At 72.1% G+C, this 56,775-nt stretch carries 52 protein-coding genes and 1 riboswitch (1 of these 53 only partly in view); of the genes, 9 read left to right on the forward strand and 43 right to left on the reverse strand.

The genetic code is table 11. The features are described 5' to 3' along the window. Nucleotides 1-115: 115 nt before the first annotated feature. Complete coding sequence (locus ACWEEU_RS19675) at nt 116-1,657, reverse strand: amino acid permease (protein ID WP_451733897.1); 1,542 nt, start codon at nt 1,655-1,657, stop codon at nt 116-118. A 41-nt stretch (nt 1,658-1,698) separates the two neighbouring features. Next, nucleotides 1,699-2,655, reverse strand: coding sequence for a hypothetical protein (locus tag ACWEEU_RS19680; RefSeq protein WP_366801607.1), 957 nt, complete (start codon nt 2,653-2,655; stop codon nt 1,699-1,701). A 253-nt stretch (nt 2,656-2,908) separates the two neighbouring features. On the opposite strand from ACWEEU_RS19680, the gene ACWEEU_RS19685 reads away from it, so the two are divergent. Together ACWEEU_RS19685 and ACWEEU_RS19690 are read left to right on the forward strand one after the other, a co-directional pair. Then, nucleotides 2,909-3,529 carry a uridine kinase family protein gene (locus ACWEEU_RS19685; protein ID WP_451734107.1) on the forward strand — a complete coding sequence of 207 codons (621 nt, stop codon included), beginning with the start codon at nt 2,909-2,911 and terminating at the stop codon, nt 3,527-3,529. Nucleotides 3,530-3,960: 431 nt separating this feature from the next. Then, entirely contained in the window at nt 3,961-5,826 is a 1,866-nt protein-coding gene (locus ACWEEU_RS19690; protein ID WP_356103429.1) for an AAA family ATPase, read from the forward strand. Nucleotides 5,827-5,858: 32 nt separating this feature from the next. On the opposite strand, the gene ACWEEU_RS19695 is transcribed toward ACWEEU_RS19690, so the two are convergent. The 9 genes from ACWEEU_RS19695 to ACWEEU_RS19735 all read right to left on the reverse strand — a co-directional run bounded on the left by ACWEEU_RS19695 (nt 5,859) and on the right by ACWEEU_RS19735 (nt 13,390). Beyond that, nucleotides 5,859-6,989 (reverse strand): hemolysin family protein, encoded by a 1,131-nt coding sequence (locus ACWEEU_RS19695; RefSeq protein ID WP_385745286.1) that lies wholly within the window; start codon nt 6,987-6,989, stop codon nt 5,859-5,861. Continuing rightward, nucleotides 6,986-8,320: a hemolysin family protein gene (locus tag ACWEEU_RS19700; RefSeq protein WP_385745288.1), complete on the reverse strand. Its 1,335-nt coding sequence runs from the start codon at nt 8,318-8,320 to the stop codon at nt 6,986-6,988. The genes ACWEEU_RS19695 and ACWEEU_RS19700 overlap by 4 nt, the downstream gene beginning before the upstream one ends. A gap of 288 nt (nt 8,321-8,608) precedes the next feature. Next, the gene (locus ACWEEU_RS19705) at nt 8,609-9,067 is read right to left on the reverse strand and encodes a PH domain-containing protein (RefSeq protein WP_385745290.1); all 459 of its coding nucleotides are present in this window, start codon (nt 9,065-9,067) and stop codon (nt 8,609-8,611) included. Between the two features lie 14 nt (nt 9,068-9,081). Next, nucleotides 9,082-9,930 (reverse strand): ATP phosphoribosyltransferase, encoded by an 849-nt coding sequence (hisG, locus tag ACWEEU_RS19710; protein ID WP_451733900.1) that lies wholly within the window; start codon nt 9,928-9,930, stop codon nt 9,082-9,084. A 62-nt stretch (nt 9,931-9,992) separates the two neighbouring features. Continuing rightward, complete coding sequence (locus ACWEEU_RS19715) at nt 9,993-10,265, reverse strand: phosphoribosyl-ATP diphosphatase (RefSeq protein WP_026249121.1); 273 nt, start codon at nt 10,263-10,265, stop codon at nt 9,993-9,995. A 33-nt stretch (nt 10,266-10,298) separates the two neighbouring features. Beyond that, nucleotides 10,299-10,784, reverse strand: a complete 486-nt coding sequence (gene ribH, locus ACWEEU_RS19720; protein ID WP_385745294.1) for a 6,7-dimethyl-8-ribityllumazine synthase — start codon at nt 10,782-10,784, stop codon at nt 10,299-10,301. Nucleotides 10,785-10,806: 22 nt separating this feature from the next. Continuing rightward, on the reverse strand, nt 10,807-12,153 hold the full coding sequence (locus ACWEEU_RS19725; protein WP_385745296.1) for a bifunctional 3,4-dihydroxy-2-butanone-4-phosphate synthase/GTP cyclohydrolase II: 1,347 nt from the start codon (nt 12,151-12,153) through the stop codon (nt 10,807-10,809). Further along, entirely contained in the window at nt 12,150-12,788 is a 639-nt protein-coding gene (locus ACWEEU_RS19730; RefSeq protein WP_385745298.1) for a nicotinamide mononucleotide transporter family protein, read from the reverse strand. The genes ACWEEU_RS19725 and ACWEEU_RS19730 overlap by 4 nt, the downstream gene beginning before the upstream one ends. Further along, the gene (locus ACWEEU_RS19735) at nt 12,785-13,390 is read right to left on the reverse strand and encodes a riboflavin synthase (RefSeq protein ID WP_385745300.1); all 606 of its coding nucleotides are present in this window, start codon (nt 13,388-13,390) and stop codon (nt 12,785-12,787) included. Before ACWEEU_RS19735 ends, ACWEEU_RS19730 begins: the two co-directional genes overlap by 4 nt. A 154-nt stretch (nt 13,391-13,544) precedes the next feature. Further along, nucleotides 13,545-13,675: riboswitch (FMN riboswitch) on the reverse strand. A 320-nt stretch (nt 13,676-13,995) separates the two neighbouring features. Here ACWEEU_RS19735 and ACWEEU_RS19740 point away from each other — a divergent pair. Beyond that, nucleotides 13,996-14,745, forward strand: coding sequence for an SDR family oxidoreductase (locus ACWEEU_RS19740; protein WP_451733903.1), 750 nt, complete (start codon nt 13,996-13,998; stop codon nt 14,743-14,745). 17 nt (nt 14,746-14,762) lie between these two features. Here the strand turns inward: ACWEEU_RS19740 and ACWEEU_RS19745 are convergent, their stop codons facing one another. Next, entirely contained in the window at nt 14,763-16,163 is a 1,401-nt protein-coding gene (locus ACWEEU_RS19745; RefSeq protein WP_451733905.1) for an ROK family transcriptional regulator, read from the reverse strand. A 119-nt stretch (nt 16,164-16,282) separates the two neighbouring features. Between ACWEEU_RS19745 and ACWEEU_RS19750 the strand changes: the two genes are divergently transcribed. The 4 genes from ACWEEU_RS19750 to ACWEEU_RS19765 all read left to right on the forward strand — a co-directional run bounded on the left by ACWEEU_RS19750 (nt 16,283) and on the right by ACWEEU_RS19765 (nt 20,876). Beyond that, nucleotides 16,283-17,500: an MFS transporter gene (locus ACWEEU_RS19750; RefSeq protein ID WP_385745305.1), complete on the forward strand. Its 1,218-nt coding sequence runs from the start codon at nt 16,283-16,285 to the stop codon at nt 17,498-17,500. A 179-nt stretch (nt 17,501-17,679) separates the two neighbouring features. Further along, nucleotides 17,680-19,074 (forward strand): uracil-xanthine permease family protein, encoded by a 1,395-nt coding sequence (locus tag ACWEEU_RS19755; protein ID WP_385745307.1) that lies wholly within the window; start codon nt 17,680-17,682, stop codon nt 19,072-19,074. An 88-nt stretch (nt 19,075-19,162) separates the two neighbouring features. Beyond that, a complete protein-coding gene (locus ACWEEU_RS19760; RefSeq protein WP_451733908.1) occupies nt 19,163-19,849 on the forward strand; it encodes a DUF5995 family protein in 687 nt (228 codons plus the stop codon). A gap of 94 nt (nt 19,850-19,943) precedes the next feature. Continuing rightward, on the forward strand, nt 19,944-20,876 hold the full coding sequence (locus ACWEEU_RS19765; RefSeq protein ID WP_451733910.1) for an LLM class F420-dependent oxidoreductase: 933 nt from the start codon (nt 19,944-19,946) through the stop codon (nt 20,874-20,876). 24 nt (nt 20,877-20,900) lie between these two features. Here ACWEEU_RS19765 and ACWEEU_RS19770 read toward each other — a convergent pair whose 3' ends face one another. The 14 genes from ACWEEU_RS19770 to fmt all read right to left on the reverse strand — a co-directional run bounded on the left by ACWEEU_RS19770 (nt 20,901) and on the right by fmt (nt 36,778). Then, nucleotides 20,901-22,598, reverse strand: coding sequence for a flavin monoamine oxidase family protein (locus tag ACWEEU_RS19770; RefSeq protein WP_451733912.1), 1,698 nt, complete (start codon nt 22,596-22,598; stop codon nt 20,901-20,903). A 67-nt stretch (nt 22,599-22,665) separates the two neighbouring features. Further along, nucleotides 22,666-23,466: a carbon-nitrogen hydrolase family protein gene (locus tag ACWEEU_RS19775; protein WP_385745315.1), complete on the reverse strand. Its 801-nt coding sequence runs from the start codon at nt 23,464-23,466 to the stop codon at nt 22,666-22,668. Between the two features lie 161 nt (nt 23,467-23,627). Continuing rightward, nucleotides 23,628-24,140 carry a DUF742 domain-containing protein gene (locus ACWEEU_RS19780; RefSeq protein ID WP_451733914.1) on the reverse strand — a complete coding sequence of 171 codons (513 nt, stop codon included), beginning with the start codon at nt 24,138-24,140 and terminating at the stop codon, nt 23,628-23,630. Nucleotides 24,141-24,204: 64 nt separating this feature from the next. Continuing rightward, nucleotides 24,205-24,642, reverse strand: a complete 438-nt coding sequence (locus tag ACWEEU_RS19785) for a roadblock/LC7 domain-containing protein (protein ID WP_361782241.1) — start codon at nt 24,640-24,642, stop codon at nt 24,205-24,207. Continuing rightward, a complete protein-coding gene (locus ACWEEU_RS19790) occupies nt 24,632-27,070 on the reverse strand; it encodes a sensor histidine kinase (RefSeq protein ID WP_451733916.1) in 2,439 nt (812 codons plus the stop codon). Before ACWEEU_RS19790 ends, ACWEEU_RS19785 begins: the two co-directional genes overlap by 11 nt. 115 nt (nt 27,071-27,185) lie before the next feature. After that, nucleotides 27,186-27,638 carry an Lrp/AsnC family transcriptional regulator gene (locus ACWEEU_RS19795; protein WP_018548984.1) on the reverse strand — a complete coding sequence of 151 codons (453 nt, stop codon included), beginning with the start codon at nt 27,636-27,638 and terminating at the stop codon, nt 27,186-27,188. A gap of 39 nt (nt 27,639-27,677) precedes the next feature. Then, nucleotides 27,678-29,159, reverse strand: coding sequence for an amino acid permease (locus tag ACWEEU_RS19800; protein WP_385745321.1), 1,482 nt, complete (start codon nt 29,157-29,159; stop codon nt 27,678-27,680). 341 nt (nt 29,160-29,500) lie between these two features. Further along, nucleotides 29,501-30,943, reverse strand: coding sequence for a GuaB1 family IMP dehydrogenase-related protein (locus ACWEEU_RS19805; protein ID WP_385745323.1), 1,443 nt, complete (start codon nt 30,941-30,943; stop codon nt 29,501-29,503). 126 nt (nt 30,944-31,069) lie between these two features. After that, complete coding sequence (locus ACWEEU_RS19810) at nt 31,070-31,405, reverse strand: barstar family protein (RefSeq protein WP_451733919.1); 336 nt, start codon at nt 31,403-31,405, stop codon at nt 31,070-31,072. Then, on the reverse strand, nt 31,402-31,914 hold the full coding sequence (locus ACWEEU_RS19815; protein ID WP_451733921.1) for a ribonuclease domain-containing protein: 513 nt from the start codon (nt 31,912-31,914) through the stop codon (nt 31,402-31,404). Before ACWEEU_RS19815 ends, ACWEEU_RS19810 begins: the two co-directional genes overlap by 4 nt. 53 nt (nt 31,915-31,967) lie before the next feature. Next, nucleotides 31,968-33,011 (reverse strand): sugar-binding transcriptional regulator, encoded by a 1,044-nt coding sequence (locus ACWEEU_RS19820; RefSeq protein ID WP_161181958.1) that lies wholly within the window; start codon nt 33,009-33,011, stop codon nt 31,968-31,970. Between the two features lie 90 nt (nt 33,012-33,101). Then, nucleotides 33,102-33,788 carry a ribulose-phosphate 3-epimerase gene (gene rpe, locus ACWEEU_RS19825; protein ID WP_385745329.1) on the reverse strand — a complete coding sequence of 229 codons (687 nt, stop codon included), beginning with the start codon at nt 33,786-33,788 and terminating at the stop codon, nt 33,102-33,104. Nucleotides 33,789-34,345: 557 nt separating this feature from the next. Further along, on the reverse strand, nt 34,346-35,764 hold the full coding sequence (locus ACWEEU_RS19830) for an RsmB/NOP family class I SAM-dependent RNA methyltransferase (RefSeq protein WP_385745331.1): 1,419 nt from the start codon (nt 35,762-35,764) through the stop codon (nt 34,346-34,348). Nucleotides 35,765-35,845: 81 nt separating this feature from the next. Continuing rightward, the gene (fmt, locus tag ACWEEU_RS19835; RefSeq protein WP_385745332.1) at nt 35,846-36,778 is read right to left on the reverse strand and encodes a methionyl-tRNA formyltransferase; all 933 of its coding nucleotides are present in this window, start codon (nt 36,776-36,778) and stop codon (nt 35,846-35,848) included. A 437-nt stretch (nt 36,779-37,215) separates the two neighbouring features. On the opposite strand from fmt, the gene ACWEEU_RS19840 reads away from it, so the two are divergent. Continuing rightward, nucleotides 37,216-37,737 carry a hypothetical protein gene (locus tag ACWEEU_RS19840; protein WP_385745334.1) on the forward strand — a complete coding sequence of 174 codons (522 nt, stop codon included), beginning with the start codon at nt 37,216-37,218 and terminating at the stop codon, nt 37,735-37,737. Between the two features lie 293 nt (nt 37,738-38,030). On the opposite strand, the gene ACWEEU_RS19845 is transcribed toward ACWEEU_RS19840, so the two are convergent. The 14 genes from ACWEEU_RS19845 to pyrR all read right to left on the reverse strand — a co-directional run bounded on the left by ACWEEU_RS19845 (nt 38,031) and on the right by pyrR (nt 54,705). Continuing rightward, the gene (locus ACWEEU_RS19845; protein WP_451733924.1) at nt 38,031-40,178 is read right to left on the reverse strand and encodes a primosomal protein N'; all 2,148 of its coding nucleotides are present in this window, start codon (nt 40,176-40,178) and stop codon (nt 38,031-38,033) included. 111 nt (nt 40,179-40,289) lie between these two features. Further along, nucleotides 40,290-41,498: a methionine adenosyltransferase gene (metK, locus tag ACWEEU_RS19850; protein WP_451733926.1), complete on the reverse strand. Its 1,209-nt coding sequence runs from the start codon at nt 41,496-41,498 to the stop codon at nt 40,290-40,292. A 273-nt stretch (nt 41,499-41,771) separates the two neighbouring features. Continuing rightward, nucleotides 41,772-42,974: a bifunctional phosphopantothenoylcysteine decarboxylase/phosphopantothenate--cysteine ligase CoaBC gene (gene coaBC, locus ACWEEU_RS19855; RefSeq protein ID WP_385745340.1), complete on the reverse strand. Its 1,203-nt coding sequence runs from the start codon at nt 42,972-42,974 to the stop codon at nt 41,772-41,774. A gap of 115 nt (nt 42,975-43,089) precedes the next feature. Beyond that, on the reverse strand, nt 43,090-43,362 hold the full coding sequence (rpoZ, locus tag ACWEEU_RS19860) for a DNA-directed RNA polymerase subunit omega (RefSeq protein WP_005319902.1): 273 nt from the start codon (nt 43,360-43,362) through the stop codon (nt 43,090-43,092). Nucleotides 43,363-43,436: 74 nt separating this feature from the next. Beyond that, nucleotides 43,437-44,030 (reverse strand): guanylate kinase, encoded by a 594-nt coding sequence (gene gmk / locus ACWEEU_RS19865; RefSeq protein WP_199588345.1) that lies wholly within the window; start codon nt 44,028-44,030, stop codon nt 43,437-43,439. A gap of 60 nt (nt 44,031-44,090) precedes the next feature. Further along, the gene (locus ACWEEU_RS19870; protein WP_003977346.1) at nt 44,091-44,414 is read right to left on the reverse strand and encodes an integration host factor; all 324 of its coding nucleotides are present in this window, start codon (nt 44,412-44,414) and stop codon (nt 44,091-44,093) included. Between the two features lie 289 nt (nt 44,415-44,703). Continuing rightward, on the reverse strand, nt 44,704-45,546 hold the full coding sequence (gene pyrF, locus ACWEEU_RS19875) for an orotidine-5'-phosphate decarboxylase (protein WP_451733927.1): 843 nt from the start codon (nt 45,544-45,546) through the stop codon (nt 44,704-44,706). Further along, nucleotides 45,543-46,649: a quinone-dependent dihydroorotate dehydrogenase gene (locus ACWEEU_RS19880; RefSeq protein WP_451734109.1), complete on the reverse strand. Its 1,107-nt coding sequence runs from the start codon at nt 46,647-46,649 to the stop codon at nt 45,543-45,545. Before ACWEEU_RS19880 ends, pyrF begins: the two co-directional genes overlap by 4 nt. Before the next feature lie 72 nt (nt 46,650-46,721). Further along, nucleotides 46,722-50,030, reverse strand: a complete 3,309-nt coding sequence (gene carB / locus ACWEEU_RS19885) for a carbamoyl-phosphate synthase large subunit (protein WP_451733929.1) — start codon at nt 50,028-50,030, stop codon at nt 46,722-46,724. Next, entirely contained in the window at nt 50,023-51,180 is a 1,158-nt protein-coding gene (gene carA, locus ACWEEU_RS19890) for a glutamine-hydrolyzing carbamoyl-phosphate synthase small subunit (RefSeq protein WP_385749117.1), read from the reverse strand. Before carA ends, carB begins: the two co-directional genes overlap by 8 nt. Further along, on the reverse strand, nt 51,177-51,761 hold the full coding sequence (locus ACWEEU_RS19895; RefSeq protein ID WP_451733931.1) for a PH-like domain-containing protein: 585 nt from the start codon (nt 51,759-51,761) through the stop codon (nt 51,177-51,179). The genes carA and ACWEEU_RS19895 overlap by 4 nt, the downstream gene beginning before the upstream one ends. Further along, nucleotides 51,758-53,044, reverse strand: coding sequence for a dihydroorotase (locus ACWEEU_RS19900; protein WP_451733933.1), 1,287 nt, complete (start codon nt 53,042-53,044; stop codon nt 51,758-51,760). The genes ACWEEU_RS19895 and ACWEEU_RS19900 overlap by 4 nt, the downstream gene beginning before the upstream one ends. A 5-nt stretch (nt 53,045-53,049) precedes the next feature. Further along, nucleotides 53,050-54,042, reverse strand: a complete 993-nt coding sequence (locus tag ACWEEU_RS19905) for an aspartate carbamoyltransferase catalytic subunit (protein ID WP_451733935.1) — start codon at nt 54,040-54,042, stop codon at nt 53,050-53,052. Nucleotides 54,043-54,135: 93 nt separating this feature from the next. Next, nucleotides 54,136-54,705 (reverse strand): bifunctional pyr operon transcriptional regulator/uracil phosphoribosyltransferase PyrR, encoded by a 570-nt coding sequence (pyrR, locus tag ACWEEU_RS19910; protein ID WP_385749106.1) that lies wholly within the window; start codon nt 54,703-54,705, stop codon nt 54,136-54,138. Between the two features lie 252 nt (nt 54,706-54,957). On the opposite strand from pyrR, the gene bldD reads away from it, so the two are divergent. Then, nucleotides 54,958-55,458, forward strand: a complete 501-nt coding sequence (gene bldD, locus ACWEEU_RS19915) for a transcriptional regulator BldD (RefSeq protein ID WP_142150451.1) — start codon at nt 54,958-54,960, stop codon at nt 55,456-55,458. 181 nt (nt 55,459-55,639) lie between these two features. On the opposite strand, the gene nusB is transcribed toward bldD, so the two are convergent. The 3 genes in view from nusB to ACWEEU_RS19930 are tightly spaced (at most 49 nt apart) and all read right to left on the reverse strand, a layout consistent with a single transcriptional unit that may run on beyond the window. After that, nucleotides 55,640-56,074: a transcription antitermination factor NusB gene (nusB, locus tag ACWEEU_RS19920; protein WP_385749103.1), complete on the reverse strand. Its 435-nt coding sequence runs from the start codon at nt 56,072-56,074 to the stop codon at nt 55,640-55,642. Nucleotides 56,075-56,076: 2 nt separating this feature from the next. Continuing rightward, a complete protein-coding gene (gene efp, locus ACWEEU_RS19925) occupies nt 56,077-56,643 on the reverse strand; it encodes an elongation factor P (protein ID WP_385749100.1) in 567 nt (188 codons plus the stop codon). Nucleotides 56,644-56,692: 49 nt separating this feature from the next. Next, nucleotides 56,693-56,775: the 3' portion of an aminopeptidase P family protein gene (locus ACWEEU_RS19930; protein WP_451733939.1), read on the reverse strand. It continues 1,024 nt past the right edge of the window; the window shows 83 of its 1,107 coding nt (coding positions 1,025-1,107); its start codon lies beyond the right edge, outside the window — the gene reads right to left on this strand; the stop codon is at nt 56,693-56,695.

Consider the following 56,775-nt stretch of genomic DNA (forward strand, 5'->3'; position numbering starts at 1 on the left):
GTTACCTTCGCCTGGCACACCCCGTCCGGCACCGGCACCGGCGGCCGGTACGCCCGGGTACGCGTACCCGGGCCCCCTCGTGCGTGGAACCCGCCGGCCCCCCGGCGGGAATCCGTCAGATCAGGTCCATCGCCGCCACCTCGTCCGGGCGGCCGTAGCTGACCGGACCCTGGAAGCGGCGGCGGGCCGTGGTGAACCACCAGATCGTGGCGATCAGGATGACGGCCGCGAGGGCGATGGGGGCGTAGTTGAAGGAGTCGACGGTGATCGGCGACGCCTGGGGCAGCATGAAGAGGACGCTGCTCAGGAGGATCCAGGTCACCGCGAGCCAGCCGATGGGCCGGCCCCAGCGGCCCAGGTGCCAGGGGCCGGGCTGGAACTCGTCGCCGAGCCGCAGCCGGAGGAAGATCGGCACCGCGTAGGCGAGGAACAGTCCGACCACGTTGACGCTGACGATGGCGGTGAAGGCCGTGTGCGACCACCAGCCGGGGATCACCAGGGCGAGCGAGCAGGCGACGGCGAGCCAGACGGCCTTGACGGGCGTCCGGGTGCGCGGGGAGACCGAGTGCCACCAGCGGGAGCCGGGCATCGCGCCGTCGCGGGAGAAGGCGAAGATCTGCCGGGTGTTGCTGGTGAGGTTGGCGAGACCGCAGAAGAGCATCGCGCCGATGACGATGAGCAGCATCGCCTTGGCGGTGCCGAGTCCGAGACCGTCGATGAGAATCTGGACGGGAGGCGCGTCGGAACCGGCCACCTTGGCGTAGTCGCTAATGCTGTAGACCAGTGCAAGCATCAGGATCAGGCCGGTGAGGGCCGAATAGCCGATGGCCCGGGTGATCCCCTTCGGCGCGTTGACGGTGGCCTGAACCGTTTCCTCGGACATGTGGAAGCTGCCGTCGAACCCGGTGAACGTCCAGCTCGTGACGAGCAGACCCAACATGCCGCCGTAAAGGCCGTTGGTGAAGCCGGTGTTGTTCTCGAAATGCGTGACGAACGACGCCGACTGATGGTGATCCGGAATCACGATGAGTGCGGTGACGATCACCACGAGTCCGATCAGCAGCCACCACACGGAAATCCGGTTCAGCACGGCGACGAGCTGGACGGTGTAGGTGTTGGCGAGCCCCTGGAGCACGATGATCAGGCCCGTGAGCAGCACGGTCTGGTGTGCGGTGGGCTCGTAGGACGGCCACTGGAGCGCGACGAACGCCTGGAGGAAGGTGGCGGCCGCGTAGCCGGTGGCTGCGGTGCCGCCGATCTGACCGACGAAGTTCAGCCATCCGGTGAACCACGACCAGGCGCCCTTGTGCCGCTTGGCGAGCTTGCCCGCCGAGAAATACAGCGCACCGCTCGTCGGATAGGCGGAGGCGACCTCAGCCATCGCGGCTCCGATGAACAGGACCATCACCGAGACGCCGATCCAGCCGAACACGAGAATACGGGGTCCGCCCGCATTCATACCGAATCCGAAGGAGGAGAAGATACCCGAGAGGATATTGATGATGGTGAAGGAGATCGCGAAGTTGTCGAACGCCTTGAAACGGCGGGTGAGTTTCCGCGGATAACCCATCGCGTGCAGTGTGGCATCGTCGTCGAGGACGACCGGTTCCTCGTCCCCCCGGGACTTCTCCCGGGGCGTCGATATCCGTTCCGACACAGATCGGCCTTTCTGTTGTGGGGACAGAGCGGGTTGCGGGTTCAGGCGGGTCCCGGGACGGGCAGCCCGCAGGCGCGCCGGGCCCGGGAGAGCTGCTCGGCGGGGTCGCCGAAGGCACTCCAGGGCATACGCGAGGCGTACGGACCCATCGCCGCGAAGACCGCCCGGGCCTCGAACTCGCACTGGGCCATGACCAGTGCGTGTGCGAGGTAGGCCAGGTCGAGCACGGGGGTGAAGCGGTAACCGGCAACGGTGGGCAGCCAGTTGCGGTAGGCGGCCAGGGTGGTGGAGCGCCACTGGGGCTGCTCCCAGACCCGGTCCGCGAGCAGTTGGGTGGGGTTGTAGCTCTCCACCAGGGCCACCAGGGGCAGCAGCCTGAGGGCGGAGTCGGCGGGCGCCCGCTGGCTGAGGAAGGCGGCCACGTCCCAGGCCGCGTTCACCGAGCCGCCGTGGCGGGTGAAGAAGAAGGACAGGAAGCGGTGGTGGCCCTCGCGGTTCCACGGGTCGAGGGAGAGGACGTGCGAGAACAGCCGCCAGGGACCGGGCGGCGAGGTGAGCAGGCCCTGCGGCGCGGGGTCGCGCAGCCGGTGCAGCCTGGCCATGGTGAGCTTGGCGACCCAGGGCGTGGGGTCGTCGGGGGCGAGGGCCGCGGCCCGGTCGCAGGCCGTGAGGGCGATGCGTTCCAGCGTCTCGGCGCGTTCGTCGCGCGCGTCGGCGGCCCGCATCGCGCGCTGCACGGCGACCCGGGCCCACATCAGCGTGGACTCGGGCGTGGCCTCCTCGGCGAGCCACTGCTCGACCAGGTCGGTGCCGGCCGCCTCGGAGGCGAGCACCAGCGAACGGTGGGCGCGCAGGCCGAAGTCGGAACGCGTCTCGGCCAGGGCCTCCTGGGCGTAGCGATAACGCCCGGCGCGCACATCGACGCAAACACTCGCCAGGACACGGTCGTCGGCCGCCGGATGCCATACATAGTGCCCCTCGAATAACTCCGCGGCCATGCTCTCCTGTCCGTCCGCATACGGCGCATCACAAGTTGCGCAGGACGCACCTTACTCAGCCGCCGCCGCACCGGGAACGCCTAAATTCACATATCGGTCGGTGGAATCGGAACGTAATATCCGCTCATTGACCGGAAGTCAGCCAGTGGTTCAAGGGGCGACGTTTCGGTGCCCGCGCGAGGTACCCGCACCGGCCGCTACTAGACTGTTTCCGGAGAACTCCCCCACACCGCACCACACCTCGGGAATCGCCATTCAGCACCTCGCCGCCCGACTGCGCACCCTCCCCCCGTCGCTGGGTCAGGTCCGGCTGGTGGGCGTCGACGGGCACGCCGGTTCGGGGAAGTCCACCTTCGCCGCCCGCCTGGCGGCCGCGCTGGGCGGGGCACCCGTTCTGCATCTGGACGACTTCGCGAGCCACGACCACCTCTTCGACTGGGCCGGCCGCTTCACGGCGCAGGTGATCACTCCGCTGGAGCGCGGCGAGAGTGCGCGGTACACGCCGTACGACTGGAACCTGCGCGCCTTCGGACCGCCCCGCCCGCTGCCGCCGGCCCCCGTGGTCCTGGTGGAGGGGGTCGGCGCGGGGCGCCGGGAGCTGCGCCCGCGGCTGGCGCTGCTGCTGTGGATGGAGTTGCCCGCCCCGGAGGCGTGGGCACGCGGGCGGCGGCGGGACGGCGAGGCGCAGCGGGAGTTCTGGGACGGCTGGACGACGGCGGAGCGCGCGCACTTCGCGGACGACCCCTCGCGCTCCCGTGCGGATCTTCTGGTGCGCCAGATCCAGGAGGGGTACGAGGTACTGCCGGGACCCGCGATGACCGATGGACCGGACCAGGATGTCACTCACCGTGAGGGACCATCGGCAGTGTGGTGAACCTGTGAAGGGAAGGGGCGATCGACTTTCACGAGCGCCCCAACTCCGCTTGACCGGGGGCCCGTACAGGTCTTACGTTCTCAATGTGCGGCTCCCCGGAGCCGCCCCGCAGACACGAAGCCCCCGGTTGTTCCCCCGTGACCGGGGGCTTCGTTCTGCCCCGACACCGCCTCCGCGCCCGTTTTGCGCCCCCGGAATATCACTCTCGGTCACCGCGCGGTGTGCGCCCCGTATGCTCCCACCTCGTGGAACGGCCCTTGTCACACCCTTCGGCACCTGGTCGTCCCACGGGTACGATGCCCTCGGTGCGACCTTCGAGCTGCTGCCTCGCGCACCTGCAACTCCGTTCCGCGGCACAGCGGTTCGACCGCGGCGACCGTCGGGTGCCTGCCCGGTGGTGAACCATCGGAGGCACGGTTCGTGGGGGGATGATGGACTTCGGCACGCGGGGCTCCGAGGCCCCGGCCGACCTCGCCTGGACGCGGGGCGTGGACGCCTACACGATGGGCGCCTACCCGCAGGCGGAGGAGGAGTTCCGCGCCGCGGTGCGGATGGACCCGGGAATGGCCGACGCCTGGCTCGGGCTGCACGCGCTGCGCGTCGACACGACGACCGCGCTGCTGCGGATGTTCCGGCACCGCGAACGCTTCGGGGAACAGCGCGCCCGGCACCGCCGCGCCCTCAACTCCTGGTACTGGCTGGGCTGGTGGGTGCAGCCGGTGCTGGAGAGCCCGCGCGATCTGCTGCTCGCGCACGCCTCGCACTGGCTGGACGGCCGCCATGTGCCCGAGCTGGACCGCGCCCTTGCCGGACTGCCCCCGGTGGACACCGACCCGCAGGTCCGCTTCCTGCACGCGTGCCGCTCCTATCTGGTCAAGGACTGGGACCAGTTGGTGCGCCACACCGACCCGCTGCTCGACGACACCCTGCTCGGCATCGAGGCCGGGCTGTTCGGCGGCATGGCCCGGGTGCGCCTGGAGATGTACGGACAGGCCGAGCCGCTGCTCGCGGCGGCCCTGATGCGCTGCCGCAGCGAACAGCCCCAGCGCAAGGAACTGCGCTACTGGCTCGCCCGCGCGCACGAGGGCACCGGCCGCAGCGCCGCCGCCCTGCCGCTGTACCGGGCGGTGCACCGGGTCGACCCGGCGTTCATGGACACCTCGGCCCGTCTCGCCGCCATCGCCGAGGGCGACGGGTACGACGACCCGGGCGACTTCGCCGCGATCACCCTGGCCGGTGCCGGACAGGACGCCATGGACGGCCCGGACACCCTCGATCCGCTCTTCGGCACCGAGGGACGCGATCTGCGCCTGTCCGAGCCCGACCTGCCGACCGGTCCGCTGCCCTCGGTGCCCGACCGCGCGGTCCGCGTGAAGAGCGGTACGTCCGCCTCCGCGCCGCTGCCCACCGGGCCCACCGACCCCGGCTTACTGGAGGAGGCGCTGGCCGAGCTGGAGCGCATGGTCGGACTCGAACCCGTCAAGCGCCAGGTGAAGGCGCTCTCCGCACAGCTCAACATGGCACGGCTGCGGGCGGGCCAGGGGCTCCCGGTCCAGCCGCCGAAACGACACTTCGTCTTCTCGGGCCCCTCGGGCACCGGCAAGACCACCGTCGCCCGCATCCTGGGCCGGGTCTTCTACGCCCTCGGGCTGCTCGGCGGCGACCACCTGGTGGAGGCACAGCGCGCCGACCTGGTCGGCGAGTACCTGGGCCAGACGGCCGTGAAGGCCAACGAGCTGATCGACTCCGCCATCGGCGGGGTGCTCTTCGTGGACGAGGCGTACGCCCTCTCCAACTCCGGGTACGGCAAGGGCGACGCCTACGGCGACGAGGCGCTCCAGGTACTGCTCAAGCGGGCGGAGGACAACCGGGACCATCTGGTGGTGATCCTGGCCGGCTACCCGGAGGGCATGGACCGGCTGCTGGCCGCCAACCCCGGGCTCTCCTCGCGGTTCACGACCCGGGTGGACTTCCCGTCGTACCGCCCCGGCGAACTCACCGAGATCGGCCGGGTGCTGGCGGCGGAGAACGGCGACCGGTGGGACGACGAGGCGGTCGAGGAGCTGCGGTCCATCGCCGGGCACGTGGTGGACCAGGGGTGGATCGACGAGCTGGGCAACGGCCGGTTCCTGCGCACGCTGTACGAGAAGAGCTGCGCCTACCGGGACCTGCGGCTCTCGGTGTACCCGGGCGCGCTGTCCCGGGACGATCTCGCCACGCTGCGGCTGCCCGACCTGATGCAGGCGTACGGCGAGGTGCTGTCGGGGCGGGGACCGCAGGACCCGTCGGCGATGTGACGACGGGCCCCGCGGGTCGGGTGTGACCCGGGTCAGGCCGTCAGGGCCTGCTCCGGCTCCCCGCTCGGCCTCGGCGCCGAGACCTCGGCGCCGGACCGCTCCCGCCCCGGCTCCGGCGACTCGTGCGGGGACGGCGCGGGGTGCGGGTGGGCCGGGTCGCGGACCTCGCCCACCAGCAGTTCGAGCGCGTCCTCCAGGGCGACCAGCCCCAGCACCCGGCCGGAGGCGTCGGCCACCTGCGCCAGATGGGTGGCCGCCCGGCGCATCACGCCGAGCGCGTCGTCCAGCGGGAGTTCCGCGCGAAGCGTGGCCATGGGCCGCCAGACGTGCTGGGGCACCGCCCGCCCCGAGTCCTCCAGGTCGAGGACGTCCTTGACGTGGACGTACCCCATGAAGGCGCCCTTGGCCGAGGCGGCCACCGGGAAGCGGGAGTAGCCGGTGCGCGCCGTCAGCTCCACGATCTGCGCCGGGGTCACCGACGGGTCCACGGTCACCAGGGACTCGCGCCTGAGCAGGACGTCGGTGACCGGGCGGGAGCCCAGCTCCAGGGCGTCCTCCAGGCGCTCCTGCTCCTCGGGGTCGAGCAGCCCGGCCTGGCCGGAGTCCTCCAGCAGGCGGTTGAGCTGCTCGCTGGTGACGACGGCCTCGACCTCGTCCTTGGGCTCGACGCGGAAGAGCCGCAGGATGCCCTGGGCGCAGGCGCCGAGGGCCACCGTGACCGGCCGGCACAGCCGGGCGAAGTACACCAGGCCGGGACCGAGCCAGATCGCGGCCTTCTCCGGGGCGGCCATGGCCAGATTCTTCGGGACCATCTCGCCTATGACCAGGTGGAAGAAGACCACCGCGGCCAGGGCGATCGCGTAGCCCAGCGGATGGATCATGCCCTCGGGCAGGTGGACCGCCTCGAACAGCGGCTCCAGGAGATGCGCCACCGTCGGCTCGGCCACCGCGCCGAGGGTCAGCGAGCAGACGGTGATGCCGAACTGCGCCGCCGCCATCATCTGCGGCAGCCGCTCAAGACCGTGCAGGACCTGGCGGGCCCGCGCGGTGCCGAGCGGTTCGATCTGGCTGCGGCGGACGGAGACGAGCGCGAACTCGGCGCCGACGAAGAATCCGTTGGCGAGCACGAGCAGCGCCGCGAAGAAGAGTTGCAGGACGCTCATCGCACGGTCTCCTTCACCGCGGCCACCGGGGCCGTGCGGACCACGCGGACCCGCTCGGCACGGTAGTGGCGGACCTGGCGGACCGAGAGCCGCCAGCCTGGCAGTTCGGCCCGGTCGCCGGGCGCGGGGATGCGGCCGAGCAGGTCGGCGACCAGCCCGGCGACGGTTTCGTACGGTCCTTCGGGGGCTTCGAGGCCGATGCGCCGGAGCACGTCGACCCGGCAGCCGCCGTCCACGTCCCAGGCGGGGCGGCCGTCCTCGGGCGGGGCGGCGACGAGTTCGGGCACGTCCTGGCGGTCGTGCTCGTCGCGGACCTCGCCGACGAGCTCCTCGACGATGTCCTCCAGGGTGACCACGCCCGCCGTGCCGCCGTACTCGTCGACGACGACCGCGATGGGCTGCTCGCTGCGCAGCCGGGTCAGCAGTGGCCGCACCGGCAGGGTCTCCGGGACGAGCAGCGCCTTGCGGGCGATGCGGGCGACCGGGGTGCGCAGGCGTTCGTGCGCCGGGACCGCCAGGGCGTCCTTGAGGTGGACCATGCCGACCACGTCGTCGATCTTCTCCCGGTAGACGGGGAAGCGGGACAGACCGGTGGCCCGGGTCAGGTTGACCACGTCCTCGGCGGTGGCCGAGTCCTCAAGGGCGCTGACCTTCACGCGCGGGGTCATGACGTGCTGTGCGGTCAGCTCGCCCAGGGAGAGCGTGCGCACGAACAGGTCGGCGGTGTCCTGCTCCAGGGCACCGGCCTGTGCGGAGTGCCGGGCCAGGGAGACAAGTTCGCCGGGGGTGCGGGCGGAGGCCAGTTCCTCGGCGGGCTCGACGCCGAGCGCGCGCACCAGCTTGTTCGCCACCGTGTTCAGCACGGCGATGACCGGGCGGAACAGGCGCGCGAAGCGGTGCTGCGGGCCCGCGACGAAGCGGGCCACCTGGAGCGGCTTGGAGACCGCCCAGTTCTTCGGCACGAGTTCGCCGATCACCATCTGGACCGCGGAGGCGAGCAGCATGCCGACGATCACGGCGATGCCGGAGGCCACGCCCTCGGGGACGCCGAGCGCGCCGAACGGTCCGTCCAGCAGGTCGGCCAGGGCCGGTTCGGCGAGCATACCGACGACCAGGGAGGTGATGGTGATGCCGAGCTGGGTGCCGGAGAGCTGGAAGGACAGCTCCTTGAGCGACTCCACGACGCGGTGGGCGCGCTTGTCGCCGTCGGCGGCCGCCTTCTCGGCGTCGGGCCGCTCGACCGTGACGAGACCGAATTCGGCCGCCACGAAGAAGCCGTTGGCCAGGATGAGCAGGAAGGCCGCCGCGAGAAGCAGCAGAGAGGTGGTCATGATGCCGCCGCCTCCGCACGTACGCGGAACGGGTCCGCGGTATGTCGGCAGGGGGCGGCGCAGGTACTACAGGACGATCCGTCCATCGCCGGAGAGGGTCACTCCTCGGATAGCAGGGAAACCTCCGTGCGCGCCGGGCGTGGCACGACGGAGGCGGAGGCGCCATGGGGACGCCTCCGCCAACAGATTAGTCAAGACAGGGGCCGGTGCGGCAGGGGCGGCGCCCCCGAACCGTCCCCGAGCGGTCCCCGACCCGCCTCTGACCTCGGGCCGGATCGCGGTCGGGGCTCAGCCCCGAGAGGGCTCCGGATCGCGCGGCGCGCGCTGCTCCACCAGAGTGCGCAGGGCCCGCGCGTCGGCGATGGCCCGCTGCTTGGCGACGCCGGGCTGGATGCCCAGCGCGGGCAGGCTGGTGCCGTCGGTGAGGTTCAGGAACACCCAGGGGTCGCCCTGGCGCAGGTTGACCTGGACGATCTCCGCCCAGTCCAGCTTGCGGCTGCTCGCGATGTTGACGACGGTCACACCGGAGTCGTCGGCGACGACCTTCACCCGGGCGAGCTGCGCCAGCACCCAGAAGACGAGCGCGCCGGTCAGGACGAAGGTGAGCCGCTCCCCCGGGCCGAGATGCTCGAGGAGCAGCCCGATCCCGGAGATGACCACGAAGATCGTGACTCCGGCGGTGAGCAGGATGGCCCGGGTGGTGCCCGGCCGGAAGGTGACCGGGAGGGCGGGCGGGGTGTCGGTCATCCGGGGCGTGTCCCTCACAGGCGGCAGGCGTGGATGGCGGTGGTGAGGATGGCGCGGGCGCCGATGGCGTAGAGGTCGTCCATGATGCGCTGGGCGTCCTTGGTGGGGACCATGGCGCGGACGGCGACCCAGCCCTCGTTGTGCAGCGGGGAGACCGTCGGGGACTCCAGGCCGGGCGTGAGCGCGACGGCCTTCTCCAACTGCTCGACGCGGCAGTCGTAGTCCATCATCACGTACGTGCGGGCGACCAGGACGCCCTGGAGGCGGCGCAGGAACTGCTGGACCTTGGGCTCCTCGACGTCCGCGCCGGTGCGGCGGATCACGATGGCCTCGGAGGTCATGATCGGGTCGCCGAAGACCTCGAGACCCGCGTTGCGCAGCGAGGTGCCGGTCTCCACGACGTCCGCGATGACCTCGGCGACGCCCAGCTCGATGGCGGTCTCCACGGCGCCGTCGAGGTGGACGACGGAGGCGTCCACGCTGCGCTCGGCGAGGTGGCCCGCGACGATGCCCTCGTAGGAGGTGGCGACGGTACGGCCCTTGAGGTCCTCGACGCCGCCGGCGGTGCCGGGCTTGGCGGCGAAGCGGAAGGTGGAGCGGGCGAAGCCGAGCGGCAGGATCTCCTCGGCCTCCGCGCCGGAGTCGATCAGCAGGTCGCGACCGGTGATGCCGATGTCGAGGCGTCCGGAGGAGACGTAGAGCGCGATGTCGCGGGGGCGGAGGTAGAAGAACTCGACCTCGTTCACCGGGTCGACGACGCGCAGTTCCTTGGACTCGCGGCGCTGCCGGTAGCCGGCCTCATGCAGCATCTCCCCCGCAGGTCCGGACAGGGAACCCTTGTTGGGGAGAGCGATGCGCAGCATGAGGTTTCGGCTTCCTTCGTGGTGGGGTGGTGCGACGGAACGGGTGGGGCGCGGAGGGCGGTTCAGAGGTGGGCGTAGACGTCGTCCAGCGAGATGCCGCGGGCGACCATCATCACCTGGACGTGGTAGAGGAGTTGGGAGATCTCCTCGGCCGCCGCTTCCTTGCCCTCGTACTCGGCGGCCATCCAGACCTCGGCGGCCTCCTCGACGACCTTCTTGCCGATGGCATGGACGCCCTTGCCGACCAGTTCGGCGGTGCGGGAGGTGGCGGGGTCGCCGGTGGCTGCCTTGTGCTGGAGCTCGGTGAACAGCTCCTCGAACGTCTTCTTGGACATGGTGGTCTCCACCCTACGCGCTCCGGGGGTGCCTCAGTGCCAGGGTTCGGACACCGAGCGCAGCGTGGCAGCGGTCGCGACGGCGGCGGTGACCGCCTCGTGGCCCTTGTCCTCGCTGGAGCCCTCGATGCCGGCCCGGTCCAGGGCCTGCTCCTCGGTGTCGCAGGTCAGCACGCCGAAGCCGACGGGGACGCCGGTCTCCACCGAGACCTGGGTCAGGCCCTGGGTGACGCCTTGGCACACATAGTCGAAGTGGGGGGTGCCGCCCCTGATGACGACGCCGAGGGCGACGATCGCCTGGTAGCCGCGGCCCGCGAGGACCTTGGCGGCCACGGGCAGCTCGAAGCTGCCGGGGACGCGGATCACCGTCGGCTCGTCGATGCCGAGTTCGTGCAGTGCGCGCGTGGCGCCGTTCACCAGGCCGTCCATCACCTTGTCGTGCCACTGCGCCGCGATGACGGCGACCCTGAGGTCGCTCACGTTGCGTACGGACAGCTCCGGTGCACCCTTGCCGCTCACGTCTCTCCTAAGTGCTTTTCGCTTACTGGTCGCCGCAGGTGGACACGGCGGGGGTGTCCAGCCAGGGCAGGTCGTGGCCCATCCGGTCGCGCTTGGTGCGCAGATACCGGAGGTTGTGCTCACCGGCGCGGACGGGCATCGCCTCGCGGTCGGTGACCTTCAGGCCGTGGCGTTCCAACGCCTCGGTCTTGTCGGGGTTGTTGGTCATCAGCCGGACGCTGCGCACACCGAGGTCGGCGAGGATGCGGGCACCCGCGCCGTAGTCGCGGGCGTCGGCGGGCAGGCCGAGTTCGAGGTTGGCGTCCAGGGTGTCGCGGCCGCGCTCCTGGAGTTCGTAGGCGCGCAGCTTGGACAGCAGGCCGATGCCGCGTCCCTCGTGTCCGCGCAGGTAGACGACGGCGCCGCGGCCCTCGGCCTGGATGCGCTCCAGGGCGGCGTCGAGCTGGGGGCCGCAGTCGCAGCGCAGCGAGCCGAAGACGTCTCCGGTGAGGCATTCGGAGTGGACGCGGACCAAGACGTCCTCGCCGTCGCCGAGTTCGCCGTGGACGAGGGCGACGTGCTCGACGCCGTCGGCGGCCCGGTAGCCGTAGGCGGTGAAGGCGCCGTGGCGGGTGGGCAGCCGGGTCTCCGCCTCGCGGCGGACGGCGGGCTCGGCGGCACTCGCGCCGGTAGCACCCTGCGTGGGCACAGCGGCCGGGGTCTCCTGGGCGCGGCGGTACGTGATCAGGTCCGCGATGGAGATGATCGTCAGGCCGTGCTTGCGGGCGAAGGGGATCAGCTCGGGCAGCCGCAGCATCCGGCCGTCCTCGCCCGCGATCTCCACGATGGCGCCGGCCGGGCGGAGTCCGGCGAGGCGGGCGAGATCGACGGCGGCCTCGGTGTGCCCGTCGCGGACCAGGACGCCGCCCTCGCGGGCGCGCAGCGGGAAGATGTGTCCGGGGCGCACCAGGTCTGCGGGCTCGGCGGTGCCGCTAGCCAGCAACTGGAGCGTGGTGGCGCGGTCGGCGGCGGAGATGCCGGTGGTCACGCCGTGCGCGGCGGAGGCGTCCACGGAGACGGTGAAGGCGGTGCGCAGGGCCTCGGTGTTGTCCTCGACCATCTGCGGCAACCGGAGCCGGTCGAGTTCGGCGCCCTCCATGGGCGCGCAGATCAGGCCCCGGCACTCGCTCATCATGAAGGCGACGATCTCGGGGGTGATCTTCTCGGCGGCGATGACGAGGTCGCCCTCGTTCTCCCGGTCCTCGTCGTCCACGACGACGATCGGGCGGCCGGCCGCGATGTCGGCGACGGCGCGCTCGACGGGGTCGAGCGTGAAGCCCTCGAAGGCGTCGGTGGGGTGGGTGTCGTGCAGGGGCGGTGCCGAGGTCATGCCGGCGCTCCTTCCAGGACGGGCCGCGCCGCCTCGCGGGAGCGCAGCCACCAGTCGCGCATGCCCCACAGGACGAGTGCGCCGTAGATGACGTAGACGAAGCCGGAGAAGGCGTAGCCGTTGGCGAAGTTGAGGGGGACGCCGACCAGGTCGACCAGGAGCCAGGCGATCCAGAACTCGGTCATGCCCTTGGCCTGGGCGTACATGGCGACGATGGTGCCGACGAAGATGTAGGCGTCCGGCCAGGGGTCCCAGGACAGGGACGGGTAGGCGGTGAAGAGCAGGGCGACGGCGACCGTGCCGAGCGCGGCGGCGGCGAGCATCGCGGCCCGCTCGCGCCAGGTGGCGAAGCGGGGGCTGATGTGTCCCCCGCCGGCGTTCTCGCCCCGCCGCCACTGCCAGAAGCCGTAGAGGGCGACGGCCATGACGACCGCCTGCTTGCCCGCGCTGCCGGTGAGGTGGCCGTAGAAGGCGGCGAAGAGGATCAGGCCGGAGACGAACTGGACCGGCCAGGTCCACAGGGAGCGGCGCCAGCCGAGGGCGAGGGCCGCGAGACCGAAGACGTTGCCGAGCATGTCGGACCAGAGGATGTGCTGGCCGAACAGCGTGAACGCCTCGGAGTTGAGCGAGTTCACCGTGCGTCCCCCTGTCCGGCCGCGAGCAGCCGCTCCACGTACTTGGCGATGACGTCGACCTCGAGGTTGACCGGGTCGCCGGGCTGCTTGTGGCCGAGCGTGGTCAGGGCGAGGGTGGTCGGGATGAGGCTGACGGTGAAGTGGTCCGCGCCCGCCTCGACCACGGTGAGGCTGATGCCGTCCACCGTGATGGAGCCCTTCTCCACGACGTAGCGGGAGAGGTCGGCGGGCAGGGAGATCTTCACGATCTCCCAGTGCTCGGAGGGGGTACGGGCCAGCACCTCGCCGGTGCCGTCGACGTGTCCCTGCACGATGTGGCCGCCGAGGCGGGCGCCGACGGCGGTCGGGCGCTCCAGGTTGACGCGGGAGCCCACGGCCAGCGCGCCCAGGCTGGAGCGCTTGAGCGTCTCGGCCATGACGTCGGCGGTGAACTCGTCGCCCTCGTGGTCCACGACGGTGAGACAGACCCCGTTCACGGCGATGGAGTCGCCGTGCCGCGCGCCTTCGGTGACGACGGGGCCGCGGAGCCGGAAACGGGAGGCGTCGTCGAGACTCTCGACGGCGGTGACCTCACCCAGCTCTTCGACGATTCCGGTGAACACTTCCCGGGTCCTCCTGCCTCATGGGGCACGGACTCCGGGGCTCGTCGATGACGACGGCAGGAACGGACGAGGCGCGACCGGGTGCGACGCCGAGGGGACACGTTCGCGGACGAACGGTCTTGATACGGCGGCGCGCATCGGTGATGCCCGCCCGCCGCGCACTGCCTCCCATCCGGACTTTAACCGTCGGTCCAGGAATTTCACCTGGTCAACCGGCCGCTGGAAGCGACCGGGTCGCGGACTGTAACCGCCGGTTCGGAATTTCACCGACCCCGGAGTGCGCTGCTTCTGGTACACGGCAAGTGTGCCATGCCCCGCTGTCACCCATGCGGACGACCGGTGTGGGCTGCCTCACAGAGGCGAAGGCAGGCTCGCACCGGTCACCGAGTCGCTGCTCAACCCCCTTTTCCTACAGGTGTGTTGAGCATGGTCCGGACCTATTGACCGCAGTGGTCTAGTCCTCTTAGGGTGCGGACGGACCCGGCGGCGGTGTCGACGGCCCTTGCCCGCCGCCGGGTCACCACGACCTCCATGTCACATCCGTGCCGCCCCGCCCGTCCCACTCCCGCAGGGGTGAAGGGCCCCGCAGGGGAAGTGGAGGACGGATGGGCACGATCCTGGTGACCGGCGGAACGGGCACGCTCGGACGGCACGTGGTGGGGCGACTGCGGGAGGACGGCCACACGGTACGCGTGCTCAGCAGACACGCCGAGCCGTACGCCGTCGATCTGCGCACCGGCGGTCCGGGCCTCGACGCGGCCCTCACGGGCGTGGAGACGGTGGTCCACTGCGCCAGCAGCCCCCGGGGCGGGGACGAGCAGGCGGCGGACCGGCTGATCACCGCCGCGCGACGCGCCGGTACGGCCCATCTGGTCTACATCTCGATCGTCGGCGTGGACCGGGTGCCGCTCGGCTACTACCGCACCAAGCTCGCGGTGGAACACCGGATCGAGGACTCGGGCCTCGACTGGACGGTGCTGCGCGCGACCCAGTTCCACGACCTGGTGGCCACGGCGCTCCGGGCCCTCACCGCGCCTCCGCTGGCCCTGCTCCCCGCCGGGCTCTCCGACCAGCCGGTGGAGGTGACGGAAGTGGCCTCCCGCCTGGCCGAGTTGGCCGGTGCCGCACCGGCCGGGCGAGTGCCCGACATGGGCGGCCCGGAGGTACGGACCTTGCGCTCCCTGGCCCACGCCTACCTCCGCGCCACCGGACGGCGCCGGGTGCTCGCGGAGGTGCCGCTCCTCGGCCGGACCTACCGGGAGTTCCGCGCGGGCGGACATCTGGCCCCGGAGGGGGCGGCGGGGAAGGTGACGTTCGAGGAGTATCTGGCGGCGGGGCGGGCCGGGGGCAGGTAGCGGCTCGGGGAGACCCCCTAGGGAATGTCCCGGTGGCCGGGCGGGGCGAACAGCTCGTCCTGTGCCCGGTCGCGGGCGCTCAGCAGGGCCCCCCGCAGGACGGCACCGCCGCCGAGTTCGCTCGCTCGCACCTCGGTGACCAGCGGCGACATCCTGCGCAGCCGCTCCGCCACGCGCCCGGCCAGCTCCGCGCCCCCGGCCTGCCCGACCTCGCCGCCGAGGACGACACACCCGGGGTCGAGCAGAGCGGCCACGGAAGCGGCGCCTACGGCGACACGGTCGGCGAGGGCGTCCAGGAAACGGGCGGCGTCACCGGGGTCGACGGCGGGGGTGCGGGAGTCGCCTGCGCAGGCGCGGGAGCCCACGGCGGGGGTAGGGGAACGCTCCGTGTCTCCGGTGTCCGCGGACGCGTCCCGCCCTGCCGCCGCTTCCGGTCCCGCCAGCCTCGCCACCGCCTCCGCCACCACTCGGGCCGCTCCCGGCCCGTCCATGACTCCCGGCACGGGCAGCCCCGACCGCGCCGCCAGGGCGCCGATCGCCGCCGCGCCGACCAGGGCGTGGAAGCCGCCCTCGCAGTCCGTCGCGGAGGGCAGCCCGCCCGTCCCCGGCACCGGCAGGAAGCCGATCTCGCCCGTACCGCCCGAGGCGCCCCGGCGCAGGGTGCCGTCCAGGACGACGGCGGCGCCGACTCCGTGCCCGAGCCAGAGCAGGACGAAGGTGTCCCGGTCGCGGGCGGCACCCTCGCGCTGCTCGGCCACGGCGGCCAGGTTGGTCTCGTTCTCGACGGTCACCCGCGCCCCGGGCAACCGCTCCTGGAGCGCGGCGACCAGGCTCCGGTGCCACGCGGGCAGCCCGCTGGAGTCGCGCAGCTCGCCGGTGGCGGGGTCCACGAGCCCCGGCGCCCCGATGCCGACGGTGTGCAACCGCCCCCAGGCCGGACCGCCTTGCCTCATCGACGTACCCACGCCTGCCCCACCGGAGGAGTCCGGGCCCCCCTCCCCCGCCCCCTGAACCGCCTCCCATGCCGCCCGCTCCACCGCCCCCACCGCACGCTCCACCGCCGCGCCGGTGCCCGCCTCCCCGTCGATCGGCACCGAGACCTCCGCCAGCACCCGCCCGACCAGGTCGGAGACCAGCACGTAGACGCCCCCCGTGCGCACGTCCAGCGCGGCCAGATGGGCGCGGTCGGCGACGATGCCGTAGAGGCGGGCGTTGGGGCCACGGCGCTGGGCGCCCGACTCGCCGACGACTGTGATGTGGCCCGAGACCGCGAGGCGTTCGAGCAGGTCGGCGACCGTCGGGCGGGAGAGACCGGTCAGTTGCTTGAGGCGTCCCGCCGTGAGGGGGCCCTCCTGCTGGAGGAGACGGAGGGCGAGCCGGTCGTTGATGAGCCGGGCGGTGCTCGGTGATGCGGGCATGACCGGAATCCTCCCAGAGGGGTGAGTCGGCGCCTGGCCGTTCTTCCACTATCTATCAGGCAGGCTCCCTGATAGTTTTCGCGGCGTACCACCGGCGACTCCTGGGGAGGGGACCTGACATGGGTGACGAGAAGGAGTTCCCGGCCGCGACGCTGAGGCGCGCCCGTTACGCCGTCGCGGCCGTGTTCGCCGTGCACGGCGCGGTGACCGGCTCGTTCGCCACCCGCGTGCCCTGGATCCAGGACCACGCGCACCTGAGCGCGGGACAGCTCGGCTTCTCCCTCGCCTTCACCGCGCTCGGCGCCTCCTGCGCGATGCCGCTGGCGGGCCGGATCGCGCACCGCTACGGCACCCGTACGGCCCTGCGCGGGCTGCTCGCCCTGTGGACGCTCTCCCTGGTGCTGCCCTCGCTGGCCCCGAACCTGCCGACCCTGTGCCTGGCGATGTTCGCCTACGGCGCCGCCTCGGGCATGGCCGACGTGGTGATGAACGCCCTCGGCGTGGAGGTGGAGCGGCGGCTCGGACGGTCGATCATGTCCGGTCTGCACGGCATGTGGAGCGCGGGCGCGCTCGTCGGCTCGGCGGCCGGCACCCTCGCGGCCCACCTCGGCTCGGACGCCCGGCTGCACCACGCGCTGGCCTCCGTCGTGCTGACCCTGCTCGGCCTGGCCGCCTGCACCTGGGTGCTGGACCTGCGGCCCACGGAAGAGGAGGAGGCGCCGCCGAGGTTCGCGCTGCCGCCCCGCTCCGCGCTGCTGATCGGCGCGGTCGGCTTCTGCGCGGTGTTCGCGGAGGGGGCGAACATGGACTGGTCGGCGGTGTTCCTGCGGGACCGGCTCGGCGGCTCGCCCGGGCTCGCGGCGGCCACGACGACCGGGTTCATGCTGACCATGGCGGTGGCCCGGATCGCCGGGGACGCGGTGGTCAACCGCTTCGGCCCGGTGCGCACCGTACGGGCGGGCGGCCTCCTCGCCGGGCTCGGCGGGCTGCTGGTCGTCGTAGCGGACCGGCCCGCGGTGGCGATGACCGGCTTCGCACTGATGGGTCTCGGCATCGCCGTGGTCGTCCCGCTGTGCTTCGCGGCGGCCGGACACGCGGGCCCCAACCCGAGCCAGGCCATCGCGGGCGTCGCCACCATCACCTACACCTCGGGGCTCGTCGCACCGAGCCTGATCGGCGGGGTGGCCCAGGCGACCAGCCTGACCGTGTCGTTCGCCCTGGTGACCGTGCTGGCCCTCGGACTCGCCCTGTTCGCGGGCGTCCTGCGCACCGCCGCGCGCGGCGGCACGACCGAGGCGGCCCGACAGGCCGCGGCGGTTCCGGGCCCGCCGGCCTGACGTACTGATCTTCGCGACCGACCGCGCCGAGGAAACCTCCCTGGTCGCAAGGGTCGGCCACCGACTCCCCCGCGAGCGCCGCGTCCGGGCCGCGCGGGGAGCCCGGGGGCCGGGGCACCGCCCCTGACCCCCGACAATGGTGCAGACCCACATCGGTACAGAGAAAGCGAAACCCCACCATGGACCTCGGCGTGCGCTGGCAACTGCACGGGGACGGCAAGTCACCCGCACCCGGAGCGGTGGTACGCCCCGACGAACGGCTGAGCTGGCCCCGCACGATCGGTCTCGGCGCCCAGCACGTCGTGGCGATGTTCGGCGCCTCCTTCGTCGCCCCCGTGCTCATGGGCCTGGACCCCAACCTGGCGATCATGATGTCGGGTGTGGCGACGGTGATCTTCCTGCTCGCCACGCGCGGGCGGGTGCCGAGCTACCTGGGCTGCTCCCTGTCGTTCGTGGGCGTGGCCGCCGTGATCCGGGCGGACGGCGGCACCAGCGCGACCGTGACCGGCGCGATCCTGGTCGTCGGCGTGGTGCTGTTCCTGGTGGGACTCGCGGTGCAGCGCTTCGGCGCGCGGATCATCCACGCCGCGATGCCGCCGATCGTCACCGGTGCCGTGGTCATGCTGATCGGCTTCAACCTCGCCCCGGTCACCGCGACCACCTACTGGCCGCAGGACCAGTGGACGGCGCTGCTGGTCATGCTGTTCACCGGTCTGGCGGTCGTCTGTCTGCGCGGTTTCTGGTCGCGCATCGCGATCTTCCTCGGTCTGGTCTTCGGCTATCTCATCTCCTGGGTCTTCGACCTGGTCTTCGGCAAGATCCACTCGGCGGACGCGAGCGGCAAGATCACCGACCACTGGCGCCTGGACCTCTCCGGCGTCGCCAAGGCCGACTGGATCGGGCTGCCCCACTTCCACGGCCCGAGCTTCCAGTGGTCCGCCATCCTGGTCGCGCTGCCCGTCGTCATCGCCCTGGTCGCCGAGAACGCGGGTCACGTCAAGGCGGTCGGCGAGATGACCGGCGACTCCCTGGACGACAAGCTGGGCACGGCGATCTCGGCGGACGGCATCGCCTCCGTGCTCTCCACCGCCGTGGGCGGCCCGCCGAACACCACCTACTCCGAGAACATCGGCGTCATGGCCGCGACCCGCGTCTACTCCACCGCCGCCTACTGGGCCGCCGCCTGCTTCGCCCTGCTCTTCGGCGTGTGCCCGAAGTTCGGCGCGGTCGTGGCGGCGATCCCGGGCGGTGTGCTCGGCGGCATCACCGTCATCCTGTACGGCATGATCGGCCTGCTCGGCGCGCAGATCTGGCTGCACGGCAAGGTGGACCTACGCAACCCGCTGAACCTGGTCCCGGCGGCCGCGGGCATCATCATCGGCGTCGGCAACGTCACCATGAAGTTCTCCGACACCTTCTCGCTGAGCGGCATCGCGCTGGGCACCCTGGTCGTCATCACCGGCTACCACGCGCTGCGCGCCTTCGCCCCGGCCCACCTCAAGGTGCAGGAGCCGCTGCTGGACGAGGGAACGTCGTCGTACGACGCCGAGACTCCGGAGACCGGCAAGTCCTGACGCGCGGCGGCCCAAGCCGTTCGCCCGTTCCGGCGAAGCACCGGTCCGTACGGCCCCCCGTGCGGGCCGGTGCTGCCACCCTTCCCCCATGGCGCAGCCGCGATACCCCCTCTCCACCGTCGACACCGTCCTGTCCCGGATGCGCGCCCTCGCGGCGGAGCTGCCCGCGCGGGACGGTGTCGCCGTCTTCAACCGGGTCTATCTCGCCGTCACCGAGGAGGTGGACCGGCGCCTGGACTCGGGGGAGTTCGCGGACCGGCGGGCGGCCGCCACCCTGGACGTGCGGTTCGCGGAGCGGTACCTGTCGGCGGTGGACGCGGCCGACGCCGACCGCAGACCGCCCGCCTGCTGGCGCCCGCTGTTCCAGCTCCGCCGCCATCCCGGCGTTCGGCCGCTGCAGTTCGCGCTGGCGGGCATCAACGCCCACATCGGGCACGACCTGGCGCTCGCCGTGGTGGACGCCTGTCACGCGCTGGGCTGTGAACCGGCCGATCTGGAGGACGAGTTCGACCGGGTGGGCGAGCTGCTGACCGCGCTGGAGGAGCGCATCCGCGAGGATCTGATGCCGGGTCCCGACCTCCTCCAGATCGCGGATCCGCTCACGCATCTGCTGGGTTCCTGGAGCCTGGAGCGCGCCCGGGACGCCACCTGGTCGGCGGCGCGGATTCTGTGGGCGCTGCGCCGGTGCGGCGAGGTGGCCGAGGAGTTCACGGGGCGCCTGGACGCGGCGGTCGGCTTCGCGGGGCGGATGCTGCTGACGCCGCTCGGGGACTGAGCCCGGCCGGAACTCACTCTTTCAGGTGACTTACGGAACAGCCGGACGAGCGCCGCGCGTTGAAGGAGCAGCCCCGACGCGAAGGAGCACCGGTATGACGACCAGGCTCGGCCTCGCCCTTCCCCAGATGCGCCAGTACGACCTCGCCAGAGATGTGCCCCGGGTGGCCCGCACCGCCGAGGAGACGGGCTACGACAGCCTGTGGGTCTTCGAGAGGGCCCTGGTCCCGGACCCCGCCACCCAGGGGTTGTACGGCATACCGGGCCTGCCCTGGCCGGAGGGGTACCGCGGCGTGGCTGACCCGCTGATCACCCTGACCCTGGCCGCGAGCGCCACGACGCGGGCCGAGCTGGGCTCCAGTGTGCTGGTCGCCCCGCTGCACCTGCCGTTCCAGCTCGCCAAGTCCCTGGCGACGCTGGACGTGGTGAGCGGCGGCCGGGTCATAGCGGGCTTCGGCACGGGCTGGTCGCTGGACGAGTACGCGGCCTCCGGTGTGCGGCCCTTCGAGGAGCGCGGCGCCGCGCTCGACGAGGTGATCGCGGTGTGCCGGGCGGTGTGGGGCCCCGATCCGGTCGTGCACCACGGGAAGACCGCCGACATCGCCTCCGCGATCGTCGGCCCGAAGCCGGTGCGCCCGGTCCCGGTCCTGCTGGCGGCGAGCAACCGGCGGGCGATGCGACGGCTGGTGGACCAGGCCGACGGCTGGCTGCCGGGCGCCTACGGTCCCGAGCAGCTCGCGGCCCAGTGGCGCGACCTGCGCGAGCTGGCCGAGGAACGCGGACGCACGGAGCCGATCCGCACGGTCGTCCGGGTGAACGCGCGGGTGGCGCACGCACCGCACCCTGGCCCGGACCGCCCGCTGTTCGAGGGGGACACCGACCAGATCGTGACCGATCTCGCCGCCCACGTCGGCATCGTCCCCGACGCCGAGATCCTGCTCGACGTCCAGAGCGACGCCCGGGACGCGGCGGAGCTGACGGACCTGGCGGTCCAGCTCTACGAGAAGGCCCGGGCCGCCGGGATATGAGCCCCGCCCGCCCGGGCCGGCCGCTCAGTCCTCGGGCAGCTCGACGGGCGCGATCTCGTCGTAGAGGTCGCCGGGACCCGGGTTGGTCCGGTCGGTCTCGCCGCCGAAGTGGTGCATGACGCCCCAGACCGCGTTCAGCGCGGTCTGGACGGCGCCCTCGGCCCAACCGGCGGTCCAGGAGATGTCGTCACCGGCGAGGAAGATGCCGCGCTTGTCCTCGGGCAGCCGGTCCTGCATGAAGTGGGTGAACAGGCGGCGCTGGTAGCGGTAGTGGCCGGGCAGGTTGGCCTTGAACGCGCCCATGAAGTAGGGCTCGTTCTCCCAGGAGACCGTCACCGGGTTGCCGATGATGTGCTTCCTGATGTCGACCTTCGGGTAGATCTCGCCGAGGGACTTCAGCATGACCTCCATCCGCTCGCTCGCGGACAGCGGCAGCCACTTCAGGCTGTCGTCGCACCAGGTGTACGACAGACAGATGACGGCGGGCTTGTCGGGGCCGTCGTCCAGCAGATAGGTGCCGCGCGTCATGCGGTCGGTGAGCGTCATCGACATGACGTCCCGCCCGGTCTCCTCGTCCTTGTCCAGCCAGAACGGCCGGTCGACGGGCACGAAGAGCTTGGAGGACTCCATGTAGTGGGTGCGCTCGATCGCGGTCCAGTGGTCGATCGGGAACAGCGAGTCGTCGCACGCGATCTTGGACAGCAGCATCCAGGACTGGGCGGTGAAGATCGCCGCCTGGTAGGTGCGGATGTCGCCGTTCGCGTCGGTGACGGTGATCCGGTTGCCCGAGGTGCGGTGCAGCCGGGTCACGGCCGGACGGGGCTCGCCGCCGACGTGCAGCGACGCCAGCGAGGTGCCGTACGGCCAGTGGACGATCTTCTCCGGCTCGCGCTCCCACAGGCGCAGCGGCAACTGCTGGGAGCCGCCGACGATGCCCCGGTGGTGGTCGTCGGCCTCGGTGTAGACGACCCGCAGGATCTCCAGGATGGAGTTGGGGAAGTCGGTGTCCCAGCCGCCCGTGCCGAAGCCGACCTGGCCGAAGATCTCGCGGTGCCGGAAGGACTTGAACGCCTCGGACTCGCAGAGGAAGCCGTAGAAGGTCTGGTTGTCGAGCTTCTCGACCAGCCGGGACCAGATCTCGCGGATGCGCGGCACGTCCCGCTCACGCAGGGCGCGGTTCATGTCGGAGAAGTCGGCGCCCTCTTCGAGGCACTTGTTCCACGCCTCGGCGACGTCGCGGTAGACCTGGGGCAGGTCGGCGGCGGTCTCGGCGTAGTGCGACTCGCCCTTGAGGTCGACGACGGTCGAAGGCGTCGCCTCGGCAAGGGGGTTGGGGAAGGGCCTGGTCTCCAGGCCGACCAGGTCGATGTAGTGCTGGAGGGCGGTGGAAGACGGCGGGAAGCGCATGGCGCCCATCTCCGCGGTCAGCGACTCGTCGCAGCCCTCGAAGCCGACCGTGCGCAGCCGGCCGCCGAGCTGGTCCGCCTCGTAGACGACGGGCTTGAGGCCCATCTTCATCAGCTCGTACGCGGCGATGATCCCGGACAGTCCGCCGCCGATGACGGCGACCTCGGTTCCGTGCTCGGTGGCCGGGATCTGGCCGAGCCCCGCCGGGTGGGCGAGGAAGTCGTCGTAGGCGTAGGGGAAGTCCGGGCCGAACATGGTGATCGGCGGCTGCTGCTCACCGGCGTGCTCGACGGCGTTGGGCACCGTGGACGTCATGGGGTACGGACTCCTTGCACGGAAGAACTGGTTACGCGGAAGAAGAAGGGGAGGGCCCGGGGCCGGTTCAGGACGGGCGGACCAGCGGCTCGTACAGACCGGGACGGCGGTCCTTCAGATACGGGTTCGCCTCGCGGGAGGCGGCCAGGAAGGCGGGGTCGGCGTCGGCGATCACCAACTGGTCGGCCCCGCGCCCGGCCCGCGCCCGGGCGACACCGTCGGGCCCGGCCAGCGTGGAAAGCCCGACGAACTCGAACTCCCCTTCCCTGCCGACCCGGTTGACGTACGCCACGTACATCTGGCTCTCGAAGGCGCGCACCGGGATCATCGACTCGGGCACGAACTGGTACGGGTGCATCTGCGCCGTGGGCACCACGAGAAGGTCGGTCCCGGCGAGGGCGTGGGCGCGGGTGTTCTCGGGGAACTCCACGTCGTAGCAGATCATCAGGCCGACGGTGAGGCCGTTCAGCTCGGCCTGGACGACGGCCTGCTCGCCCGGGGTGAAGTGGTCGCGCTCGAAGCAGCCGAAGAGGTGGGTCTTGCGGTAGTTGGCGAGGGAGCGGCCGTCGGCGGAGACAAGCTGGGCGGAGTTGTGGACCGCCCCGCCGTCCCGCTCGGGGTAGCCGTAGGCGACGGCGACGCCGTGGTGGGCGGCGATCTCCGCGACCGCCTGCGCCGAGGGGCCGTCGGCGGGCTCCGCGAGGCGGGCGATGTCGTCGCCGATCGCGTACCCGGTGAGGAACATCTCCGGCGCGGCCAGCAGCCCGGCCCCCGCCGCCGCGGCACGGCCCGCCGCCTCGTCGAGGACCTTGAGGTTCTCGGCGACGGAGCCGGGGCGGCCGGAGCTCTGGAGCAGGGCGGTGCGCATGGAGGGTCCTCACCTGAGGTGAAAAAGGAGGGGGGAGTCAGATAGACGGTACGGTCGGCGCGCTCGGCCTCACAAGAAGCAGCCGTTGCGCGCGGGTGCGCGGTTCGTTGCGTGCGCGGCGGCGGATACGGCGATTCGTTGCGCGGGCCCGGCGCCGTGGCTCAGATCTGCCGCAGCCGGTGCACGATCTCCCGCAGCAGCTCGGGGTCGGCGGCCGGCCCGGTGACCGGCGGACGGCGGGGCGCGTCGATGCGGATCAGGCCCGCCTCGGCGAGGTCGCCGAGCAGCACGCGGACGACGGTCAGGGGCAGGTCGGCGTCGACGGCCAGCTCGACCAGCGGGCGCGGCCCGCGCCGGATCAGCTCGAGCAGGGCCGCCCCCGCGTGCTCGACCCCGGGCAGCGGCGCCTCCTGCGGAGCCAGCGCGGTGACCCGGGACATCAGGTCGACGGCGTGCCGCCCCGAGGGGCGGGTGCGGCCCCGGGTCACGGTGTAGGGGCGCACCATCGCGCCCGTCTCGTCCTCGTACCAGCGCGCGTCGGGGCCGTCCTCGTCGAGCCCGTTCTCGCCGGGCTCGTTCCCGTCGAACCCGTTCTCGTCGGGCCCGTGATCTTCGTGGGCCTCATCTTCGGACGCCTGGCCTAGGTGCGCGTGCCTCTCGTACCCGTACCCCATGTACGGGTCGTACGGGTCGTACGGATGCCCCTCTCCGCACCGGTGACCGTTGTTCACCGCAGGGTCAGGAGGCCGAGCGGGTCGCGGCGTCCAGGTGGCGGCCGAGTCTGCGCACCAGCAGGGCCATCTCGTGGCCGAGCTGTCCGACGTCGCTGCGGGCCTCGCTGAGGACGGCGAGGCGGCTGCCGTGCCCCGCGGGGGTGATGAAGAGGTAGGCGTCCTCCAGCATGACCATGGTCTGCCGTATCCGCCCGGTGCCGAACCTCTCCCCCGCCGAGCGGGCCAGCCCGTGCAAGCCGGAGCAGACGGCGGCGAGGTGCTCGATGTCGCGCCGCCTCATGCCCTCCGAGCAGCTCAGCGCGAGCCCGTCGGCGGTGAGCAGCACGGCCTGCCGCACATGGTCGGTGCGCGCCACGAGGTCGTCGAGCAGCCAGCCGAGGTCCGTCCCGGGCACTCCCTCGGGCACCGCCGGGCTCTGGGCGTTGCGGTCGTCACCGTACATCGTCGGTGTCCATCCTTTCGTCGGCGTGGGCGCTCGCGTGGTCACGGGGTGCGGGGCGGGGTGCCGGGGCCGGGGCGCCGGGCTCCGTGGGTGTTTCGGAGCCCTGCCGACCCAGGTCCCGGCCGCGCTGGAAGGCACCGAAGATCGCGCGCATCTCCTCGGGGTCTGCGGCGGTGTCCGGCGTCTTTGGCGGCGGCTCCTCGCGCAGCTCGCGGGCGAGGGACGCCTGACGGACGCGGGTGGGGAGCGCGGGGGCGCCGGACGGCACCCGGCGGGCGTCGGGCGGGCGCGGGGGCGAGACGCGGGGTCCGGCCGGCAGCGCAGACACCCCGCTCACACCCCCGCCACTGCCCCGGCCACGGCCACCGGCTCCCGCTCCGGCTCCGGCTCCGGTCACGTCGTCGTCCGCCTCGTCCATGTCACGTCCTCCCGCGCCTGGCCGGCCCCCGCCTCCGGCGCCGCGGCGCCCACCGGCTTCCCGTATCGCCCGTGCCCCGGCGACCCCCGCCGTACCCACCGGCTCCACCTCCGCCAGCACGGCGGCCGGCAGCAGCACCGACGCCGTCGTCCCCCCGTACGGGGAGTCCCGGAGGCGCACCTCGATGCCGTGGCGGGCTGCCAGGCGGCCGACCACGTAGAGGCCGAGGCGGTCGTGGCGGGTGGGGTCGAAGGCGTCGGGGGCGGTGAGGGTGCGGTGAGCCTCCTCGCGGTGGACGGCGTCGAGACCGAGGCCCCGGTCGTCGATCTCCAGGGCGAAGCCGTCGCCCACCCGTGCGGTGCGGAGGGTGACCTCGGTGTGCGGGGGCGAGAACCCGGTGGCGTTCTCCAGGAGTTCGGCGACGAGGTGGACCACGTCGGCGACGGCGTCCGCCGCGATGCCGAGGTCGGGCAGGGGCGGCACCACCACGCGTTCGTACGCCTCGATCTCGCTCACCGCCGAGGCGACGACGTCCGCGAGGGGCACCGGACCGCGCCAACGGCGCCCCGGCGTCGCCCCGGAGAGGATGATCAGGCTCTCCGCGTGCCGCCGCATCCGGGTGGTGAGGTGGTCGATGAGGAAGAGACGGCGCAGCAGTTCGGGGTCCTCGGTGCTGCGCTCCAGGGTGTCGACGAGCTTCAACTGCCGGTGCACGAGCGCCTGGTTGCGACGGGCGATGTTGAGCAGCACCGCGAACAGGCCGCGACGCAGGGTGGCTTGGGTGACGGCGGCTTCCACGGCGGCGAGCCGGGCGGCGTTGAAGGACCGGCCGACCTGCCCGATCTCGTCGTCGCGTACGTCGTCGGCGGCCAGCGGGGGTGCCTCGGCGGCCGCGTCGACCTGCTCACCGGCGCTCAAGCGGCGCATCACGTCCGGCAGTTGGCGGGCACTGAGCAGGTCGGCGGCGTCCCGCAGCCGCTCCAGGCGTCGGGAGACGCGCCGGGCGCCGCGCACGGCCAGCCACAGGGACAGCGCGACGGCGGCCAGTCCGGCCACGCCGACGACGGCCGCCTTGGTCAGCTCCGCGTAGGCGAACGCCCGGCCGCGCGCGGCGGAGTCCTTGGCGGCGGCGACGCACAGCTCCCGGTAACGGATGACGGCGCGGTCGGTGACCGAGCGCCAGGTGTCGGCCGCGACGGCGGCACCGGCACCGGCCGCCCCGGCCCGCAGCAGCGCGTCCTCGCCGCGCACCAGCGAGCGGTGCAGGTCCCCCTGCTGGAACCGCCGGAACCGGTCCCGCGCCGGGGCGGGCAGGTCGGGCACATAGGTCCGCTCGAAGACGCGCCGGTCCTCGATGGTCGCGGTGAGGGTGTCGTACTGCCGCCCGGTCAGCCCGCCCTCCGCGCGCGCCCCGGCGACGAGGGCGTCCTCGCGGGAGACGAACTCCCGCACCCGGACGAGCTCGACGACCGTCTGGGACTCGCGCGCGAGCTGCCCGGCCTGGAGGGCGGTGAGCGCGGACTGGACGGCGAACCCGGGCTCGACGAGGGCGCTGTACGCGGTGACGGCGCGGTCCCAGGTGAGGTGGCGCTCCAGGACCTGGCGGCGCAGTCCGTCGAGCTTGCCGGTCGCGGCGGTCATGGTGCCGAGGGTCTTGCGCTGGCGGGCCGTGAGCCGGTCGAGGTCGCCGCTCGCGAGGGCGTGGCGCATGTCGGCCACGGCACGGTCGGTGCGGCGCTGCTGGGCGAGCAGGTCGCCGGGGTCGGCGCGCTCGCGCGGGGTGCCGAGGTAGGCGGCGGACATCCGGCGCTCGATCTGGATCTGCCCGACGGCGGTGTCCACGGGGCTTCCGTAGTCCACGTACACGCCCTGGAGGCGGATCAGGGCGCGTAACTCACCGGTGACGGACACCATGGCGAAGCCCCACAGCGCCATCAGCGCGACGGCCGGAGCCAGGGCGAGCGCAACGATCCGCGCGCGGACGGTGGTGGGACGGCGGAACCGGCGCATGTGTCACCTGCTTGGTCACCTATGGGGTTACCGCTCGGTACAAAGCGCGGGACAACCTACGCGATCACCCAGCGGACCGCAACGGTTACCTCGGGTAACACCTGCGGGCGGGCTGTCAGGCCGGCGCCCCCGAGGAGAACCTCCGCAGCAGCGGCGAGAGCACGAGCACCGACTTGGTGCGCTCCACGAAGGGCTCCCCGGCGATCCGCTCCAAGACCCGCTCGAAGTGCCGCATGTCCGAGGCGAAGACCTGCGCGATGGCGTCGGCGTCCCCGGTGACGGTCGACGCGGCGACGACCTCCTGGTACCGCTCCAGGCCCCGCTGGATCGTCTCCGGCGAGGTGTTGCTGCGGCAGTAGATCTCGATGTACCCCTCGGTCTCCCAGCCGAGCGCCGCCGGGTCCACCCGCACGGTGAACCCGGTGATGGCTCCGGTGGCCCGCAGCCGGTCCACCCGGCGCTTGACGGCGGGCGCGGACAGCCCGACCGACTGCCCGATGTCCGCGTAGGAGCGGCGGGCGTCCTCGGCGAGGGCGTGCACGATGCGTTCGTCGAGATCGTTCAGCACTGCGGGTCGTTCACTTCTTCGGTCCGGTCTTCGGGAAAGTCACTGCTCCGCCGTCACGACGTCCTGGCCTGCGAGACGGGAACGGCGGTAGCCGTACACGAAGTAGAACACGAGCCCGGCCGCCATCCAGGCACCGAAGACCACCCAGGTGACGGCCGAGAGGCTGCCCATCATCCAGACGCAGAAGGCGAAGCCCAGCGCGGGCAGGACCGGCGACAGCGGGACACGGAAGGTACGGGCCATGTCCGGGCGGGTCCGGCGCAGCACCACGACCGCGACATTGACCAGCGCGAAGGCGAACAGCGTGCCGATGCTGGTGGCGTCCGCGAGCTGGCCCAGCGGGATCGCGGCGGCGAGCACCCCGCAGAACAGCGACACGATCACGGTGTTGGCACGGGGCGTACCGGTCTTCGGGTGGACCTTGGCGAAGACCTTGGGCACGAGCCCGTCGCGCGCCATGGCGAAGAGGATGCGGGTCTGGCCGTAGAGGACGGTCAGGACGACGCTCGCGATGGCGACGACGGCGCAGGCGGCGAGCAGGGTGCCCCAGAAACTCTGTCCGGTCACGTCGCGCATGATCCGGGCGAGCGCGGCCTCGGAGTCGTGGAAACGCCGCCAGGGCCTGGCGCCGACGGCGACGGCCGCGACGAGGACGTACAGCGCGGTCACGATGACCAGCGACAGCATGATCGCGCGCGGCAGGTCGCGCTGCGCGTTCTTCGCCTCCTCGCCGGCCGTCGACGCCGCGTCGAAACCGATGTACGAGAAGAAGAGCGTCGCCCCCGCCGCGCTGACGCCCGCCATGCCGAGCGGCATGAAGGGCTGGTAGTTGCCGGACCGGAAGCCCTGCACACCGACGGCGCAGAACAGCACGAGGGCGGCGATCTTCACACACACCATGACGGTGTTGGCGCGTGCCGACTCCTTCGCGCCGCCGATCAGGAACACCATGGCGATCAGCACGACGATCAGTGCGGGCAGGTTGAAGACGCCGCCGTCACCGGGCGGGGCGGACAGGGCGTCCGGGATGGTGACGCCGAGGGTGCCGTCGAGCAGTTCGTTGAGGTACTCGCCCCAGCCGACGGCCACGGCGGCGACCGAGACGCCGTACTCGAGGAGCAGACACCAGCCGCAGACCCAGGCGACGAGTTCGCCCATGGTCGCGTAGGCGTACGAGTACGAGGAGCCGGAGACCGGGATGGTGCCCGCCAGTTCGGCGTACGACAGGGCCGAGAACAGCGCCGTGAGGCCCGCGATCACGAAGGACAGGGTGACGGCGGGGCCGGCCTTGGGAACGGCCTGGCCGAGGACCACGAAGATGCCGGTGCCCAGGGTGGCGCCGATGCTGATCATGGTGAGCTGCCACAGGCCCAGCGAGCGCCGCAGCGCGCCGCCCTCGCCCTGACCTCCCTCGGCGACCAGGCTCTCCACGGGCTTGCGGCGCATCAGGCGCGCGGCGACGCCGGGGGACGCCGGGCCGGTCTCTGTGCGGTTCTGCGGGGGTGCGCCTTGGTCGAGCACGTGCTGGCTCCTTGTCGCTGCCGGTCGGGGTCCGCGGGCAGCGGCGGCAGCCCCCGTGCACTGCTGCGGGGAACCACCGAGCGGAGTCCCCGCCACGCCACGTGTTGCGCAGCACCCTATGAGCTGGGCCTTCACGGGCGTAATGCACCGGCCTTGCGCATGGCCGCAAGATCATTGCGTTCATCCCGGCAGGGTGACCATTCGTTGCGCGCGGACGTCGGACCGTTGCACGGACGCCTCGGACATGGCTCGCGGCCGCGGCGCGCCTGCGCCCCTGACGGCATACGACGGCCCCCGCCGCCCGGGTCGGGGCAACGGGGGCCGTACGCGGGAAACTGACGTCAGTTCCAGCTCGCGTGCAGGGGCTTGCCCTCGGCGTAGCCCGCCGCGCTCTGGATGCCGACGATGGCCTTGTCGGCGAACTCCTCCAGGGAGGCGGCGCCGGCGTAGGTGCAGGAGGAGCGGACGCCCGCGATGATCGAGTCGATCAGGTCCTCGACGCCCGGACGGGCCGGGTCGAGGTACATGCGGGAGGTGGAGATGCCCTCCTCGAAGAGCGCCTTGCGGGCACGGTCGTACGCCGACTCCTCCGAGGTGCGGTTGCGCACGGCGCGCGCGGAGGCCATGCCGAAGGACTCCTTGTAGAAGAGGCCCTTCGCGTCCTGCTGGAGGTCGCCCGGGGACTCGTAGGTGCCCGCGAACCAGGAGCCGACCATCACGTTGGAGGCACCGGCCGCGAGGGCCATGGCCACGTCGCGAGGGTGGCGGACACCGCCGTCGGCCCACACGTGCTTGCCGAACTTCCGCGCCTCGGCGGCGCATTCGAGCACGGCGGAGAACTGCGGGCGGCCCACGCCGGTCATCATGCGGGTGGTGCACATGGCGCCCGGTCCGACACCGACCTTGATGATGTCCGCGCCCGCCTCGACCAGGTCCCGCACGCCCTCGGCGGAGACGATGTTGCCCGCGACGATCGGCACCTCCGGGTCGAGCCCGCGCACCGTGCGCACCGCGTTGATCATCGACTCCTGGTGGCCGTGCGCGGTGTCGATGACGAGCGTGTCCACGCCCGCGTCGAGCAGTTGCTTGGCCTTGCCCGCCACGTCGCCGTTGATGCCGACGGCGGCCGCGATGCGCAGCCGGCCCTTGGCGTCCACGGCCGGGGTGTACAGCGTGGCGCGCAGCGCGCCCTTGCGGGTGAGGATGCCCGCGAGCCGGCCCTCGCCGTCGACCGCCGGGGCGTAGCGCCGGTTCGCGCCGTCCAGGGTGTTGAACGCCTCGCGCGGGTCGATGTCCGCGTCCAGCAGCAACAGGTCCTTGGCCATGACGACTTCGAGCTGGGTGAACCGGTCGACACCGGTCAGGTCCTGGTCGGTGACGACACCGACGGGGCGGTAGTCCTCGTCCACGACGACACCGGCGTTGTGCGCGCGCTTGGACAGCAGGGCCAGCGCGTCGGCGACGGTCTGCTGCGGGGAGAGCACGATCGGGGTGTCCAGCACCAGATGGCGGCTCTTGACCCAGGAGACGACGTCGGTGACCACGTCGATCGGGATGTCCTGCGGGATGACCACCAGGCCACCGCGCCGGGCGACCGTCTCGGCCATGCGGCGGCCGGCGATGGCGGTCATGTTGGCGACGACCAGCGGGATGGTCGTACCCGTCCCGTCCGGCGAGGCGAGGTCCACTCCCTGCCGCGAGCCCACGGCGGAGCGGCTCGGAACCATGAACACGTCGTCGTACGTGAGGTCGTACGCGGGCCGGATGTCATTGAGGAAACGCACGTGCCGCACATCCCAGTCGATCAGAGGTGACCCCCCGACGGGTGCGCCGGAGGGAAAAGAGCACGTACTTCATTCTCCCATGGGAGGTCCCCGGTCATACCCTCACGGAACCTCCAGGGTCACCGGTCAGGGGTGGGCGTTTCCTCCAAGCGCCAGCATCACGTCGAGCAGGAAGGTGCGGTCGACCGCCTCGGAGAGGACGTCGCTCGCGATGCGCCACTCGCGCGGGTTCTTCTCGGCGAAGGTGTGCCAGCCGCGTACGACGACCAGCAGCCCGCGCTCGACGGCAGGGGTCGGCCAGACCGTGGTGTCGCACAGGGAGTCGAGCAGCGCGTCCCAGTTGCGGCCGAACCACTCGGGAAGGTCGAGCGCGTGGGCCGCCCGCTCCATCAGACCCGTCTTGTCGGTGACGCCCGCCAGATCCAGGGTGACCGCGTAACGGTCCGCCAGGTCTTCGCTCATCTCAGCACCGCCCGGAACGAGTTGTAGTGATCGTCGGTGTAGTAGAACTCGGTGCCCTGCCCGGTGATGAGGCGCCGGGCGCCCCGCGTGCGGGAGTTGGGGGTGGGCACGGTGTACTCGTGGTAGTAGCCGCGCTGGTGCCGGGGCAGCAGCCCCTCGTAGTTGCCGAAGACGATGCCGTCCCGTGCGTAGGGGTAGGGGCCGCCCTTGTCGATCAGGGCCAGGGTGCGCCGGGCCTCGACGGGCAGCCGGGACTCCGGCACGGTGGCCATGCCCTTGGCCCACGACGGCGTGGCGGCGGCCGTGGTGCCCGGTGCGGAGGCCGACGGCGTGGCCGAGCGCGAGACGGTCGGCGGGGCGGTGGCGGTGCCGGGGTCCGCGCACCCGGCGAGCAGGACGGCGAGGACGGCGAGCAGCCCCGCGAACAGACGGGGGACGAGAGGCAGCGGCGCCCGCGGCGCGCGGGATGCGCGCCGGGCGGGCCGCCGGGGGACGAACCGCGACAACATGCCGACGATGCTCCCACGGTCCGCCCCCGGGCGGGGACGGACCGTCGGTTTCGTCAGGAGCCGTCGGGGTCCGCGCGGCTGAGCGCGGCCTTCGGGGTGGGACCCGCGGTGAGCAGGTAGTCCGCGGCCGAGGTGTCCGTGACCAGGCTGGTGACGAGACCGGAGCGCAGCACCGCGTCGATCGCCGGTGCCTTGCGCTGGCCGCCCGCGATGGCCACGACCTCGGGGATACGGCGCAACTGGTCGGTCTTGACCGTGATGCACCGCTCCCCCAGGTCGCGCCCGATCCGGCGGCCCTCGGCGTCGAAGAGGTGCGCGGACATCTCGGCGGCGACCCCGAGCGAGGCGTAGTGCGCCCGCTCCTCGTCGCTGAGCATGTCGTGCACGGTCGAGATGCCCGGCTCCCAGGAGCCGATGGAGACGCAGGCGACCGTGACCTTGTCGAAGTACTCGAAGGCGCGGGCGATCCCGGTCTGGTTGCGCAGCGCGGCCGCGGTGGCCTCGTCGGGCAGCAGCATCGGCGCGTAGATCGGGTGCGCGTCGCCGCCCGAGACCTGCGCGGCCCGGCGGACGGCCTCGACGGAGCCGCGCTCGGCGGTCCCGGCGTCGTACACGCCCGTGAGCTGCACCACCGTGCACGGCGGCAGCCGGTCGAGGGCCGCGGCCATGTGGATGGTGGAGCGGCCCCAGGCGAGCCCGAGCACGTCCCCCTCGTCCACCAGCTCGCCGAGCAGGTCCGCCGCCACCTCGCCGAGGTTCTCCGGGTCCGGGGTCTCCTCGGCCTCGGCCGGGGACTCCACGACCACGGCGTGCCGCAGCCCGTAGCGGGCGCGCAGCGCGTCGGAGCGCTCGGCGTCCAGTTCGGCCGGCACCCGGATCTCGATCCGCACGAGATCCCTCTCCAGGGCGGTCTCCAGGACCCGGGCCACCTTGAAGCGGCTCACGCCGAACTCCTCGGCGATCTGGATCTTGGATTTGCCCTCGAGGTAGAAGCGACGGGCCATGGCCGCCGCCTGCACCAGCTCAGCGGGCCCCATCCGCATGGCTGTCCGGCCCGCCGACATACCCGACACGGCGATCTCCTCACTGCTGTGCACACACTCTGATTCGCCGTTCATCCTCGCAGATTCGGCGCGGCTCATCCGCCCTGATGGGCGCCTTCCGTCAACCGTTCACGCAACCGTGGCTCAGTGGCCGTGCGCCCAGGTCGAATCCGCGATGGCCCGGTCCGCCTGCGCGCGCAGCGCGCGCACGGCCTCGGCGGGGTCGGCGGCGCCGTAGACGGCCGACCCGGCGACGAACACATCGGCCCCTGCCTCGGCGCACCGCTCGATCGTCTCGGCCGAGACACCGCCGTCCACCTGGAGCCACATCTGCAGTCCGTGCTTGGCGATCAGCTCACGGGTACGGCGGATCTTCGGCAGCGTGATGTCCAGGAACGCCTGGCCGCCGAAGCCGGGCTCGACCGTCATGATCAGCAGCATGTCGAGTTCCGGGAGGATGTCCTCGTAGGACTCGACGGGCGTCGCGGGCTTGAGCGCCATGGAGGCGCGGGCCCCCTTGGCACGGATCTCGCGCGCGAGCCGGATCGGGGCGCGGGCCGCCTCCACGTGGAAGGTGACCGAGGAGGCGCCCGCCTCCACGTACTGCGGGGCCCAGCGGTCGGGGTCCTCGATCATCAGGTGGCAGTCCAGCGGGATGTCCGTGGCGCGGGCCAGGGACTCCACGACGGGGGTGCCGAGCGTGAGGTTCGGGACGAAGTGGTTGTCCATGACGTCGACGTGCAGATAGTCGGCGCCCTCGACCGCCTTCGCCTCGTCGGCGAGGCGGGCGAAGTCTGCGGACAGGATGCTGGGGTTGATCTGAGCGGCCATGGTCTCAAGCCTGCCATGTCCCTCCGGGGGTTTGGGGGGCGGGCCTGGGGTGGGGGCGTCGCTTCTTCGGGTGCGGGGGCGTGGGGGCCTGTCGCGAGGGGGGGGTCGGTCTTCGGGTGCGGGTGCCTGGTGGCCTTTCGCGCAGTTCCCCGCGCCCCTTCCGGGGCGGTGAGCGTCGCTCGTCTGGTGCGGGTGAGTGGGACCTGGTCGCGCAGTTCCCCGCCCCCCTGCGGGGAGGGCAGGTCGCATGTCGGGTGGCGGGTCCGTCGGGTTCGTGCGCCAATCTCCGGCCGGACCGGCAGCCAGTCGCCCACGACCACCACCCCCAAGGGGCGCGGGGAACTGCGCGAGCGACCACCGCACACCCGCATCCGAAGAACGACGATCGGCCACCCCAGGGGCGCGGGGAACTGCGTTGACGAGCCTCCACACCCCCGCACCCGAAAGACAACGGTCGGCGCTTCAGGGGCGCGGGGAACTGCGCGAAAGGCGACCGCGTGCCCGCGCGAGGGGCGGCCGGCACCACCCCGGGGTGCCGTTCTCGGCCGGAGGTCTGGTCAGGCGGTGCGGCGGATCAGGGCGAGGTACATCGCGTCCGTGCCGTGGACGTGGGGCCAGAGCTGGATGTCGGGGCCCTCGCCGAGGTGGGGGACGTCGGGAAGGAGAGGGCGGGCGTCGATCAGCTCGGCGTCGGGGTGATGCTTCAGGACGTCGGAGACGACCGCCCGGGTTTCGGCGAGGTGGGGAGAGCAGGTGGCGTAGCCGACGACGCCACCCACGCGGACGGAGTCCAGCGCGGTGCGCAGGAGGGACCGCTGGATGGGGGCGAAGCTCTCGAGGTCGTCGGGACGGCGGCGCCAGCGGGCCTCGGGGCGGCGCCGCAGGGCGCCGAGACCGGTGCAGGGGACGTCGACCAGGACGCGGTCGAAGCTGCCCGGCTTCCAGGGCGGCCGGGTGCCGTCGGCGGCGATGACCTGGTACGGACCCGGGTTGCCGTCCAGCGCCCGCGCCACCAGTCCCGCGCGGTGCGGCTGCTTCTCGGAGGCGAGCAGGAACGCGCCCCGCTCGGCGGCGAGGGCCGCGAGCAGCGCGGCCTTGCCGCCCGGTCCCGCACAGCCGTCGAGCCACATCTCGTCCGGTCCCTCGACGGGCGCGTTGGCGAGCGCGAGCGCGACCAGCTGGCTGCCCTCGTCCTGTACACCCGCCCGGCCCTCCCGCACCGCCTCGACCGCGCCGGGCTCACCGCCCTCGGCGAGCCGCACGGCGTACGGCGACCAGCGCCCGGGGACGGCGGCCTCCTCGTTCAGCAGCTCCTCGGCGGTCGACCGGCCGGGCCGCGCGACGAGGGTGACCTCGGGACGCTCGTTGTCCGCCGCGAGCAGTTCCTCGATGCCCGCGCGGCCACCGCCCAGGGAGTCCCACAGCGCGGAGACGACCCAGCGGGGGTGGGAGTGGACCACGGCGAGGTGGTCCTCGGGGTCGTCGTCGTACGGCGGCGCGACCTTCTCCAGCCAGCCGTCCAGGTCGTCCCGGGCCACCTTGCGCAGCACGGCGTTGACGAACTTGGCGCGTCCGTCGCCGAGCACCACGCGGGCCAGCTCGACGGAGGCGGAGACGGCGGCGTGCGTCGGGATACGGGTGCCGAGCAACTGGTGCGTGCCGAGGCTGAGCACGTCGAGGACCGGCGGGTCCACCTCGCGCAGCGGGCGGTCCACGCAGGCGGCGATGATCGCGTCGTAGGTGCCCTGGCGGCGCAGCGTGCCGTAGACCAGCTCGGTGGCGAGGGCGGCGTCCCGCGCGTCGAAGTCACCGTTCTCGCGAGCCTTGCGCAGCAGCGGGGGCAGTACGAGGTTGGCGTACGCGTCCCGCTCGTCCACGGCGCGCAGCGCGTCGAAGGCGAGGATGCGGACGGGGTCCTTCTGGGGGCGCCGGTAGGGCTTGGCGGGCCGTTGCGGCCGACGGGACTGCTCGCTCACGAGAAAGGTGCTCCGGATACGAAGAAAGGGGTGCGGTCCCACCCTACGTCGGCCGGACCCCACCCCTCCTCTTCAGGGCGCTCAGACGCCGAGCGTCTCGCCCTCCGCGATACGGACACCGCGCGCCCAGTCGGCGGCGCGCATCGGCTTCTTGCCCTGCGCCTGCACCCACAGCAGTTCGACGGCGTACGAACCCGTCCCCACGTGCACGCTGTTCTTCCCGACGGCGAGCTGCCCGGGCGCGAGGTCCGTCCGCTCGGGCACCGGCACGACCTGGACGAGCTTGAGCCGCTCGCCCCGGAAGACGGTCCAGGCACCCGGCGCGGGCGTGCAGCCGCGCACCACGCGGTCGACGCGCAGCGCGGGCGCCGCCCAGTCGACGCGCGCGTCCTCGACCGTGATCTTCGGCGCGAGGGTGATGCCGTCGGCGGGCTGCGGTACGGCCTTCAGGGTGCCGTCCGCGATGCCGTCCATGGTCGCCTCCAGCAGCCCGGCACCGGCGAGGGCGAGCCGGGTGAGCAGGTCGCCGCTGGTGTCGGTGGGGCGGATGACCTCGGTGACGGTGCCGTAGACGGGGCCGGAGTCCAGGCCCTCCTCGATGAGGAAGGTGGACGCGCCGGTGATCTCGTCGCCCGCCATGATCGAGTGCTGCACGGGGGCGGCGCCGCGCCAGGCGGGCAGCAGGGAGAAGTGCAGGTTCACCCAGCCCTGGGCCGGGATGTCGAGGGCTACGCGGGGCAGCAGGGCGCCGTAGGCGACGACCGGGCAGCAGTCCGGGCCGATCTCCTTCAGCCGCTCCAGGAACGCGGGGTCGCGCGGGCCGGCCGGCTTCAGCACCTCGATCCCGGCCTCCACCGCCCGCTCGGCCACCGGCGACGCGACGAGCCTGCGCCCCCGCCCGGCCGGCGCGTCGGGCCGCGTGACCACGGCGGCCACCTCATGCCGTCCGGACGCGATCAGCGCGTCCAGAGCGGGAACGGCAACCTCGGGAGTTCCGGCGAAGACAAGCTTCATAACCAGGATCGAGCCTCTCAAACGGCTACGGACGGGCAGCGCACCAGTCTATGCCGCCGGGAGAACCCGGCAGACGGCACCGGCCCGATGCCCGGCACCGGACCGGACGCCGGAGCCGGCACCGGCACGCGGAGCGAGCGCGGCGACAGGGCCGGCACCGGTACGCGGAGCGATCCCGCCCCGGGACGTCCCACCTCCCCGCCGACCGCGAACACCGCGGTCAGCCGCCGACGGCGCTGAACCCGCGCCGGCCGCCCGGCCCGTCCGCCGACTGGCGGCGGGTGGTGCGCGGGTGGGAGAACCGGCGTACAAAACACACCGCACGCCCCCACCGCGTGACCAGCGGAGCCCCCACGCGTTGGTCAAGACAGAGTTGACCAACACCGGGCGGCTGAAGCGGCCCGGTTCCTTTCAACGCCGGTTCGAGAGGCTTGTTCATGGCCGACCACGCAACCCACGACGCCCAGGCCCGGGCCAGCCTGCACCTCCTGGTGCGGGACATCGAGCGGGTCCGCCGCCAGGTGGACGCACTGCGCACGCTCACCGCCCAGTTGGGCAACGTCTACCGCCCGCGCCGCTCCGGCCCGTCCACCGGCTTCGTCGTCTACGGACGCGCCCCCGCCCCCACGGTCCGCCTCGCCCAGGAACTCCGGGACAGCGTCGAGACCCTGGTCACCGCCGCCGTGGACTTCGACCGCTCGCTCGGCTTCTCGTGGGACGCGGTGGGCTCCGCGCTCGGTGTCACCAAGCAGGCGGTGCACCGCCGTTACGGCGCTCGCCGCGCCGCCGCCCAGGCGGCCGCCGACGCCGAGCGCGCGGGCGAGCCGTCGGGCACCCGCACGCTCAACGTGCCCACGGTCCCCGCCGCCCGCTCGATGCCGACCCAGCCCACGGCGGGCAGCCCCACCCTCCGCGAGGAGCCCCGCCCGACCGCCTTCCCGAGCCCGCGCAACGGCTGACCCCGCGCCCTCCCGGCCCCCACCGAGCCCGGGAGGGCACCACACCAGGTACCGCCGCACCCGCGACACCGAGCACCGGCCACTCCTGGCGGGCACCGAGACCGACCGGCGACGCCCCCGCCAGTGCGACTCCCCGCCCACCGCACGAGCCGAACCGGCTGAACGGACCAGGCCGGCCGTCAGCCGCCCCAGCCGCGCGGACCAGCCGACCCAGCCGTACGCTCCGGTGGACCGTCAGTCCAGCGCAGCAGGGCGCCCACCGCAGAGCTGGCCAAACCCAGCGGCGCGCCCCCTCACCCGATGTCCGGCGGATCGATCCGCACCCGCACCGGCGCTTCCCCGCCTCGGGCCATCCGCGCCGCCTGAGCCGTCTTCAGGGCGCCCGCCAGTGCCGCCCCGCTGCCCGGTGGGACCCGGATCAGGGCGCGCTCCCACTCCTCGCCCGGCGGTGGCGCGCCCGGTCGGCGGGGGCGGCCGGGGAGGGTCGGGGGCAGCGGGACGGGGCCCAGTACCTGCGCGTCCGGGGGCAGCTCGGCGGCGGTCAGGAACTCCGCGACCGCCTCCGTCGTACCGGACACGGCGGCCATCCGCGACACCGGCGGGAAGCCCAGCTCCGCCCGTTCGGCCAGCTCGCGCAGGGCGAAGCCGACCGGGTCCCACCGCACCAGCGCCTGCACGGGCCGGAGCGTCGGTTCGGCCATGACGACCACGGTCCCGTGCTCGCCCTGCGGTCGCACCAGGGCGGCCGCCGCCATCCACCTCCGCAGCGCGTCCTCGTCGGAGCGCAGGTCGGGGCGGCCGAGCATGGCCCAGCCGTCGAGCAGCAGGGCGGCCGCATAGCCGCCCTCGGCCACCGGTTCGGCGCCCGGGGTGCTGACGACCAGGGCGGGCGTGCCCGGCACGGTGTCCAGCACGTGTTCGCGCCCCGACGTCCGCACCGGTACGGCGGGAAAGGCGCGCCCCAGCTCCTCGGCGGTCCGCCGCGCGCCGACGATCTGCGCGCGCAGCCGGAAGCCGCCGCACTCCGCGCAGTGCCAGGAGGTCTCCTGGTGCCCGCACCACTCGCAGCGCAGCTCCCCCGCGTCCTGCGCCTGGAGCGGACCCGAACAGTGCCGGCACCGCGCGGGCGCCCGGCACTGCGCACAGGCCAGCCGGGGAACGTATCCGCGTCGGGGCACCTGCACCAGCACCGGACCGTGCTTGAGCCCCTCCCGTACCGCCTGCCAGGCGAGGGTGGGCAGGCGGGCGGCGCGGGCGGCCTCGTCGCGCGCGAGGTCGGCGTCGCTGACGGTCCGCACCAGCGGGGCACTTCGGCGCACCTGGTCCCGCCCGGCGGCCAGCGGCCGGGCCCAGCCGCTCTCCACGAGCTGCGCGGCCTCCACGGTGCAGCTCCGGCTGCCCAGCAGGAAGCCGCAGCGGTCGAGGGAGGCGCGCAGCAGGAGCACGTCCCGGGCGTGGGGCTGGGGGGCGTGCTGCTCGGCGTGGCTGTCGTCGCCGTCGTCCCAGATGGCGACGAGCCCGAGGTCCTGGACGGGGGCGAACATGGCCGCGCGTGTCCCGACGACGGCGCGGACCGCGCCGCGCCGCACCGCGAGCCACTGCGCGTACCGCTTCTCGGGCCCGGCGTCGGCGGTGAGCAGCGCGTGCCGTCCCTCGCCGAGCAGGTCGGTCAGCGCGGCGTCGACGCGGGCTGCGGTGCGGCCGTCGGGAACGACGACGAGCGCGCCGCGTCCCGAGGCGAGCGTGGCGGCGACGGCGCGGGCCAGCTCGCCGGCCCACTCGGGCCCGGGCAGGGCGTTCCAGACGGCTCTGGGGGCGCCTCCGGAGGCGAGGGAGGCGAGGAATCCGGGCCCGTGCTCGTACCGCGCCCAGGAATCGGGGTCAGGGGCCGGGGGCGGGGGCAGCGGCTCGGGTGAGGAGCGGCGCTCGGCGCGGGCGCTGCGCGGGGGTACGGCGAGTTGCAGCACGTCGGCGAGGCTGCCGGCGTACCGGTCGGCGACGGCGCGGGCGAGGGTCAGCAGTTCCTCGCTGAGCACGGGTTCCGGGGAGACGACCTGGGCCAGTGCGGCCAGTGGTCCGGCGTAGTCGGACTCGGCGCGCCGCTCGATCAGAAAGCCGTCGATGAGCCCGCCGCCCTCGCGGCGACCGCCCCGCACGCGTCCTCTTCCGGCCCCGAACCGCACCCGGACCCGCACCCCGGGCTGTGCCTCGGCGTCCAGTTCCTCGGGCACGGCGTAGTCGAAGTACCGGTCGAGATGCAGCACACCCTTGTCGACCAGCACCCGCGCCACGGGCCGGTCCTTGGCCAGCGCCGCCCCCCGCCAGGTCCGCGGCTTGGCCCGCGGCACCTCGGCGGCCCGCACGCTCTCCCTGATGAGCGCAAGCTGCTCCGGCGAGGCACCTTCAGCCCCGCCGTCCCCCGACCCGTTCTCCCTGCTCACGCTTGCATTCTTACCAAACCGCACCGACAACGCGTCCGGCCCGGAGGGCTGAACATGCGCCGAGGCCCGACACCCCCGAAGGGAAGCCGGGCCTCGGGATGCCTCGGTGGGTCAGACGCCCGCGGCCTTGCGGAGGGCGTCCACGCGGTCCGTGCGCTCCCAGGTGAAGTCGGGGATCTCGCGGCCGAAGTGGCCGTAGGCCGCCGTCTGGGCGTAGATCGGGCGCAGGAGGTCGAGGTCGCGGATGATGGCGGCCGGGCGGAGGTCGAAGACCTCGTCGATCGCCTTCTCGATCTTCTCGGGCTCGATCTTGTGGGTGCCGAAGGTCTCCACGAAGAGACCGACCGGCTCGGCCTTGCCGATCGCGTAGGCGACCTGGACCTCGCAGCGGGAGGCCAGGCCCGCCGCCACGACGTTCTTGGCGACCCAGCGCATGGCGTACGCGGCGGAGCGGTCGACCTTGGACGGGTCCTTGCCGGAGAAGGCGCCGCCACCGTGACGGGCCATGCCGCCGTAGGTGTCGATGATGATCTTGCGGCCGGTCAGACCGGCGTCACCCATCGGGCCGCCGATCTCGAAGCGGCCGGTCGGGTTGACCAGCAGGCGGTAGCCCTCGGTCTCCAGCTTGATGCCCTCGTCGAGCAGCGCGCGCAGCTCCGGCTCGACCACGAACTCGCGGATGTCGGGCGCGAGCAGCGACTCGAGGTCGATGTCCGAGGCGTGCTGGGAGGAGACCACGACGGTGTCGAGGCGGACGGCCTTGTCGCCGTCGTACTCGATGGTGACCTGGGTCTTGCCGTCGGGGCGCAGGTAGGGGATGGTGCCGTTCTTGCGGACCTCGGAGAGGCGCTTGGACAGGCGGTGCGCCAGGAAGATCGGCAGCGGCATCAGCGTCGGCGTCTCGTCCGAGGCGTAGCCGAACATCAGGCCCTGGTCGCCGGCGCCCTGCTTGTCCAGCTCGTCCTCGTCGCCCTCGACACGGGACTCGTACGCCGTGTCGACGCCCTGCGCGATGTCCGGGGACTGCGCGCCGATGGACACCGAGACACCGCAGGAGGCGCCGTCGAAGCCCTTCTTGGAGGAGTCGTAACCGATCTCGAGGATCTTGTCCCGCACGAGCTGCGCGATCGGCGCGTACGCCTTCGTCGTGACCTCTCCGGCCACGTGCACCAGGCCGGTGGTGATCAGCGTCTCGACGGCGACGCGCGAGGAGGGGTCCTCGCGCAGCAGCGCGTCGAGAATCGTGTCGCTGATCTGGTCAGCGATCTTGTCGGGGTGACCTTCGGTCACGGACTCCGAGGTGAACAGGCGACGGGACACAACGCTCCCTGGGGTTGCAGCGGCTGCTGGCTGATCATTGGCGGACAACGCGGGAGCTGCGCCCGGCGTCGTCCGAGGACAGTTTATCGGTCGCTCGCGACCGCGAGCCCACCTGCACTCTCCCGGTGGAGGGTGCTGTGACCTGCGGCACGGGCATTCTGCCCAATGCCGAGCGGCATTGACCAGGCCCGCCACGCGAGATCCCGGCGGGTCCGCAGGGGAACGAATGACTCCGTGTGGCCGAAAGAACACCGTCCCCAACGGCCCAACGGGTCACCCCAGTCGGGCCGCCACGAGATCCCAGACGAGGTCGGCCAGCGCCTCCTTCGGACCGTGCGGGACGGGCGTCTCGCTGCCGTCGGCGCCGAGGATCAGCGCCTCGTTCTCCTCGGAGCCGAAGGTCTTGCGCTCCCCCACCTCGTTCACCACGAGCAGATCGCAGCCCTTGCGGGCCAGCTTGGCCCGGCCGTTGGCCACCACGTCGTCGGTCTCGGCGGCGAAGCCGACCACGACCTGCCCGGGCCGGGCGCGCTCGGCGGACAGCTCCGCGAGCACGTCGGGGTTGCGCACCAGGGCGACCGGTTCCGGCTCCTGGCCGTCCTTCTTCTTGATCTTGCCGCTCGCGTAGACGGCGGGCCGGAAGTCGGCGACGGCCGCCGCCATGACCACCGCGTCGGCGTCGGCGGCGGCCTTCAGCACGGCCTCGCGCAACTGCACGGCGGTGCCGACCGGTACGACGTCCACCCCGGCGGGGTCGGGCAGCGCGGCGTTGGCCGAGACGAGCGTCACACGGGCGCCGCGCGCGGCGGCGGTGCGGGCCAGGGCGTAGCCCTGCTTGCCGGAGGAGCGGTTGCCGAGGAAGCGGACCGGGTCGAGCGGCTCGCGGGTGCCGCCCGCGGAGACGACGACGTGGCGGCCCTCGAGGTCGGGCTCGGAGACGCCCCGGGCCAGCACCCGGCGGCAGACCTCGAAGATCTCGCCGGGGTCGGGCAGCCGCCCCTTGCCGGTGTCGACGCCGGTCAGCCGGCCGACGGCGGGCTCGATGACGACGGCGCCCCGGCGGCGCAGCGTGGCCACGTTCTCCTGGGTGGCGGGGTGCTCCCACATCTCGGTGTGCATCGCGGGGGCGAAGACGACCGGACAGCGGGCGGTGAGCAGCGTGTTGGTGAGCAGGTCGTCCGCGAGGCCGTGGGCGGCCTTGGCGAGCATGTCGGCGGTGGCGGGCGCGACGATCACCAGGTCGGCGTGCTGGCCGATGCGGACGTGGGGCACCTCGTGGACGGCGTCCCAGACCTCGGTGGAGACCGGATTGCCCGAGAGGGCGGACCAGGTGGGGGCGCCGACGAAGTGGAGCGCGGAGGCGGTCGGCACCACCCGCACGTCATGACCCGACTCCGTGAACCTTCTCAGCAGCTCACATGCCTTGTAGGCGGCGATGCCACCGCTGACCCCCAGAACGACCTTCGGCTTGTCCACCGTCTCTCCCCGGCTCGGCAACGTACGGGACCATCACACACCACAGGCCCGGCAATCTGCTTGCCGGGCCTGTGGATAAGTCGGTCGCGATCCGACCGTACTACTTACTGCCTGCTTACTGCGCGGGGCCCTCGATGGCCTCGGACGTCAGCAGACCGGCGTTGATCTCGCGCAGCGCGATCGACAGCGGCTTCTCGTGGACGTGGGTGTCGACGAGCGGACCGACGTACTCGAGGAGGCCCTCACCGAGCTGCGAGTAGTACGCGTTGATCTGACGGGCACGCTTGGCCGCGTAGATCACGAGGCTGTACTTCGAGTCGGTGGCCTCGAGGAGCTCGTCGATCGGAGGGTTGATGATGCCCTCGGGCGCGGTGATGGAAGAGGACACGCTCTGCCTTCCGATGGATGGGAAAGATTCAGTCGGTACGACCGTCGGTGCCGTTCACGGGACGGCGGTCACGATCACACAACGTCCATCAAGGCTAGCAGCTCACGGGCCACGTCCTTGACGGAGGTGTTGACAAGGGTCTCGTCGAACTCGGGCTCGGCCGCCAGCTCGGTCCGGGCCGCCTCCAGGCGGCGCTCGATGACCTCGGGCGATTCGGTGCCCCGGCCGGTGAGCCTGCGCACCAGCTCCTCCCAGGAAGGGGGAGCCAGGAAGACGAGCTGCGCGTCCGGCATCGACTCGCGGACCTGGCGGGCGCCCTGGAGGTCGATCTCGAGGAGGACGGGCTCACCCTTCTCCAGGCGCTCCAGGACGGCCGTGCGCGGAGTGCCGTAGCGGTTGCCGGCGAACTCGGCCCACTCCAGCAGCTCGCCGTTGGCGATGAGCTTGTCCATCTCGTCGTCGGTGACGAAGAAGTAGTGGACGCCGTGCTGCTCGCCGGGGCGCGGCTTGCGGGTCGTCGCCGACACCGAGAGCCAGACGTCGGGGTGTTCCTTGCGCATATGGGCGACGACCGTGCTCTTGCCGACCCCGGAGGGGCCGGAGAGCACGGTCAGCCGCGGACGTGCGTCCGGGGGCGCGGGGGTCGTCCCCCGGGGTGTTACAGCCATGCAGCGATTATTCCAGCAATCCCGGGGTGCCCGGGACTCCCGGTCCGGCAGCGCCCGGACTCAGGACCCGGTGCTGCCGAACTCACGCTCCAGGGAAGCGATCTGGTTGGAACCGAGACCGCGCACGCGGCGGCTCTCGGAGATGCCCAGACGCTCCATGATCTGCTTGGCGCGGACCTTGCCGACGCCGGGCAGGGATTCGAGCAGGGCGGAGACCTTCATCTTGCCGATGACGTCGTTCTCCTGGCCCTGCTTGATGACCTCGTGCAGGGAGGCGCCGGAGTGCTTGAGTCGATTCTTGACCTCGGCCCGCTCCCGGCGAGCCGCGGCGGCCTTTTCGAGCGCGGCTGCGCGCTGTTCAGGGGTAAGGGGCGGAAGAGCCACGCCTACGTCACCTCGGATGTCGAACTGTCGGATACGGACCGGTGAGGAACCTAGTCGCCCCACACCTGGGGAGGTACGAGCAACACGCTTGCCCGTTCTCTGCTCGGAGACTAGCGGCCAACTCCGCCGGAGTCAGCGAGAACAGCGGAAAAGTCCTGGTCAGCCTCCGTGAGGCCGGACTTTTCGGGCATATTGCCCGGGATTCGCTGATCTATTCACACCGCACGGGTCCGGTGACGGGCATTCGGGCGCCCGTCACCGTCTCCGCACCGGTCCGCGGCAGCCCTCGTCAGCCGCCGACCGCGGCCCGGATCTCGTCCGCGAACCGCTCCGTGGCCGCCCGCAGCCCCGCCACCTCGGGTCCGTGACGCAGAACACCCCGGCTGACGTTCGGCACCACGTTGCGCACCACGGAGCCGAAGACCCGGGGCAGGTCCGCCGGGGTGGCTCCCTGCGCGCCGACGCCGGGGGCCAGCAGCGGGCCGTTGATGGCGAGGTCGTACGAGGACAGGTCGCCCACGGTGGCGCCGACGACCGCTCCGAAGGAGCCGAGCGGCTCCTCGCCCGCGTTGTCGGCGGCGAGGTGCGCGAGCACGGTCGCGCCGACGGTCCGCCCGTCGGCGCGGACGGCGTGCTGCACCTCGGGGCCCTCCGGGTTGGAGGTCAGCGCGAGCACGAACAGCCCGGTGCCGGTCTCCCGGGCCAGCGCGACGGCCGGGGCGAGCGAGCCGTAGCCGAGGTACGGCGAGACGGTGAGCGCGTCGGAGAACAGCGGGGCGTCCTTGTGCAGGAACGCCTCGGCGTATCCGGCCATGGTCGAGCCGATGTCGCCGCGCTTGGCGTCCATGACGACCAGGGCACCGGCCGCGCGCGTCTCCTGGACGACGCGCTCCAGGACGGCGACACCGCGCGAGCCGAAGCGCTCGAAGAACGCCATCTGCGGCTTGATCACCGCGACCCGGTCCGCGACCGCCTCGACGACCCTGCGGCTGAACCGCTCCAGGCCGTCCACGTCGTCGTTCAGACCCCACTCGGCGAGCAGCGAGGCATGCGGGTCGATGCCGACGCAGAGCGGGCCGCGCTCGTCCATGGCGCGGCGCAGCCGGGCGCCGAAGGGTTCGAGAGCCGTCATGCCGCGCTCCTCACGTCGGCGCCGACCGCGTCGGCGAGGGTGGCGTACGGGCTGGCCTTCAGGCGGGCGGCGAGGCCCTTGTGGATCGCGCGGGACCAGAACGGACCCTCGTAGACGAAGGCGCTGTAGCCCTGGATCAGCGTGGCTCCGGCGAGGATGCGCTGCCAGGCGTCCTCGGCGGTCTCGATGCCGCCGACGCCGACCAGGGTGACGCGGTCGCCCACGCGCGCGTAGAGGCGGCGCAGCACCTCCAGGGAGCGGGCCTTGAGGGGCGCGCCGGACAGGCCGCCGGTCTCCTTCACCAGCGCGGGCGCCGAGCGCAGCCCGAGGCCCTCGCGGGCGATGGTGGTGTTGGTGGCGATGATGCCGTCCAGGCCGAGTTCCACGGCGAGGTCGGCCACGGCGTCCACGTCCTCGTCGGCGAGGTCGGGGGCGATCTTCACCAGGAGCGGGACGCGGCGGCCCGCGACCACGCGGTCGGCGGCCTCGCGCACGGCGGTGAGCAGCGGGCGCAGCGCCTCGGTGGCCTGGAGGTTGCGCAGCCCCGGGGTGTTCGGGGAGGAGACGTTGACGACCAGGTAGTCGGCGTGCGGGGCGAGCCGCTCGGCGGACTTCACGTAGTCGGTGACAGCCTCCGCCTCGGGGACGACCTTCGTCTTGCCGATGTTGACGCCGACGACGGTCCGGAAGGCGGGCCTGCGGGCGGCGAGGCGGGCGGCGACGGCGGCGGAGCCCTCGTTGTTGAAGCCCATGCGGTTGATCAGCGAGCGGTCCGCGACCAGCCGGAAGAGCCGCTTCCTGGGGTTGCCGGGCTGGGCCTCGCCGGTGACGGTGCCGATCTCCACGTGGTCGAAGCCGAGCATGGACATGCCGTCGATCGCGACGGCGTTCTTGTCGAAGCCGGCGGCGAGTCCGAAGGGCCCGTGCATGCGCAGCCCGAGGGCCTCCGTGCGCAGCTCCTTGTGGCGGGGCGCGAGCACGGCCGCGAGGAAGACGCGCAGCACCGGGAGGGCGGCGGCGAGGCGGATCCAGCGGAAGGCGAGGTGGTGGGCCTCCTCGGGATCCATGCGCTTGAAAACGAGATGGAAGAAGTACTTGTACATGACTGTCCTCACGAAGACACGGCTGTCCTCACGAAGAGGGGGACACCGTTTCCGGTGTCCCCCTCGGGGCTGCTAGTCGCGGGCCGCGTTCAGGTGTTCGGCGTGTTCCTGGAGCGAGCGGACGCCCACGTCGCCGCGGTTGAGGGCGTCGATGCCCTGGACGGCGGCGGCGAGCGCCTGGACGGTGGTCAGGCACGGGACCGAGCGGGCCACGGCCGCCGTACGGATGTCGTAGCCGTCGAGGCGGCCGCCGGTGCCGTAGGGCGTGTTGACGATGAGGTCGACCTCGCCGTCGTGGATGAGCTGGACGATGGTCCGCTCACCGTCGGGGCCGGGGCCCTCGGACTGCTTGCGCACGACGGTGGCGTTGATGCCGTTGCGCTTGAGGACCTCGGCGGTGCCGGAGGTGGCCAGCAGCTCGAAGCCGTGGGCGACCAGCTCGCGGGCCGGGAAGATCATCGAGCGCTTGTCGCGGTTGGCGACGGAGATGAACGCGCGGCCCTTGGTGGGCAGCGGGCCGTAGGCGCCCGCCTGCGACTTGGCGTAGGCCGTGCCGAAGACGGTGTCGATGCCCATGACCTCGCCGGTGGAGCGCATCTCCGGGCCGAGGACGGTGTCCACGCCGCGGCCCTGGATGTCCCGGAAGCGGGACCAGGGCATCACGGCCTCCTTGACGGAGATCGGCGCGTCCAGCGGGAGTTCGCCGCCGTCGCCGGTCGCCGGGAGCAGACCCTCGGCGCGCAGCTCGGCGACGGTCGCGCCGAGCGAGATGCGCGCGGCCGCCTTGGCCAGCGGCACTGCCGTCGCCTTGGAGGTGAAGGGCACCGTGCGGGAGGCGCGCGGGTTGGCTTCCAGGACGTAGAGGATGTCGCCCGCCATGGCGAACTGGATGTTGATCAGTCCGCGCACGCCGACGCCCTTGGCGATGGCCTCGGTGGAGGCGCGCAGCCGCTTGATGTCGAAGCCGCCGAGAGTGATCGGGGGCAGGGCGCACGCCGAGTCGCCGGAGTGGATGCCGGCTTCCTCGATGTGCTCCATGACGCCGCCGAGGTACAGCTCCTCGCCGTCGTAGAGGGCGTCGACGTCGATCTCGATGGCGTCGTCCAGGAAGCGGTCGACCAGGACCGGCCGGGAGGGGCTGATCTCGGTGGACTCGGCGATGTAGGAGGCCAGGCGCTCCTCCTCGTAGACGATCTCCATGCCGCGGCCGCCGAGGACGTAGGAGGGCCGGACCAGGACCGGGTAGCCGATCTCGTCCGCGATGGCCTTGGCCTCGGCGAAGGTGGTGGCGGTGCCGTGCTTGGGCGCGGGGAGTCCGGCCTCGGCGAGGACGCGGCCGAAGGCGCCCCGGTCCTCGGCGGCGTGGATGGCCTCGGGCGGGGTGCCGACGACCGGCACGCCGTTGTCCTTGAGCGCCTGGGCGAGGCCCAGCGGGGTCTGGCCGCCGAGCTGGACGACGACACCGGCGATCGGGCCGGCGAGGGACTCGGCGTGCACGATCTCCAGCACGTCCTCCAGGGTGAGCGGCTCGAAGTAGAGCCGGTCGGAGGTGTCGTAGTCGGTGGAGACGGTCTCCGGGTTGCAGTTGACCATCACGGTCTCGTACCCGGCGTCGGACAGCGCGAAGGAGGCGTGGACGCAGGAGTAGTCGAACTCGATGCCCTGGCCGATGCGGTTGGGCCCGGAGCCCAGGATGATGACCGCGGGCTTCTCGCGGGGCGCGACCTCGCTCTCCTCGTCGTAGGAGGAGTAGAAGTACGGCGTCTTCGCGGCGAACTCGGCGGCGCAGGTGTCGACCGTCTTGTAGACCGGGCGGATGCCGAGCGCGTGCCGGACCTCGCGGACGACGTCCTCGCGCAGGCCGCGGATCTCGCCGATCTGGAGGTCGGAGAAGCCGTGCCGCTTGGCCTCGGCGAGCAGTTCGCGGGTCAGCTCGGGGGCGTCGGCCAGTTCGTCCGCGACCTCCTTGATGAGGAAGAGCTGGTCGACGAACCAGGGATCGATCTTCGTGTACTCGAAGATCTCCTCCGGCGTGGCGCCCGCGCGGATGGCCTGCATGACGGTGTTGACGCGGCCGTCGGTGGGGCGCACCGCCTCTTCGAGGAGGGCGGTCTTGTCGCCGGGCTCGCCGGCGAAGGTGAACTGGCTGCCCTTCTTCTCCAGCGAGCGCAGTGCCTTCTGGAACGCCTCGGTGAAGTTGCGGCCGATGGCCATGGCCTCGCCGACCGACTTCATGGTGGTGGTCAGCGTGGAGTCGGCCTGCGGGAACTTCTCGAAGGCGAACCGGGGGGCCTTGACGACGACGTAGTCGAGCGTGGGCTCGAAGGAGGCCGGGGTCTCCTGGGTGATGTCGTTGGGGATCTCGTCCAGGGTGTAACCGACGGCCAGCTTGGCGGCGATCTTGGCGATCGGGAAGCCGGTCGCCTTGGAGGCGAGCGCCGAGGACCGCGAGACGCGCGGGTTCATCTCGATGACGATGACCCGGCCGTCCTCGGGGTTGACCGCGAACTGGATGTTGCAGCCACCGGTGTCCACGCCGACCTCGCGGATGATCGCGATGCCGATGTCGCGCAGGAGCTGGTACTCGCGGTCGGTCAGGGTCATGGACGGCGCGACGGTGATCGAGTCGCCGGTGTGCACGCCCATGGGGTCGAAGTTCTCGATGGAGCAGACGACCACGACGTTGTCGTTCTTGTCGCGCATCAGCTCCAGCTCGTACTCCTTCCAGCCGAGGATGGACTCCTCCAGGAGCACCTCGGTGGTCGGGGAGAGCGTGAGGCCCTGGCCCGCGATGCGGCGCAGCTCCTCCTCGTCGTGGGCGAAGCCGGAACCGGCGCCGCCCATGGTGAAGGAGGGGCGGACGACGACGGGGTAGCCGCCGAGCGTCTCGACGCCCTGGATGACGTCGTCCATGGTGTGGCAGATGACCGAGCGGGCGGACTCGCCGTGGCCGATCTTGGCGTTGACGGCCTCCACGACGCCCTTGAACAGGTCGCGGTCCTCGCCCTTGTGGATCGCCTCGGGCTTGGCGCCGATCAGCTCGACGCCGTACTTCTCCAGGACGCCGTTGTCGTGCAGGGCGATGGCGGTGTTGAGCGCGGTCTGGCCGCCGAGGGTGGGCAGCAGGGCGTCGGGGCGCTCCTTGGCGATGATCTTCTCGACGAACTCGGGGGTGATCGGCTCGACGTAGGTGGCGTCGGCAATCTCCGGGTCGGTCATGATCGTGGCCGGGTTGGAGTTCACCAGGACGACGCGCAGGCCCTCGGCCTTGAGCACGCGGCACGCCTGGGTGCCGGAGTAGTCGAACTCGGCGGCCTGGCCGATGACGATCGGGCCGGAGCCGATGACCAGGACGGACTGGATATCGGTGCGCTTAGGCACGCTGGCCCTCCATCGGAGCGGTGCTCATCAAAGTCGTGAAGCGGTCGAACAGGTAGGCGGCGTCGTGCGGGCCGGCTGCCGCTTCGGGGTGGTACTGGACGGAGAAGGCGGGCTGGTCGAGCAGCTGGAGCCCCTCCACGACGTTGTCGTTGAGGCACACGTGGGAGACCTCGGCGCGGCCGAACTTGGTGTCGCTCACCTCGTCGAGGGGGGCGTCGACGGCGAAGCCGTGGTTGTGCGCGGTGACCTCGACCTTGCCGGTGGTGCGGTCCTGGACCGGCTGGTTGATGCCCCGGTGGCCGTACTTCAGCTTGTAGGTGCCGAAGCCGAGCGCGCGGCCGAGGATCTGGTTGCCGAAGCAGATGCCGAACAGCGGGGTCCTGCGCTCCAGCACGGCGGTCATGAGGGCCACGGGGCCGTCGGCCGTGGCCGGGTCGCCGGGGCCGTTGGAGAAGAACACGCCGTCCGGGTTCACGGCGTAGACGTCCTCGACCGTGGCGGTCGCGGGCAGGACGTGCACCTCTATGCCGCGCTCGGCCATGCGCTGCGGGGTCATGCCCTTGATGCCGAGGTCGATCGCGGCGACGGTGAACTTCTTCTCGCCGACCGCGGGGACGACGTACGCCTCCTTGGTGGCGACCTCCTCGTAGAGGCTCGCGCCCTTCATGTGCGGCTGGGCCTGGACGCGCTCGATCAGCTCGGCGTCCGGGGCGAGGGCGTCTCCGGAGAAGACGCCGGCGCGCATCGAGCCGCGCTCGCGCAGATGGCGGGTGAGGGCGCGGGTGTCGATCCCGGAGATGCCGACCACGTTCTGGGCGGTCAGCTCGTCGTCCAGGGAGCGCCGGGAGCGCCAGTTGGACGGCACGCGCGCGGGGTCACGGACCACGTAGCCGGAGACCCAGATGCGCCTCGACTCGTCGTCCTCGTCGTTCCAGCCGGTGTTGCCGATCTGCGGAGCGGTCGCGACGACGATCTGGCGGTCGTACGAGGGGTCGGTCAGGGTCTCCTGGTAGCCGGTCATGCCGGTGGAGAACACGGCTTCGCCGAAGGTCTCCCCCACGGCCCCGTAGGCGCGGCCGCGGAAGATGCGGCCGTCCTCCAGGACGAGTACGGCGGGAGTCTTGGCGGCTCCCCTGGTGGAGGTCGTCATCGTGCGCCTTCCGTGTCGTTGATCAGGTGGTTCAGGGTGTCGGCCCACTCGTTGTGCTCGGCCGCGCGGTCGGAGCGGAAGCCGGAGTCGATCAGCTTGTCGCCGTGGGCCCAGGTGACGATCAGCAGTCCGCCCTCGGTGAGGACCTTGCCCGCGATGCCCTTGTCGAGCCGGGCGCCGCGCAGGGCGTTCACGGGCACGAAGAAGTCGGTCGCGCCGGGGCGCTCGACGGCCAGGCCCTCGTCGGTGAGGGTCAGCTCCACCCGGCTGCGGGTGCCCAGCCCGTGCGCCACGATGCGGTCCAGCCACTGTCCCGCGGTGGTGGAACCGTGGTAGCGGCCGCTCATGCTCAGTCTCGCCGGACCGGGGTCCTCCGGCACGCCGGGCAGCTCGGGCAGGTCGCTCTGGAGGGTGCCGCGCCACTTCCAGCCCTCGCGCATCAGCCAGTAGACGAGGGCGATGAAGAGGGCGAGTCCGACGAGCCAGCCGACGCGGGCGCCCCAGTCGGTCACCGCGGCGGATTTCTTCTCGTCCGCGAGCCCCGTGGCGAGCGTCGCGGCGAGCAGGGGTGCAGATGTCACGTGAGCTTCCCGTCCATGAGCGTGGCCTTGCCCCGCAGCCAGGTGTGGGTGACACGGCCCGGCAGCTCACGGCCCTCGTAGGGGGTGTTGCGGCTGCGCGAGGCGAAGCCCGCGGGGTCCACCTCTCCACGGTAGGCGGTGTCCACGAGGGTCAGGTTGGCGGGCTCGCCCGGCGCGACCGGGCGGCCGTGGCCGGTGGCGCGGCCGATGCGGGCGGGCGCGGCGGACATGCGGTCCGCGACCCCGGCCCAGTCGAGCAGGCCGGTCTCGACCATGGTCTCCTGCACCACGGACAGGGCGGTCTCCAGACCGACCATGCCCATGGCGGCGGCGCCCCACTCGCAGTCCTTGTCCTCGTGCGGGTGCGGGGCGTGGTCGGTGGCGACGATGTCGATCGTGCCGTCGGCCAGCGCCTCGCGCAGGGCGTGGACGTCGCGCTCGGTGCGCAGCGGCGGGTTGACCTTGTAGACGGGGTTGTAGGTGCGCACCATCTCCTCGGTCAGGAGCAGGTGGTGCGGGCACACCTCGGCGGTGACCTGGATGCCCCGGGACTTGGCCCAGCGGACGATCTCCACGGAGCCGGCGGTGGAGAGGTGGCAGATGTGCAGCCGGGAGCCGACGTGCTCGGCGAGCAGCACGTCCCGCGCGATGATCGACTCCTCGGCGACGGCGGGCCAGCCCCCGAGACCCAGCTCGGCGGAGACGACGCCCTCGTTCATCTGGGCGCCCTCGGTGAGCCGGGGCTCCTGGGCGTGCTGGGCGACGACGCCGCCGAACGCCTTCACGTACTCCAGGGCGCGGCGCATGATCACCGCGTCGTCCACGCACTTGCCGTCGTCGGAGAAGACGGTGACCCCGGCGGCGGAGTCGTGCATGGCGCCCAGCTCGGCGAGCTTCCTGCCCTCCAGGCCGACGGTGACGGCGCCGATGGGCTGCACGTCGCAGTAGCCGTACTCCCGGCCGAGGCGCCAGACCTGCTCGACCACACCGGCGGTGTCGGCGACGGGGAAGGTGTTGGCCATGGCGAAGACGGAGGTGAAGCCGCCGGAGGCGGCGGCGCGGGTGCCGGTCAGCACCGTCTCGGAGTCCTCGCGGCCCGGCTCGCGCAGATGGGTGTGCAGGTCGACCAGGCCAGGCAGGAGCACCTTGCCGTCGGCCTCGACGACCTCGGCGCCCTCGGCGGACAGACCGGTGCCGACCGCCGCGATGGTCTCGCCGTCGATCAGGACGTCCTGCGGCTCGCCCCCGAGCACCTTCGCACCACGGATCAGGATCTTGCTCATGGTTCTTACTTCTCCTCGGTACGAAGCTGGGTGGTGGCGGGCTGGGTGGTGGCGGGCTCGTTGCCGCCGAGCAGCAGGTAGAGGACGGCCATGCGGATGGAGACGCCGTTGGCGACCTGCTCGACGACCGTGCAGCGGTCGGAGTCGGCGACCTCGGCGGTGATCTCCATGCCCCGGACCATCGGGCCGGGGTGCATCACGATGGCGTGCTCGGGCATCCGCGCCATGCGGTCGCCGTCGAGGCCGTAGCGGCGGGAGTACTCGCGCTCGGTGGGGAAGAAGGCGGCGTTCATGCGCTCGCGCTGGACGCGGAGCATCATCACCGCGTCGGACTTGGGCAGCGTGGAGTCGAGGTCGTACGAGACCTCGCAGGGCCAGGTCTCCACGCCGACCGGCAGCAGGGTGGGCGGGGCGACGAGGGTGACGTCGGCGCCGAGGGTGTGCAGCAGGTCCACGTTGGAGCGGGCGACCCGGCTGTGCAGGACGTCGCCGACGAGGGTGACGCGCTTGCCGGAGAGGTCCTGGCCGAGCCCGGCGTCGGCGCCGATCAGGCGGCGGCGCATGGTGAAGGCGTCCAGCAGGGCCTGGGTGGGGTGCTGGTGGGTGCCGTCGCCGGCGTTGATGACGGGGGCGTCGATCCAGCCGGAGTTGGCGAGGCGGTAGGGGGCACCGGAGGCGCTGTGCCGGATGACGACGGCGTCCACGCCCATCGCCTCCAGCGTCTGGGCGGTGTCTTTGAGGGACTCGCCCTTGGAGACGCTCGATCCCTTGGCCGCGAAGTTGATGACGTCGGCGGAGAGGCGCTTCTCGGCAGCCTCGAAGGAGATCCGGGTCCGGGTCGAGTCCTCGAAGAAGAGGTTGCAGATCGTGCGGCCGCGCAGGGTCGGCAGTTTCTTGATCGGCCGGTCCGCGACCCGGGCCATCTCCTCGGCGGTGTCGAGGATCAGGACGGCGTCGTCGCGGGTGAGGTCGGCGGCCGAGATGAGATGACGCTGCATCTGTCAGGCTCCGTAAGGCAGTTCAAACGGGAGGATTCGGGTGGAGCTGGGCGCGTCGAGGGCATGGCGAAGCAGCCCGTGCGCCGCTGCTCGCTACTGGCCGGGCTTGGCACCGAGCAGCACGGTGTCGCGACCGTCCTCCTCGGCGAGCTGGACCTTGACCGTCTCCCGCAACGACGTGGGGAGGTTCTTGCCGACGTAGTCGGCGCGGATGGGCAGTTCGCGGTGGCCGCGGTCGACGAGGACCGCGAGCTGTACCGCGCGGGGGCGCCCGATGTCGTTCAGGGCGTCGAGGGCGGCGCGGATGGTGCGGCCGGAGAAGAGCACGTCGTCCACGAGCACGACCAGGCGGCCGTCGACACCGTCACCGGGGATCTCGGTGCGGGCGAGGGCGCGCGGCGGGTGCATGCGCAGGTCGTCGCGGTACATGGTGATGTCGAGCGAGCCGACCGGGACCTTGCGGTCGGTGATCTGCTCCAGCTTGACGGCGAGCCGCTGGGCGAGGAAGACGCCCCGGGTCGGGATGCCGAGGAGCACCACGTCGTCGGCGCCCTTGGCGCGTTCGACGATCTCGTGGGCGATGCGGGTCAGGACGCGTGCGATGTCGGGACCCTCGAGAACGGGCCGGGCATCGGACGCGGGGTTTTGCGCGTGCGTGTCCATACGAAACGGACCCCCTTCTCCGCCTCACAGGACGGACTTTAAAGGACGTCGGATTTGCGCCATCCACCCTAGCAGGTCGCCAGGAGCACCCGTTTCACCCGTTCGGAGCAGCGGGCGGTCACTACCACGGAAGAGTCGGTGTGGACCATTCGGCTTGACGCAGAAGAATCACGCTGCGTAACCTCACAGTGAGTTACCAGCCGCGCGGCGGGCACCCCGCCGGCCGCGTCGACACAGTGTCCGGGGAGCTATATGTCCAGCGAATACGCCAAACAGCTCGGGGCCAAGCTCCGGGCCATCCGCACCCAGCAGGGCCTTTCCCTCCACGGTGTCGAGGAGAAGTCCCAGGGGCGCTGGAAGGCCGTGGTGGTCGGTTCGTACGAGCGCGGCGACCGTGCCGTGACCGTGCAGCGCCTGGCCGAGCTGGCCGATTTCTATGGCGTTCCGGTGCAGGAGCTGCTGCCGGGCACCACTCCGGGCGGGGCCGCCGAGCCGCCGCCGAAGCTCGTCCTGGACCTGGAGCGGCTGGCCACGGTGCCGGCCGAGAAGGCGGGCCCCCTCCAGCGTTACGCGGCGACGATCCAGTCCCAGCGCGGCGACTACAACGGCAAGGTGCTCTCGATCCGCCAGGACGACCTGCGCACCCTCGCCGTCATCTACGACCAGTCCCCCTCGGTCCTCACCGAGCAGCTCATCAGCTGGGGCGTCCTGGACGCGGACGCGCGCCGCGCGGTCGCCCACGAGGAGAGCTGACCGCTTTACACGCATTGCGCAGAAACGTGCCGCCGGGGTGGCAGGGAGACGTGTGTCCCTGCCACCCCGGCGGTTTTTTTCGACGTACGCGGGCGGAAACGCCAAAGGGGCGCGGGGAACGCCGCGACCGGCCACCACGGACCGGCGCACGAAAGTCCACCCACGCCCCTTGGGCGCTGTTTTACGACTGATCGCGCCGCAGGCTCGGCTTCAGCTCCTTGAAGCGGCCCAGCAGGCCGTTCACGAACGCCGGCGACTCGTCCGTCGAGAACTCCTTGGCAAGCTGCACCATCTCGTCCAGGACCACCGCGTCGGGCGTGTCGTCCACCCAGATCAGCTCGTACGCGCCGAGCCGGAGCAGGTTGCGGTCGACGACCGGCATCCGGTCCAGCGTCCAGCCCACCGCGTACTGGGCGATCAGCTCGTCGATGCGCGACGCGTGGTCCGCGTAGCCCTCGACGAGCTGCATCGTGTACTCGCTGACCGGAGGCTGCCGGGTGTCGGACCGGGAGAGCCTGACCCAGTCCGCGAGGACCGTGAGAACGTCGGCGCCGCGCTGGTCGCCCTCGAAGAGGATCTGGAACGCGCGCTTGCGGGCCGTGTTGCGGGCAGCCACGGTTAGCTGTTCACCCGGCCGAGGTAGTCGCTCGTGCGGGTGTCGACCTTGATCTTCTCGCCGGTCGTGATGAAGAGCGGGACCTGGATCTGGTGGCCGGTCTCCAGCGTGGCGGGCTTGGTGCCGCCGGTGGAGCGGTCGCCCTGGACGCCGGGCTCGGTCTCCTTGATGACCAGCTCGACGGCGGCCGGCAGCTCGACGAAGAGCACCTCGCCCTCGTGGCGGGCCACGGTGGCCTCGAAGCCCTCGATCAGGAAGTTGGCCGCGTCGCCGACGGTCTTCCGGTCGATGTGGAGCTGGTCGTAGGTCTCCATGTCCATGAAGACGAAGTAGTCGCCGTCCATGTACGAGAACTGCATGTCGCTCTTGTCGACAGTGGCGGTCTCGACCTTGACGCCGGCGTTGAAGGTCTTGTCGACCACCTTGCCGGAGAGCACGTTCTTCAGCTTGGTGCGCACGAAGGCCGGGCCCTTGCCGGGCTTGACGTGCTGGAACTCGACGACGGACCACAGCTGGCCGCCATCGAGCTTGAGCACCATGCCGTTCTTGAGGTCGTTCGTGGAAGCCACGGTTGCGGAATCTCCTGGACTGACGTGGACGACCCCGGGGCACGCACCGTTAAAGCGCGAGCAGCTCCTTGGTCGTGATGGTGAGTAGCTCGGGTCCGCCGTCCGCCTCTGGGCGCACGACGAGCGTGTCAT

This window comes from Streptomyces sp. NPDC005004 (assembly GCF_053600675.1).

Coding starts and splice junctions, on each gene's coding strand:
- ACWEEU_RS19715 (WP_026249121.1), bottom strand. CDS start 10,265: ATGTCCAAGAAGACGTTCGAGGAGCTGTTCACCGAGCTCCAGCACAAG.
- ACWEEU_RS19900 (WP_451733933.1), bottom strand. CDS start 53,044: ATGAGCAAGATCCTGATCCGTGGTGCGAAGGTGCTCGGGGGCGAGCCG.
- ACWEEU_RS19790 (WP_451733916.1), bottom strand. CDS start 27,070: ATGCGCCGGTTCCGCCGTCCCACCACCGTCCGCGCGCGGATCGTTGCG.
- ACWEEU_RS19775 (WP_385745315.1), bottom strand. CDS start 23,466: ATGCGCACCGCCCTGCTCCAGAGCTCCGGCCGCCCCGGCTCCGTCGCC.
- ACWEEU_RS19700 (WP_385745288.1), bottom strand. CDS start 8,320: ATGACCACCTCTCTGCTGCTTCTCGCGGCGGCCTTCCTGCTCATCCTG.
- ACWEEU_RS19785 (WP_361782241.1), bottom strand. CDS start 24,642: ATGTACGGTGACGACCGCAACGCCCAGAGCCCGGCGGTGCCCGAGGGA.
- ACWEEU_RS19840 (WP_385745334.1), top strand. CDS start 37,216: ATGGCCGACCACGCAACCCACGACGCCCAGGCCCGGGCCAGCCTGCAC.
- ACWEEU_RS19770 (WP_451733912.1), bottom strand. CDS start 22,598: ATGACGTCCACGGTGCCCAACGCCGTCGAGCACGCCGGTGAGCAGCAG.
- pyrF (WP_451733927.1), bottom strand. CDS start 45,546: ATGACGGCTCTCGAACCCTTCGGCGCCCGGCTGCGCCGCGCCATGGAC.
- ACWEEU_RS19760 (WP_451733908.1), top strand. CDS start 19,163: ATGGCGCAGCCGCGATACCCCCTCTCCACCGTCGACACCGTCCTGTCC.
- ACWEEU_RS19745 (WP_451733905.1), bottom strand. CDS start 16,163: ATGCCCGCATCACCGAGCACCGCCCGGCTCATCAACGACCGGCTCGCC.
- ACWEEU_RS19680 (WP_366801607.1), bottom strand. CDS start 2,655: ATGGCCGCGGAGTTATTCGAGGGGCACTATGTATGGCATCCGGCGGCC.
- rpe (WP_385745329.1), bottom strand. CDS start 33,788: ATGGCCGCTCAGATCAACCCCAGCATCCTGTCCGCAGACTTCGCCCGC.
- ACWEEU_RS19780 (WP_451733914.1), bottom strand. CDS start 24,140: ATGGGGTACGGGTACGAGAGGCACGCGCACCTAGGCCAGGCGTCCGAA.
- ACWEEU_RS19755 (WP_385745307.1), top strand. CDS start 17,680: ATGGACCTCGGCGTGCGCTGGCAACTGCACGGGGACGGCAAGTCACCC.
- ACWEEU_RS19705 (WP_385745290.1), bottom strand. CDS start 9,067: ATGACCGACACCCCGCCCGCCCTCCCGGTCACCTTCCGGCCGGGCACC.
- ACWEEU_RS19690 (WP_356103429.1), top strand. CDS start 3,961: ATGGACTTCGGCACGCGGGGCTCCGAGGCCCCGGCCGACCTCGCCTGG.
- bldD (WP_142150451.1), top strand. CDS start 54,958: ATGTCCAGCGAATACGCCAAACAGCTCGGGGCCAAGCTCCGGGCCATC.
- ACWEEU_RS19810 (WP_451733919.1), bottom strand. CDS start 31,405: ATGAGCGAAGACCTGGCGGACCGTTACGCGGTCACCCTGGATCTGGCG.
- ACWEEU_RS19750 (WP_385745305.1), top strand. CDS start 16,283: ATGGGTGACGAGAAGGAGTTCCCGGCCGCGACGCTGAGGCGCGCCCGT.
- ACWEEU_RS19695 (WP_385745286.1), bottom strand. CDS start 6,989: ATGAGCGTCCTGCAACTCTTCTTCGCGGCGCTGCTCGTGCTCGCCAAC.
- ACWEEU_RS19740 (WP_451733903.1), top strand. CDS start 13,996: ATGGGCACGATCCTGGTGACCGGCGGAACGGGCACGCTCGGACGGCAC.
- gmk (WP_199588345.1), bottom strand. CDS start 44,030: ATGGCTGTAACACCCCGGGGGACGACCCCCGCGCCCCCGGACGCACGT.
- ACWEEU_RS19725 (WP_385745296.1), bottom strand. CDS start 12,153: ATGACCTCGGCACCGCCCCTGCACGACACCCACCCCACCGACGCCTTC.
- ACWEEU_RS19815 (WP_451733921.1), bottom strand. CDS start 31,914: ATGTTGTCGCGGTTCGTCCCCCGGCGGCCCGCCCGGCGCGCATCCCGC.
- carA (WP_385749117.1), bottom strand. CDS start 51,180: ATGACGACCTCCACCAGGGGAGCCGCCAAGACTCCCGCCGTACTCGTC.
- fmt (WP_385745332.1), bottom strand. CDS start 36,778: ATGAAGCTTGTCTTCGCCGGAACTCCCGAGGTTGCCGTTCCCGCTCTG.
- pyrR (WP_385749106.1), bottom strand. CDS start 54,705: ATGGACACGCACGCGCAAAACCCCGCGTCCGATGCCCGGCCCGTTCTC.
- ACWEEU_RS19905 (WP_451733935.1), bottom strand. CDS start 54,042: ATGCAGCGTCATCTCATCTCGGCCGCCGACCTCACCCGCGACGACGCC.
- ACWEEU_RS19880 (WP_451734109.1), bottom strand. CDS start 46,649: ATGTACAAGTACTTCTTCCATCTCGTTTTCAAGCGCATGGATCCCGAG.
- ACWEEU_RS19765 (WP_451733910.1), top strand. CDS start 19,944: ATGACGACCAGGCTCGGCCTCGCCCTTCCCCAGATGCGCCAGTACGAC.
- hisG (WP_451733900.1), bottom strand. CDS start 9,930: ATGCTGCGCATCGCTCTCCCCAACAAGGGTTCCCTGTCCGGACCTGCG.